A 57,671-nucleotide genomic window follows, 5' to 3' on the forward strand; every position below is an offset into this window, starting at 1 on the left:
CGCACCCGCTCCCGCGCGCCGACGATGTCGCGCGACCCCTCGGGCAGGCCGCCCGCGACCAGCACGAGGATCGCGGTGGAGCCGGGCGCACCGGCGGCGGCGAGCGCGGCGGCCTCGTCGATCGCGACCCGGTTGTCGTCGATCGAGGAGCGCCGGGCGGGACCCTCCGGCATCGTGAAGAAGCCCGCCCGGCAGTGTGTGGTGAACCGCAGGCCCGAGTCCGCCAGCATGGCGGCGGCCGTGGCCAGACCGACCTCCTGCACGGGCTCGCGCCACAGTCCGATCGCCTCGATCCCGGCATCCGCGGTGACCCGCAGCGCGGTCGCGAGGTCGGCGTACTTGATCGTGGCCTGGTTGATCGACAGGCGGGGGCCGACGCTCATCCCTCGACTCCGTTCAGACGCAGCATCGCGTGCCAGCGCCCGGCGGCCAGTTCCGGCCGTTCGAGCGCGTGCGACGCGTTCGCGAGCTCGACGATGCGCGAGAGATGCGGCAGGCTACGCGCCGAGTGCAGCCCGCCCACCATCTGGAACGCCGGCTGATGACCGTTGAGCCACGACAGGAAGGCCACGCCGGTCTTGTAGTAGAACGTCGGCGCCGCGAAGATCTGCCGGCTGAGCTCCTCCGTCGGCCCCAGGATCGCGAGGTAGCGGTCGGCGTCGCCCGCATCCAGAGCCTGAATGGCGGCGGAGGCGACCGGAGTGATCGCCGCGAAGGCGCCGAGCAGCGCGTCCGAGTGCTGCCGCGCCGAGGCGGGGTCACGCTCGGGCTGGGCCGCCTGCGGCACGTCGGCGCCGCCGATGAGGCCGACGTAGTTGAAGTCGTCGCCGGTGAACATGCGCACGCCCTCGGGCAGCCGCTCGCGCACCGACACCTCGGACGCGGCGTCGAGCAGGCTCATCTTCACGCCCGCGACCCGGTCGGCGTTCTCGCCGATGATCTCGACGAGAACGTCGGATGCCGCGCGCCAATCGGGCGAGCCGAAGTATCCCGCGAGGCTCGGGTCGAAGGCCGTGCCGAGCCAGTGCAGGACCACCGGACCGGATGCCGCAGCCAGCACCTCGCGGTACACCCGGCGGTAGTCGTCGGCCGACGACGCCGCGCGGGCGAGGTGCCGCGACGCCATGAGCACCGGACCCGCGCCCTGCTCCTCGGTGAACGCGAGCTGGCTCTTATAGGCGTCGATGACCTGACCGAGCGAGATGCGCTCGTCGTCGATGTGATCGGTGTTGACGCCGACGACGACCGAGCCGCCCTCCTCGCGGGCGACCTCGGCCGAGCGCGCGATGAGCTCGCGCGTCGCGGCGGCGTCGAGCCCCATGTTCCGCTGCGCGGTGTCCATGGCGTCGGCCACGCCGAGACCCCAGGAGTAGACGGCGCGGCGGAAGCCGAGCGTGGCGTCCCAGTCGATCTGCGCCGGCTGGCCGGGAGTGTTGTCGGCCGAGACGACGGGAACGACATGGGCCGCCGCGTACGCGACCCGGCTGCGCAGCGGCGTCTCCGGCCGGGCGTAGCCGGGCGCATCGTTCAACGGGACGGAGGTGACGGCGCCGTCGGCGCCGAGGAGGGTGAGGTCGGTCATCGTGCGGCGCTCAGATGCTCAGAGCCGGAAGCTCGACCTTGCGGCCCTCGCGGCTCGACTGCAGGCCCGCCTCGGCGAGCTGCACTCCGCGGGCACCGGCGAGGAGGTCGAACTCGTACGGAGTCTCGGTCACGTACGAGGTGAGGAACTCCTCCCACTGCTGACGGAAGCCGTTGAGGAAGACGTCATTGGTGGGCACGTTCTGCCAGTCGGCGTCGTAGTCGTGCGTGTCTTCGAGGTCGGGGTTCCACACCGGCTTCGGGGTCGCGTTGCGCGGCTGGATCTTCGCGCCGAAGAGGCCGACGACGGCGGAGCCGTGCGTCCCGTCGACGTGGAACTCCACGAGCTCGTCGCGGTTGACGCGCACCGTCCACGACGAGTTGATCTGCGCGACGACGCCGCCCTCGAGCTCGAAGACGCCGTAGGCGGCATCCTCGGCCGTGGCGGTGTAGTGCTCGCCGTTCTCGTCCCAGCGGTCGGCGATGTGCACGGCTGCCTGGGCGTAGACGGTCTTGACGTCGCCGAACAGGTTCTCGAGCACGTAGTTCCAGTGCGGGAACATGTCGACGATGATCCCGCCGCCGTCTTCTGCGCGGTAGTTCCAGCTCGGGCGCTGCGCGGGCTGCCAGTCGCCCTCGAACACCCAGTACCCGAACTCGCCGCGCACCGAGAGGATGCGGCCGAAGAAGCCGGAGTCGATGAGGCGCTTGAGCTTCTGCAGGCCCGGGAGGTAGAGCTTGTCGTGCACGACACCGGTCTTCACGCCGGCCTCGGCGGCGAGCTTCGCGAGCTCGAGAGCCTCGTCGACCGACTCCGCGGTGGGCTTCTCGGTGTAGATGGTCTTGCCTGCGGCGATCGCCTTGCGCAGCGCCGACGCGCGGGCCTTCGTGACGAGGAAGTCGGCGTAGATCTCCCAGCGCGGGTCGGCGAGAGCGGCGTCGAGGTCGGTCGTGTAGTCCTCGATGCCGTGCTTGGCGGCGAGGTCGGCGAGCTTCGCCTCGCTGCGACCGACGAGGAGCGGCTTGACCGTGACCTTGGTCCCGTCCGGAAGCTCGATGCCGCCCTGGTCGCGGATCGCGAGGATCGAGCGGACGAGGTGCTGCCGGTAGCCCATCCGGCCCGAGACGCCGTTCATGATGATGCCGATCTCGCGGACCTGCGGGGCGGTCGCCGTCTCCGGCGCGGGGCTGAGGGTGGTCGTCTCTGACACGGGCGTTCCTTTGCTTCGTCCGCTCACCGGGTGGATGGTAAGCGCTTTCCCATACTGTAGATCGCGGCTCGGTCCTCGCGCAAGCCGTAACGCGTCGCCTCTCGGAGGAGGGGCGCGGGTCAGCCGCCGTCGAGCTCGACGGGGCGCCCCGCGTGGAGCTCGACGCGCGCGGAGCCACCGGGCCACCGCACGAGGCGAGTGCCGGCAGCGGCATCCGTCTCCGCCGTCAGGCGCGCCGAGGTCAGCCGGGCGCCGGCGTCAGACATCTCCCACGCGATGTCGACGACGATGCCGGGCCGGGCGCGCAGGCCTCGGACACGGCCACCGCCAAGCGACGCGGGAACGGCGGGCAGCAGCTCGATGTCATCCCGGTGCGACTGCAGCAGGCACTCGGCGATCGCCGCGGTGTAGCCGAGGTTCCCGTCGATCTGGAACGGCGGATGCGCCGCCAGCAGCGATGGGTACAGCCCGCCCACCTCCGCCTCGCGTGGCAACGTCATGTCGCGGAACACCAGCTTCAGCAGTCCGTCGACCCGCCCGGGCTCGCGCAGCCGCGCGCGAAGCGCGAGCTTCCACGCGAGCGACCAGCCCGTCGCATCGTCGCCGCGCGCGTCGAGGAAGCGGGAGGCGGCCCGGCGATGCTCCTCCCCGAGATCGTCGGCGCCGGGATAGACGAACGCGACCGGGGAGACGTGCCGGTGATGCGGATCCACCGCGTCGGGATCGCCGCCCCATTCGGCGATGCTGCCCGACGCGGTGACACGGACCGGCGCGAGCCCGTTCAGCACCTCGCGGATGCGGTCCGCGTCAGCGTCCGCCGCGGAGTCGTGCCCGAGCTGCGCCGCGAGCGCGAGGTCGGCCGCGAGGTGCTCGCGGAGCAGCACGAGGTCGAGGGCGGCTCCGGTGGTGACCGCGGCACGTCCCCCGTCCGTGGTGCGGTAGTCGTTCTCGGGGGATGTCGACAGGAGGGTCGTGTACGTGCCGTCCGGCGCGCGGTGCACCCAGTCGAGTGCGAACAGCGACGCCTGGCGGATGATGCGGTGTGCGCGCTCGTGCGATCCTGCGTCGCCCGCGCCGAAGCGATGCCGCTCCTCGAGATGTCGGCACAGCCAGAACCCGGCCATGGGCCAGAAGGCCCACTGCGCGTCGTGGACCCCGTTTCCGACCGGCTGCGTGTACGCCCACGCGTCGGTGTTGTGATGAGCGACCCAGCCGCGCGCTCCGTAGAGGCGGCGCGCCGTCTCGCGACCGTTGTCGGCGAGTGCCTCGACGAGGTCGAGCAGCGGCTCCTCTGTCTCGGCGAGCGCGGTGGTGTGGGCAGCCCAGTAGTTCATCTGCACGTTGATGTTGGTCGTGTAGTTCGAGCTCCACGGTGGCCGCATCTCACCGTTCCAGATGCCCTGAAGGGTCGCTGGAAGACCTCCCGGTCGGGAGGAGCAGATCAGCAGGTATCGCCCGTAGTGGAAGAGCAGCGCGGCGAGGCCGGGGTCCGCCGCCGGCTCGGCGAGCTCCCCCGCGGCGCCGTCGACGACGTTGACGTCGCGGAGGCGCCTGTCGGTCACGGCGTCGGGTGTCGGAGCGTCGAGGTCGAGCTCGACCCGGCCGTAGAGACGTCCGTGATCGTCGAGCTGCGCGGCGCGGACACGCTCGAGGCCGTCGGCGAGCGCCCGCTCGATGCGAGCCCGTGCGCGCTCGGCGGCATCCTCCGCGTTCCCCCGCGGCGGCGCTCCGATGCGGGTGAAGGTCGTCTCGACGGCGACGATGAGCCGGAGCGTCCGGATGCCGCGCAGCGGGCGACCCGGGTCAGGGGCGTCTGACAGGACGCGCGTGCACACGGCGCCCTCCACCACCTCGGCGGCGGCCTCGAACACGATGGGCTCGGTGGAGTCGTCGTGGGGCGGGACGACGTCGGACGGCAGACGGAACAGGAGCGTGGCCTCCGCGCCGGACCCCACGCGATCGAGTTCCTGCAGGCCGGTGTCGAGGTCGACCTCGATGTCGACGGCCTCGGGAGCCTCGATCTCGTGGACCATCACGCCGTGCGGTGCGCTGATCCACGTCCGCTGCACCAGCGGCGCATCGAGAGGCCCGGTGCGGACCGTGTGCGTGGCCGTCCGCAGATCCAGCGAGCGCTCGTAGCCCGCGCGGTCCGACGCCGCGGCGGGAGCGGAGCCGGCGATCGCTACACGCAAGGTCGCGACGGGGAGGTAGGCCTGCGTGTGCCGGTGCTGCAGCAGGCGCACGGCCTCGTCGGCGTCTGCGAAGCGCCCGTCGGCCATCGCCTCCCGGGCGCGGGCCAGGGCCGCCGCGGCGGCGTCGGCGCCCACGGTCGGCGGCATCCGCTCGCTCGCGGGGCTCCCCGACCAGGCCGTCTCCTCGTTGAGGACGAAGACTGCTTCGTCGGGGTCTCCGAAGCACATGGCACCCAGGGCGCCGTTGCCGATCGGCAACGCGTCGGTCCACTCGCTCGCCGGCGCGGCGTACCGGAGAAGATGCTCGCTCACGCGTCGAGCTCCGCCCAGAGCGCCTCGGGCAACGGCTCATCGTCGTCGAACGTCCCCGGCACGAAAGACGGGTCGCCGATGCCGAGCACCACCGAGACGACGGCGGGATGCCGCAGGGCGAACGCGCGCGCCGCGCGAGGCAGCTCGACACCGTGGGCGGCGCACACCTCCGCGAGCCGGGCCGCGCGGGCGATGACCTCGGCGGACGCAGGCGCGTAGTCGTAGTAGCTGCCCGGCCCGGGTCGCGCGGTCGCGAGGATGCCGGAGTTGTAGACGCCCGCCGCGACGACGGCGACATCGTGGTCGAGCGCCGCCGGCAGGAGCCGCTCCCCCGCCGTGCGGTCGAGCAGCGTGTAGCGGCCCGCGATCATCGCCACGTCGACGAGCCCCGTCTCCACGACCGCGATCGCGGCGGCGACGTTCGTCGTTCCGATGCCGATCGCCGAGACGTGCCCGGCCTCGCGCAGCTCCACGAGCGCGGGAAGCGCCTCGTTGACGGCGGCATCGAGATGGTCCTCGGGATCGTGGAGGTAGAGGATGTCGACGGCGTCGAGTCCCAGGCGTTCGAGCGACCGCTCCCATGACTCGTGCACACCGCGCGCGGAGAAGTCCCACCGGCGGACGAGGTCCGCCGGTACGTCGAACCCGGCGGAGTCGCGCTGCGATGCGCCCTCGGGGTTCGGGACGAGCAGCCGGCCCACCTTCGTCGAGACGACGTACTCAGCGCGCGGCCGATCGCGCAGCGCGTCACCGAGCCGGCGTTCCGCGAGCCCGAGGCCGTAGTGCGGAGCGGTGTCGAACATCCGCACTCCGCGATCCCAGGTCGCGTCGACGATCCGTCGCGCCTCGTCATCGTCGATGGCGGCGAAGAGGTTGCCGAGCGGGCCGGTGCCGAGTCCCCACCGGCCCATCGTCGAGAGGATGTCGGGCCTCGATCGCACATCGGTTGTCATCGCGTCTCCGGGAGGGTCGAGGTCGGGGTCGTGTGCTTTTTTATCAGTGCGAGATATATTCTGCAATGGTCCCCCGCGATGAGATCGAGGAACGCATGATGCACGATGAGGCAGCCCCGAGCCGGGCCACGGCGACGACGCGCACCGCGGCGCTGATCAATCAGACCGCGATCCTCGATGCGCTGCGCACCCGCGGCCCGCTCGGTCGCGTCGAGCTCGTCGAGGCGACCGGTCTCGCCACGGCGACCGTCCATCGGCTGTGCACCCGGCTGGTCGAGGACGGCGCGATCGTGGTCGAACGCGACCTCGACGGCGCGATCGGCCGGCCGTCGCACCGCTACCGATTCGCCGGGGAGACCCGCAGCGTCATCGCCCTCGACGTGACGGACACCTGTGCCCGCGGCGCCCTGATCGATCTCAACGGCGACATCCGCCACACCGAGGAACGTTCGCTCGTCGGCCCCGACGGCTCGCTCGACCCCGCGTCGCGTCTGCACGGAACCCTCGAACTCATCGACGACCTCCGCGGGGCGGCCGCGCAACGCGGCATCCCGGCGAACGGCGTCGGCGTGGCCGTCCCCGGCGTCGTCGCCCCGACGGGGCGCGTCGGCGACTCGGTGGAGCTCGGCTGGGTCGACGTCCCGCTCCGCGACCTCGTCGCCGAACGGACCGGGCTGCCCACCGTGGTCGAGAACGACGCCAACGCCGTCGCGGTCGGGGAATGGTCCCACGGGGCCGGTCGTGGAAGCGCGAACATGGCCGCGTTCCTCCTGGGCGTCGGCCTCGGAGCCGGGATCGTCGCCGACGGCCGGCTGCTGCGCGGCGCGCGCGCCGCCGCGGGCGAGATCGGGCACCTGATCGCAGACCGTTCCGGCTTCACCCGCTCCCCCGCCGCGGGGGGCGACCTCGAGACGCGCATCCTCGAGCTCGGAGCCTCGCGCTCGACGCTCGCCCGGCGGGAATCGACGCTCGGCATCCTCGACGAGTACGCCGACGGCTCCGACACGGCGAGGTCGGCGGCGACCGAGCTCCTGGACTACATCGCGATGTCGGTCGCGGCGCTGGCGGTCGTCCTCGACTGCGGGGAGGTCATCCTCGCCGGCGCCCTTCCCGAGCGCGCCGGCCTGCTGGTCGACGAGATCGACCGGCGGCTGGCCGGACGCCTCCCCGCGCCGCCGCGGATCCTCCTGGGCGAGCTCGGCGAGCGCGCCGCCGTCGTGGGCATCGGACAGCTCGCGATCGACCGCGTGAACGGAGCGCTCTACCTTGCCTGAGTCGATGCCCCGCCCCGTTCCCGGTCCGATCGTCGGCGTCGACGTCGGCGGCACCAAGACGCAGATCGTCGCCTCCGGCCCCGGGGTCGACATCGACGTGATCGTCCCGAGCCCGAGCTGGCGGCACGGCTCGCTCTTCGACGACGTCGCCAACTTCGACCGTCTCAGCGAGGCCGTGCTGTCCGCCGTCGGGCGCGCGCCGACGGCCACCGTCATCGGAGCGCACGGTGTCGACAACGCCGGTCAGCGGCAGCGCGCGACCGCCCTCCTGCGCGACCGACTCCCCGGACTCGTCGATGTCGTCAACGATGCGGTGCTGCTCGCTCCCGCCATGCGGCGCGACACCGCCATCTGCGTCATCGCCGGCACCGGTTCGATCGTCGTTGGCGCGGGACCAGATGGAACGCCGATCGCCGCGGACGGGCACGGGTGGCTGATCGCCGACGACGCGAGCGCTCCCGGCCTCGCGCGCGGCGCGGTGCTGGCCGTGCTGCGCGCCGTCGACCACGACGGACCGGCGGCGCTCCGCGACCCCCTCGCGCGATCGCTCCTCGACGCGCTCGGCGCGCACGACGCCGTCGAACTGGCGCTGCGCTTCCAGGCCGACGCGAGCGAAGACACCTGGGGCCGGCTGGCGCCGCGCGTGTTCGAGGCTCTCACCGCCGGATCGCCCCTGGCTCACGGCGTCGTCGAACGCGCGACGGCGCACCTCGCCGACCTCGTGATGGCGGTGCGGGCTCGCGGCGCCCGCGGACACGATGTCATCGCCGCCGGCGGGGTGATGACGGCTCAGCCGGCGCTTGCGGCCGGGCTGCGCACGGCCGTGGCCGCGCGCGACCGGGCGCTCAGCGTCACCGTCCTCGACACGGCGCCCGCCTTCGGAGCCCTCACCCTCGCCCACCGTCTCGCCGCCCGCTCCGCACCGAAAGGCACTTCGTGAGAATCATCGTGTCCCCCGACCCCGTCGCAACCGGCGCGGCCGCCGCCCGCGCGGTCGCCTCAGCGGCCGACGACCGCCCCGACCTCGTGCTCGGCGTCGCGACCGGTTCGTCGCCGCAGCCGCTCTACCGGTCGTTGGCCATCCTCGTTCGCGCCGGACTCGACCTGTCGTCGGCGACGGCCTTCGCGCTCGACGAGTACGTCGGCCTCGCCCCGGGCCACCCCGAGAGCTACCACTCCGTCATCGCCCGGGAGGTGACCGCGCCGCTGCACCTCGACCCCGCCCGCGTGCACGTCCCCGACGGCGCGGCAGCGGATGCCGACGCTGCCGCCGAAGCCTACGAGCGTGCCATCGCGCGGGCGGGCGGCGTCGACCTGCAGATCCTCGGCATCGGGACGAACGGGCACATCGGCTTCAATGAACCCGGCTCGGCCGCCGACTCGCGCACCCGCGTCGTGGAGCTGGCCGCGCAGACGATCGCCGACAACAGCCGGTTCTTCCTCGACCCGGCCGAGCCCGTCCCCACTCACGCCCTCACGCAGGGCGTGGGGACGATCCTCGAGGCGCGGCGTATCGTCCTCGTCGCGACGGGCGGGCACAAGGCCGACGCCGTCGCCCGCGCGGTCGAAGGCCCCGTGACCGCCGCGGTGCCGGCATCCTTCCTCCAGCGGCATCCCGACGTGACCCTCTTCCTCGACGGCGCCGCCGCATCTCGGCTCTCGCCGGCCCTGTCGACTCCGCCGGTGCACGCATGAGCGCGCCGGTCTTCGACATCGCGCGCATCGGCCCCGGCGAGGGCTCGGAGCCGCCGCGGTCACGCCTGCGCTCGGACGCGCCCGTGCAGTCCCTCGACGGCACGTGGCAGTTCCGCCTCAGCGCCTCGGTGTTCGACATCCCCGACGACACGTGGCTCGACGGAGCGGCGGGGAACTGGGCCGAGCTCGGGGTCCCCGGTCACTGGAACCTCAACGGTTTCGGGCTGCCCGCTTACTCGAACGTGCAGTTCCCGTTCCCGATCGACCCGCCGCATCCGCCCGACCTCAATCCGATCGGCGACTACCGCCGGACGTTCGAGCTCGACCGCGAGCTCCAGACCGTCGCGGCGGTGACGGACTCACGGATCCTACTGCGCTTCGATGGTGTCGAGTCGGCCGCCGACGTGTTCCTCAACGGTGCGCGGCTCGGCTCGACACGGGGAAGCCGGCTGACCCACGAGTTCGACGTGACGGATCTCGTGCGCCCCTCTGGCAACGTCATCGGGGTGCGCGTGGCGAAGTTCTCCGACGCCACCTACCTCGAGAACCAGGACATGTGGTGGCTGCCAGGCATCTTCCGCAGCGTCGCACTGCTCGCGCGTCCGGCCGGCGGCATCGACGACGCCTTCGTCACGGGTGACTACGATCCGGCGACGGGCCGTGGCGAGCTCGCCGTGCGCGTGGCGACCGATGGCGAGGTCCGCGTCCGGATCGACGAGCTCGGCATCGACACGGTCGTCCGCGGCACCGGAGCCGGCATCGTCGACACCGCGCTCGCGCCCGCACTCCTCGACGCCGGCGAGGTCTCGCCGTGGTCGGCCGAGACGCCGCGGCTCTACGAGGCGGTTCTGAGCACCGCCGCCGAACGCGTGTCGCTGCGAGTCGGATTCCGGCGGGTGGCAGCGGCCGGCGGCATCCTGACGGTCAACGGACGGCCCGTCACGCTGCGGGGCGTCAACCGGCACGAGCACGACCCCGAGCACGGGCGGGTGCACTCCGAAGCACTGGCCCGCCGCGACATCGAGCTGATGAAGCAGCACAACATCAGCGCGGTGCGCACGTCGCACTATCCCCCGCACCCCGACTTCCTCGATCTCGCGGACGAGTACGGGCTCTACCTCATCGACGAGTGCGACCTCGAGACCCACGAGTACGAGTACGTCGAGTGGCGTGGCAACCCCAGCACGGATCCCGCGTGGCGCGAGGCGTTCCTCGACCGCATCCGCCGCACCGTGACCCGCGACCGCAACCACGCCAGCGTCATCCTGTGGTCGCTCGGCAACGAGTCCGGCGCCGGCTCGAACATCACGGCGATGGCCGACTGGGTACGCGGTCACGATCCGTCGCGGCTCATCCACTACGAGGGCGACTGGTCCAGCCGCGACGTCGACGTCTACTCGCGGATGTACCCCTCGCACGAGGAGGTGCGCCGGATCGGCGAGGAGGCGCTGCATCCCGTCGCGTTCGACGCGACCGCCGACGAGGCGCGGCGGCGCGGCCTGCCGTTCATCCTGTGCGAGTTCGGGCACGCGATGGGCAACAGCCCGGGCGGCGTGAAGGAGTACTGGGAACTCGTCGAGCGGTACCCCCGCATCGCCGGTGCGTTCGTGTGGGAGTGGGTCGAGCACGGCATCGCCGTCCGGGACGAGAACGGACGCCGCCTCATCCGATACGGCGGCGACTTCGGCGAGTCGGTGCACGACCACAACTTCGTCATCGACGGGCTCGTCAGCGCCGACCGCGAGCTGCGACCCGGCCTCGTCGACTACGCGGCGATCATCGCGCCGGTCGTGTTCGACATCGCCGCCGACCGTCGCCAGGCCGCCGTGATCAATCGTTACGACCACATCGATCTGTCGCACCTGCGCGTGCAGTGGCGGCGCGAGCGCGATGGCGTGGTGGTCGCCGAGGGCGAGCTGGAGGTGGCGGCGGCCGCGCGGGAGCGCTCGGTCGTCGCGCTTCCCCCGGAAGCCCGGGACGACCGCCGCGCTCCGGCGGTCGCCGACGTCCTCACCCTCGAAGCGGCACTGCGCGGCGAGACCTCGTGGGCGGCGCCCGGCCATGTCGTCGCCCGCGGACAGCACGTGCGCACCGGTGCGCCGGTGCGGGAGGACGGGGCCGCGCCGGCCGCCGAGCTCTTCGACCGCCGGGCTCGGCCGCTCGTCCTCGGAACCGTCCGCGTGATCGACCCGCCACGCCTGGGCATCTGGCGTGCACCGACCGACAACGACCGGGCCGCGGGGTGGGACGAGCCCGACCTGCCGCCCTTTGCCGAGCGCTGGGCGACGGCGCGGATGGACCGGATGCTGACCCGTCTGCGCGCGACGTCACGCGACGACCGGGCGCTCACCGCCTGGACCCGCGACGGCACGCCGTCGTACGACGCCGCGATCGACGCGGTCTGGTCGTGGCGCGCTGTGGAGGACGGACTGCTGCTGCACCTGGACATCGAACCTCACGGACCCTGGGAGGTCGACTGGGCACGGCTCGGCATCGACCTCGGCCTGGAGGGGGCGCCGGTCGGTCTCGACTTCGCGGGCTACGGTCCCGGCCCGAGCTACCCGGACACCGACTCCGGCGTCCACTTCGGGTGGCACCGCGTGGGCGCGTCCGACCTCGTCACCCCGCACGTCCGCCCGCAGGAGAGCGGCTCGAGGCGCGGTGTGCGTGACGCGACGATCCGCACCGAGACGGGCGCCGTGCGGGTGCGCGTGCTCCGGGGTGGCAGCACGGATGCCGGCGTCGCCGTCACGGTGTCGCCGTGGGATCGGCGCACCCTGGCCGACACGACGCACGCATCCCTCCTGCCCGCCCCCACCGCGACCCACCTCTCGATCGACATCGCGCAGTCGGGTGTCGGCACGGCGACCTGCGGCCCCGGGGTGCTCCCCCGGTACCGTGTGCCCGCCTTCGCGGCGTCGGTGCGGCTGCTGTTCAGCCCCGCCTGAGCGGGCGCGCTCAGGCCAGCAGCAGGGCTGCCCAGCTCACGGGCGGAAGGGGGACCTCGAGGATGCCGTCGCGGATGACGGCATCCTCGAGCGGCCCGACCCCGACCCGCTCCGGATCATCGAGGGTGTTCGCGGCGTACATGTCGTCGTCGTGCAGCAGGTGCGACTCGACGATGCGCGGGTCGCGGCCGAGCTCCGCGATCAGGGCTGACACATCGAGACGCAGGGTCGCCGCCTCGTCGACCGACCGGTTGACGACGAAGACGCTCGTCCCCTGCTCGCCGACCGTCGCGACGGCGTTGACGGCGGGGATCTCGCCGAAGCGCGAGCTGGTCACGGTCGCACCGTGGAGCGGCACGCGCACGATCTGCTCGCCGGTGAGGCGCGAGGTGATCGAGAAGGGGAAGAACGTGGTCTGGCGCCAGGCGGGACCGCCGGGCTCGGTCATGATCGGCGCGATGACGTTGACCAGCTGCGCGAGGGACGCCGAGCGCACCCGGTCGGAGTGCTGCAGCAGCGTGATCAGCAGGTCGCCGAAGACGACGGCGTCGAGGGCGTGGTACCGGTCTTCGAGCAGGCGGGGTGCGACGGGCCAGCCCGCCTCCTCCGGCTTGTCGTCCTGCTCGCCGTTCTCGTCGAACAGGTACCAGACGTTCCACTCGTCGAACGAGATCATGATGCGCTTGTCGCTGCGCTTGGTCGCGGCGACGGAGTCGGCGATCGCGACGACCGACTCGATGAAGCGCGCCATGTCGACGCCGGAAGCGAGGAACTCCTGGGCGTCGCCGCCGCGCTCCTGGTAGTAGGAGTGGCAGGAGATGAAGTCGACGTCCTCGAAGGTGTGCTCGAGCACCGTGCGCTCCCACGACCCGAAGGTCGGCATCCCGCTCCCCGACGAGCCGCAGACGACCAGCTCGAGGTCGGGTTGCATCATCCGCATCGCCTTGGCGGTGCGGGAGGCGAGCTTGCCGTAGTCGTCGGCGTTGCGGTGACCGAGCTGCCACGGTCCGTCCATCTCGTTGCCCAGGCACCACATCCGCACGCCGAGGGGCTCGGGTCGCCCGTGCTCCGCGCGCTTGCGGGTCCAGGCGGTGTCGGCGTCGAGGTTGGCGTACTCGAGGAGATCGAGAGCCTCCTGCGTGCCGCGGGTGCCGAGATTCACCGCGAGCATGAGGTCGCTGCCGACGAGCTCGAGCCAGTCCGAGAACTCGTGGAGCCCGACCTCGTTCGTCTCGGTCGAATGCCACGCGAGGTCGAGACGCCGCGGGCGCTCCTCGCGGGGACCGACGCCGTCCTCCCAGCGGTAGCCCGAGACGAAGTTGCCGCCGGGGTACCGGATCGTCGAGACGCCGAGCTCCCGCACGAGGTCGACGACATCGCGGCGGAAGCCGTCGGGACCCGCGGTCGGGTGTCCGGGCTCGTGGATGCCGTCGTAGATGTGACGACCGAGGTGCTCGACGAAGCCCCCGAAGATGCGCCGATCGACGACGGTGAGAACGGCGTGGGGATCAAGGGACCCGTGGGTGCTCATGAGGACCTTTCCGGCACTGGCGAAGGACGTTGACCTGTCACGTTACCGGTAACATTCATCCCTCGCTCAGCTTTTACAGCTTCGAAACGGGAAGCGCTTGCCGGATGGGCGGTGGAGGGCTACCGTATGTCTCACCCACATTGTCATGACATGCCGACAATTGCACCACGGCCTGACGCGACACGATCGAGCGCTCACCGCAGAGCGCGTGTGAAGGAGAAGCAGTGAAGAGTTCCCGCACCATTCGCACCACCGTCCTCGTCGGAGCAACGATCGGCGCCCTCGCGCTCGCCGGCTGCTCGTCCCAGGGCGGCGGGGAAGGCGATCAGGTCGTCCTCCAGTTCGTGCAGTCGGGCGACGCCGCACAGGGCGGCGGCTATGCGATGCTGGCCGAGAAGTACGAGGAGGAGACCGGCGTCAAGGTCAACGTCGTCGAGGTCCCCAACGACGACCTGCGCACGCGACTGCGCACGGCCTCGCAGGCCAACGACCTCCCGGCCCTCGCCGCGGCACCGGACGCCGACCCCGCCTGGACCGCCCGCATGCTCGATCTCACCGACATCGCCGAGGAGGCCAAGGTCATCCCGGCCCTGCGCGTCGAGGACCCGAGCGACGGCAAGGTCAAGGCCCTCCCGACGACGCTGACCGGCGTCGGCATGTTCATCAACAAGTCGCTGTGGGACGCCGCCGGCGTGGAGTACCCGACCTCCCTCGACCAGCAGTGGACGTGGGACGAGTACGTCCAGCGCGCTGGCGAGGTCGTGGAGAAGACCGACGCCGAGTTCGGCGCCGTCATGGACAGCTCGGCCCACCGCCTGCGCGCCTTCCTGTTCGAGTTCGGCAGCCAGGGCGTCACCGAGCAGAGCGACGGCACCTGGGCCCTCGACGCCGAGGGCGAGAAGGCCCTCGAGTACTTCAAGAAGCTCAACGACGACGGGTTCATGCCCAAGGCCGTCTGGGCTGCGGGCGACGACCCCAGCGCGACCTTCAAGAGCGGTCGCGTCGCGGGTTACATGTCGGGTGTCTGGCAGATCGCCGACTTCCAGGCCAACATCACCGACTTCGAGTGGCTGTCGGTGCCGCTTCCCCAGCAGCCGGTCCGCTCGACGAACTACGGGGCCGCCTCGTGGATCGTCGCCTACGACGGCACCGGCGTCGAGCAGGAGACGCTCGACTTCGTGAAGTGGATGTACCAGCCCGAGAACTACCGCGCGTACTGCGAGGTCTCCGGCTGCCTGCCGGCCCTCGAGGGCCTCGAGGTGAGCTACCAGGACGACGCGTACGCGTTCGACCTTTACAACGGCGAGATCGCCGAGTCGCCCGAGATCGCGGCACGTCAGACCGTCGACGGGCTGAAGAACAGCTACACCGGACTCGCGATCGACAGCGAGCCGCTGAAGGACGAGACGATCAAGTACCTCAGCGGCGAGCAGACGCTCGAGCAGACCGTGGCGAACATCAACTCCATCTCGACCGAACAGATGAACTGACCTCCCCAGGGGAGCCCATCGCATGACTGCAACCATCACGCCGGACGCCTCCGCCCCCACGGCGGGGGCGCCCGGCGCGCCCCGTCCCCGCAAGCGCGTCTTCGGGCGCTACCGGCTCGCGCCGTTCGTCTTCACGGTGGGGACCGCGGCGCTGTTCGCGCTGTTTTTCCTGTGGCCGGGCGTGCTCGGGCTCTCGTACTCGCTGACGGACTTCCGCGGCTGGGGCGACGCCGAGTTCGTCGGCCTCGCGAACTACGTCGAGCTGATGACCGATCCGGGCTTCTACGGCGCGCTGGCCCGGACCTTCGTCTTCACCCTCTTCGCGGTTCCGCTCAGCTACGCGCTCTCGCTCGCGATGGCCGTCGCCATCAATGCGGTGTGGGCACGCGGCAAGACGGCCGCCCGCATCATCTTCTTCCTGCCCTGGCTCGTCTCCCCCATCGTCACCGGTGTCATCTGGCGCTGGATGTTCGGCGAGAGCTTCGGCTTCGTGAACTTCATCATCCGCACCCTCGGCGGTGAAGGCGTGCCGTGGTCGTCGAACGCCGACCTGTCGCTGCTCGTCGTGATCGTGGCGTCCTCCTGGGGCGGCGCGGCGTTCAACATGCTCCTGTTCGTCGCCGCGCTCAACAATGTGCCGAAGTCTTACTACGAGGCGGCGGAGCTCGACGGCGCGAACGGGTGGCAGCGGTTCCGAAACATCACGCTGCCGTCGATCGCGCCGACCTCGGTGCTCGTGATCCTCCTGTCGACCCTCGGGCACATGAAGGAGTTCGCGCTCATCCAGTCCCTCAACGGCGGCGGCCCGGGAACCCAGAACCGCCTGATCGTGCAGTACATCTACGAGACCGGCTTCAAGCAATCCGAGATCGGCTACGCCAGCGCGGCATCCATGGTCCTCCTGGTGATCCTCATGATCATCGCGGTGATCCAGCTGCGCATCAGCCGGAGGAGCAACAACGCATGGTGACCACCTACGCCATCACCGTCCCCGACGACAAGCGGACCAAGCGCTACGAGCGCCGTCGCCGCACGCAGGGCCGCATCCGCAAGTCGATCGTCCCCACGACGATGCTCTGGGTCCTCGCCGTCCTCATGCTGTTCCCGCTCCTGTGGTTCCTGCTGTCGTCGTTCAAGCCCGGCAGCGAGCTGTTCAGCTACCCGCTGTCGTTCTTCCCGCGGGAGTGGACCCTCGACGGCTACGCCGCGGCGCTCGAGCGCATCGACTTCGCGCGCTACTTCCTCAACACCGCGATCGTGGCGACGGTGACCACCGTCCTGACCGTCGCGCTCTGCGCGATGACCGGCTACGCCCTGGCGAAGTACAAGAACCCGTGGCTGAGCGTGCTCGGGCTCTGCATCCTGTCGATGACGATGCTGCCCGGCGAGGTCATCCTCAACCCGCTGTTCATCGTCATCCGCGACCTCGGGCTCTACAACTCCCTCGCGGGTGTGATCATCCCCTCGATCATCACGCCCACCGGCGTGTTCATGTTCCGGCAGTTCTTCATCACGATCCCCGACGAGCTCATGCAGGCGGCGCGCATCGACGGTGCGAGCGAGTTCGGCATCTTCTTCCGCATCATGATGCCGCTGGCCCGCCCGATCGCGTTGACCCTCGCGATCATGTCGTTCCAGTGGCGCTGGAACGACTACATCTTCCCGCTCATCATCCTCGGCAACCCGGAACAGTTCACGCTGCAGATCGCCCTGCGCGCCCTCGTCGGCGCGGAGAACATCGAGTGGACGATCCTGCTGTCGGCGTCCGTGCTCTCGATGCTCCCCCTGATCGCGCTGTACCTCGTGTTCCAGCCGTACATCACGTCGTCGAACATCAATGCGGGGCTGAAGGACTGATGCCCGCGCGGGACGACCTGATCCTCGAACGCGTCGACCGGTTCGTCGGCGACCACCTCGCACGCGGGGTGGTCGCCGATCGGCGCGCCGTGACGGTGTCGGCGTGGCAGGTGCCCGATGAGGGCGACCTCCCGGGCGAGCCGGTGCCAATCGCGCGGATGCAGCGGGATGCCGCTTTCGTGCCGGTCGAGCCCGGCTCGCGCTGGGGCCGGGCGTGGGGCACGACGTGGTTCCTCGTCGAGGGGCGGGTGCCCGCCGAATGGGCCGGACGCGACGGCCGGATCGAGCTCTCGCTCGACCTCGGGTTCACGCAGGCCAAGCCAGGTTTCCAGTGCGAGGGGCTGGTGCGCACGACCGCGGGGGCGGTCGTCAAGGGTCTCGAGCCGCGCAACCATCACGTCCCCGTCGGCGCCGGTCCGGGGGAGGAGTTCTCGTTCACCGTCGAGGCTGCCGCCAACCCCGACCTCTCCGGCGGCGACGACTTCCGCAGCCCGCTGGCGTTCGCCCCGACGCCCCTCGGCGACAGTGCCACCGCCGGGGCCGCCCCGCTCTACCGCCTCGGCGCGATGGAGGTGCGGCTCGTCGACGAGACGGTCGAACGCCTGCGTCGCGAGATCATCGTGCTGGTCGGCCTCGCACGCGAGCTCACGGCGACCGATCCGCGCCGTGCCCGGATCCTCGACGGCCTCGAGCGGGCGCTCTATGCGGTCGACCCGGACGATCCGGCCGCCGGGGCGAGCGCGGCCCGCGGCATCCTCGCACCGCTGCTGGCGTCACCGGCCGCGGCATCCGCCCACCGCATCACGGCGACGGGACACGCGCACATCGACTCGGCCTGGCTGTGGCCGACGCGCGAGACGGTTCGGAAGGTCACCCGGACCTTCGCCAACGTGCTCGACCTCATGTCCGCCGACCCCGATGCGGTGTTCGTGAGCTCCTCGGCGCAGCACTTCGACTGGGTGCGGCGCAGCGACCCCGAGCTGTTCGCCCGCGTCGCCGAGCGGGTGGTCGAGGGCCGGTTCATCCCGGTCGGCAACATGTGGGTCGAGTCCGACGTCAACATGCCCTCCGGCGAATCGCTCGCGCGCCAGCTGCTCTACGGCACGAGGTTCTTCGAGGAGCACTTCGGGGCCAGGAGCGACGTCGGCTGGCTGCCCGACTCGTTCGGCTTTCCCGCGTCGCTCCCCCAACTGCTGCGCAGTGCCGGGCTGCGATGGTTCTTCACGCAGAAGATGTGCTGGAACGACGGCGACACGATGCCCCACCACTCCTTCGTGTGGGAGGGCCTCGACGGTTCGCGGATCTTCACGCACTTCCCCCCGAACAACACCTACAGCGGCGACATGCGTCCGACCGAGCTCGCCCGCAGCGTGCGCAACTTCGCCGATCACGCCGCGAGCACGCGATCGCTCATGCCGTACGGGTACGGCGACGGCGGCGGCGGCCCGACCCGCGAGATGATGGCCGACGCGCGTCTCCAGGCCGATCTCGAAGGGTCGCCCACGGTCGCCTTCGGCACTCCGCGCGAGTTCTTCGTCGAGGCCGCCGACGAGCCGGCCGACCCGCCCGTCTGGTCGGGCGAGATGTACCTGCAGTTCCATCGCGGCATCTACACGTCGCAGATGCGGACCAAGCGCGGCAACCGGCGCAACGAGGCCCTCCTCGTCGAGGCGGAGCAGTGGAGCACCGCGGCTCACATCCGGCGCGGCATCCCCTACCCCGCCGACGAGCTCGACGAGCTCTGGCGGGAGGTGCTGCTGCTGCAGTTCCACGACATCCTGCCCGGCAGCGCGATCGCGTGGGTCCACCGCGAAGCCGAGCGTTCGCACGCCGAGACGACCGCGCGTCTGGAGGCGATCATCGCGGCGGCGATCGCCGCGCTGGCGGGCTCGGGATCGACGCGGCTCGCGCTCAACCCCGCGTCGGCGCCCGTCGGAGCGATCGCTCCCGGGTCCGCCGGACCCGCGCCCGAGGCGACGCCGTTCTCGTCCGAACCGGTCGCGGACGGCTTCCGGCTGCGCTCCGACAGCATCGACGTCGTCGTCGGTCCCGACGGCACGCTGCGCAGCGTCCGTGCGCTGCCGGATGGTCGCGAGCTCATCCCGGTGGGACACCGGGGCGGGCTGCTCCAGCTGCACGTCGACGCTCCCGCCAAGTGGGACGCCTGGGAGCTCGACGCCTCGTACCGGCTCGCGACGACCGACGTCGACGGCGGCACGGCCCGGCTCACCGAGACCGGGGCCGTGCACGTCGTCCACCCCCTCGCCCACGGACAGGTGGAGCAGTGGATCGACCTCCACCCCGCCGGCGGCGCCGTGCGCATCCGCACCCGGGTCGACTGGCACGAACGGCACCGACTGCTCAAGCTGGCCTTCCCCGTCGCCGTGCACGCCCACGACGCCGCCTACGAGACGCAGTTCGGGCACGTGCGCCGCCCGCTGCACACCAACACCTCGTGGGATGCCGCGCGCTACGAGGTCTGCGCGCACCGGTGGGTGCACGTCGCCGAGCCCGGCACGGGAGCGGCGATCGTCAACGACGGCCTGTACGGGCACGACGCCACCCGGACGACCGATGATCACGGCACCGTGACGACCGTGCGGCAATCGCTGCTGCGTGCCCCCACCTTCCCCGATCCGGATGCCGACCAGGGCGCGCACGAGTTCGTCTCGGTGTTCGCGCCGGCCGAGACGACCACGGACGCCGCCCGCTGGGGCACGATCGTCGGCTCACCGCTGCGCGAGGTCGACGGTTCGGGCCCGGTCGCGCCGCTCGTCGCGAGCGACGGGCCCGACGTCGTCGTCTCCGCCGTCAAGCTCGCCGCAGACGGCAGCGGCGACCTCATCGTGCGCGTGTTCGAGCAGCGCGGCGCGCGGTGCTCGAACACGCTCCGCTTCGACGTGCCCCTCGCGTCGCTGGAGGTGTGCGACCTCGTCGAGACCGCCGGAGGCGGCCGGGCGGATGCCGCCACGCTGACGGACGCTCGAACGGTCGACCTGGACCTCCGCGCCTTCGAGGTCGTGACCCTGCGCGCCCGCCTGCTCACCCCGGAGACCGCATGACCCGAGACACCGACGTCTTTCCGACCGACACGTACCTGAGCGACGTCGTGGCCGCCGCCGACGCCGCGGCCGCCGCGCTCGTGGACGCCCCCGTCGATGTCACCGATGCGCCGCTCGGTCCGCACCGGGAGTCCATGCGACGCGCGAAGCTCCTGGTCGCCGTCTACCTCTCCCCGTCCTCGGGGTTCGCCGGAGACGCGGCAGCCGTGGCACTCGCGGAGCGGTACGCCTCGGTCCTCGCCGACTTGCAGTCGCCGACGGGGCTGTTCCTCGGTGGCGACAACGTCGAGTCGCCACCCGACAGCGGCTTCACCATCAACGACGTCGGCGACATCCTCGAGCTCATCCGCCGTTCGGGTGACGATCGGCTGAGCGCCCTCGGCACCACGCTGGGAGCTATCGCCGACCGCGCGGCGCCCGCGATGCTCGCCGGCGGTGTGCACACCCCGAACCACCGGTGGGAGCTCACGGCGGCGCTCGCCCGCCTGCACCGGCACCGGCCCGACGAACGGCTGGTCGAGCGCGCCCGGCGCTGGCTCGCCGAGGGCATCGACATCGCTCCCGACGGGCAGTACTCCGAGCGCAGCGCGAACTACGCCGTCCACGTCTCGAACCCGTCGCTGCTGGCCGTCGCCGACATCCTCGGCCTGCCCGAGCTGCGCGCCGTCGTCGAGCGGAACCTCGCGTCGACGCTCGGTCTCATCCAGCCCGATGGATCGGTCGAGACCGTGCACTCCCGCCGGCAGGACCAGCGCGAGACGCGGTTCCCGCTCGCCCCCTTCGCGACGCTCTACCGGCGGCTCGCGATCGAGACCGGTCGCGCCGATCTCGCGTGGGCGGCGCGGGTCGCAGCGTCCGAGCCGGTCATCGACCCCCAGACCGCATTGGCCGACGTGCTGCTGCACCCGGCCATCGCGGGGCCGCTCCCCGACGCTGCGGTCCCCGCGGCGCGGATGCGAAGCACGTGGCCGTCGTCCGGACTCGTCGTCGATCGCACGCCCGAGCGCGCGATCACGGTGTTCGGCGGTTCGGACTACGCCGCCGCAGGCCGCATCCGCTCGGGTCTCGCGACGAACCCGACGTTCCTGCGCCTGTTCGCAGGCGCGGCCGTGCTCGAGTCGGCGCGCCTGTCGCGCCACTTCTTCGGTCTCGGCCCGTTCCGCGCCGACTCCCTGACCGTCTCCGATGACGAGTTCGTCCTCGAGGAGCGGCTCTCCCCCGCCTACTTCGGCCCGCTCGCCGCCGATCTCCACCGCGCGGACGGCGACTACCGACTCGTGGACGAAGGGCGGTTCTCGGCGGCGATGTCGTTCGACGTCCGCCCCCGCGACGAGGTCGCCCTGCACACCCGCATCGCGGTGCGCCCCTCCGAGACCGGCGCCGACCTCGTGATCGATACCGAGGGGCCGCTGTGCACGTGGAGCCTGGAACTCGCCTTCCGGCCCGGCGGAGCCTTCGAGGGCCTCGACCTGGCACCCGACGGAACCGGCGTCCTGGGCGCGGGCACCGCGCGCTACCGCGTCGGTGACGAGGCGATCGAGTTCGGGATCGCGGCCGACGTCGACCGCGGGGTGCCCGGAGCCGCCGGCTACCTCCCGGGTGAGGACTACACGTACCTCGGCGGCACGGATGCCCTCGGCGGGCCGCGCGTCTACCTCACCGGCACGACGCCCGGCCGCGCCGAGGTGCGGCTGCGCCGCGTCCGCTGACGTGGTCTGCGGACCCGATCCGCGCAGGCGGGCTGCCGCGCGTCAGTCGAACGAGACGGCGACGGCGGCGCGCTCGGCGAGCGAACGCTGCGCGGCGTCGGCGAGCACGAGGGCGGCGCGACCGTCCTCGAACGTGGGGCTCGTCGACGCCTCGCCGCGGACGGCCTTGACGAACTCCGCGAGCTCGGCGGCGTACGACGCGGCGTAGCGTTCGAGGAAGAAGTCCTGGTACGGCGGGCGCGCCTCGACGCTCGTCGCCGTCGACGCGCTGACGAGACTCGTGCCGGCGTTCGCCACCTGCAGCGAACCGCGCGCGCCGAAGGCCTCCAGGCGCTGGTCGTAGCCGCTCGCGCTGTGTCGCGAGTTGATGATCGTGACGATCGCGCCGGATGCCGCGCGCAGCACCGTCACCGCGGTGTCGACATCGCCGTGCTCGCGGGCGCCGTCGTCGAACGTCGTCGTCGCCGTCGCCGAGACCTCGACGATGTCCGACACGAAGAAGCGCGCCATGTCGAAGTCGTGGATCGTCATGTCGCGGAAGATGCCGCCCGAGACCGCGATGTACGACGCGGGCGGCGCGGCGGGGTCACGGCTGATGATCGTGAGCTGTTCGAGCTCGCCCACCTCGCCGGCGCCGACCCGCGCGTGCACCTCCGCGAACGCCGGATCGAAGCGGCGGTTGAACCCGAGGGCCACCGGCACCCCGCTCGCGGCGACGCGCGGCCGGAGGGCGTCGACACGGGCCAGGTCGAGATCGATCGGCTTCTCGCACAGCACGGGGATGCCGCGGTCCAGGGCCGCCGCGATGAGGTCGACGTGCGTGGGAGTGGGAGACGCGATGATCACCGCGTCCACCTCGCCCGAGGCGAGCAGCTCGTCGGCGGACTCCGTCGCGCGGCCGCCGAAGCGCTCGGTGACGCCCGTAGCACCGGCGATGAACGGGTCGGCGACCCACGACAGCGTGGTGTCGGGCGACGCGGCGATGTTGACGGCGTGGACCTGGCCGATGCGGCCGGTGCCGATGAGTCCGAAGCGGATGGGGGAAGTGGTCACGGTTCTCTCTGTCTGTCGTAGGTCACAGCCAGGCGCGCAGGGCGTCGCGGTTGGTCTGCTGGTCGGCGGTGCGCTCGCGCAGGAAGGCGTCGATCGCGGTCTCGGGGCCGTTCAGGACGTCCTGCTCCACGACGATCCAGCCGTCGAAGTCGCGCTCGGCCATCGCCGCCATGACCGGGGAGACATCGAGATCGCCCTGTCCGAAAGCGACGAAGACGCCCGATGACCAGACCTCGCGCATCCCCCCGCCCGCGGCGACGACCGAGCGCAGCCGGCCGAGGTCGACGTCCTTCAGGTGCAGGTGGTTGATGCGGTCGCCCCAGCGGCGTACCGCATCGACCGGGTCGCCGCCGCCGAGGGCGAGGTGCCCCGTGTCGAGGGTCAGGTCGATGTCGACCCGCCCGAGGAAACGGTCGATCTCGTCCGGCGACTCGACGAACGTGCCGGCGTGGTGGTGGAAGGTCGGCTCGAGCCCCGCGGTCCGGACGAGCGCGACGGCCCGCTCCGCGTTGCGCGCGAGACGGTCCCACCCGGCGTCGTCGAGCCGGTCCACCTCGGCGCCGCGCCCGGGCGCCGCGCGGCGGGCGGCGGAGCCGTCGTCGGCGAGCGTCGGCAGCGGCGGCCGGCCGCCCACGGCGTCAGCCGCCGCGACGAAGCTGCGCAGGGCCGACTCGAGCTCGGGAAGGGCTGCGGCGAACGCCGCGTCGTCCGAGAACGGCAGCTGCACCCACCCGCCGGCGAGGCCCAGGCCGAACCGGCGGAGCCGTGCGGCGAGCGCCTCGCCTTCACCGAGGAATCCGGCCGGTCCGAGGTCGACGCCGTCGTACCCCGTCTCGACGAGGGCCTCGAGCATCTCATCGGCGCTGACCGTCTCGGCACCGTCGGGCGTCAGTTCGAACACCCCGAAGCTCACCGGGGCTCCGGCCACTGTCGCTTTCATGCGTCCTCCCGTCCGAGCAGCGGGCGCTGTGCTCCCCGCTGCCGCTCGTAGTCCTCCCGCGCCCGCGCCGTGGTGTCGAGCTCGGCGACCTCGGCGACAGGCACGTCCCACCAGCCCGTGCCGTCGGGGGCGTAGATGAGGGGGTCGGACTCGATGTGGATGACGGTCGCGGTGTCCGCGGCTTTCGCTCGCTTCACGGCGGCGGTCAGCTGCGCCGCCGCGTCCGGACCCGGCGCGATCTCGATGACGTCGACGCCGTAGCTGCGGGCGTTGGCGGCGAGGTCGACGGGCAGGGTCTGCCCGCCCTCGAAGTTGCGCGCCTCGTCGTCGAGCATGCGGTAGCGCGTACCGAAGCGCGCGGAGCCGACCGTCTCGGAGAGATGCCCGATCGAGGCGTAGCCGTGGTTCTGGACGATCACGACGATGATCTTGATGCGTTCGGCGACGGCGGTCGCGAGCTCGGAGTGCAGCATCAGGTACGACCCGTCGCCCACCATGGTGATGACGTCGCGATCGTCGCCCGCGGCGAGGAGCGCCCGCTTCACGCCGAGAGCGCCGGCGATCTCGTACCCCATCGTCGAGAAGGCGTACTCCACGTGGTACCCGAGCGGATCGCGGACGCGCCAGAGCTTGTGGAGGTCGCCGGGCAGGGATCCGGCGGCCTGCACCATGACGTCGGCCGGGTCGGTCGCGGCGTGGACCGCGCCGATCAGCTCGGGCTGACCCGGCCGGTCGAGGTGGGAGGCGACGAAGGCGGCATCCACCGCGGCATCCCACCGCGTCTTGTGCTCGGCGATGCGTGCGGCGTACTCCGCCGGCACCCGATGACCGGGCAGGTCTCGCAGGGCCGCGGCGAGCGTCTCGCGGGCGTCGGCGATGACGGGCAGGTCGGTGCCGTGCTTGTGCGCGTCGAACGAGGCGACGTTGACGTTGACGAAGCGCACCGACGGGTGCTGGAAGGCCGTGCGCGACGCCGTCGTGAAGTCGCTGTAGCGCGTGCCGATCCCGATGACGACATCCGCCTCGGCGGCCAGGGCGTTCGCCGCGGCCGCGCCGGTCGAGCCCACCGCCCCGACGTACTGGGGGTGGTCCCAGGGCATCGATCCCCCGCCGGCCTGCGTCGTGGCGACGGGGATGCCGGTGCGGGCGGCGAACTGGGCGAGCACCTCGTCGGCGCCGGAGTAGATCACGCCGCCGCCGGCCACGATCAGCGGGCGCTCCGCGCTCGCGATCGCCTCCAGAGCCCGCGCGAGCGGGCCCGCCTCGGGCACCGGGCGACGCACGTGCCACTCGCGGTCGGCCAGGAACTCCAGCGGTACGTCGATCGCCTCGGCCTGCACGTCTTCGGGGAGAGCGATCGTCACGGCGCCGGTCTCGACCGGGTCCGTCAGCACGCGCATCGCGGCCAGCGCGATCGAGAAGAGCTGCTCGGGGCGCTGGACCCGATCGAAGAAGCGCGAGAGCGGCCGGAAGGCGTCATTGACGGTGAGGCCGATGTCGCCGGGCTGCTCGAGCTGCTGGAGCACCGGGTCGGCGACGCGCGTCGCGAAGGTGTCGCTCGGAAGCAGGAGCGCCGGCAGCCGGTTGGTCGTGGCGAGCGCGGCTCCCGTCAGCATGTTGGTCGCCCCCGGGCCGACGGATGCCGCGGCGGCGAAGGTCGCGCGCCGCCGCCGCATCCGGGCGTAGCCGACCGCCTGATGGACCATCGCCTGCTCGTTCCGCGCCTGGTGGTACGGCATCAGGTCGGGCGCGGTCGCATTCAGCTGCGCGAGAGCCTGCCCGATCCCGGCCACGTTGCCGTGGCCGAAGATGCCGAGCACGCCCGGGATCGTGCGCTCGCGGATGTCGCCGTCGACGGTCCACTGGTGCGCGAGGAACTCCACCAGCGCCTGGCTGACCGTCATCCGTCTCGTGCGGGTCATCACTTCTCCTCGTCGGCGTCGCCGTAGGGCAGGCGCGGATCGATCTGCTGGGTGCGCCAGGTCTCGCGCACCCAGGCGTGGGCGGGGTCGTCGCTGATGAGCCACGCGCGCTCGGGGTCGGGTCCCGCCATCACGTTCAGGTAGTAGAGGTCGTAGCCGGGGGCTGCCACGGCTGGGCCGTGATAACCGTAGGGCACGAGGGCGATGTCGCCCGAGCGCACCTGCTCGTCGATCGAGATCTCCCCGGCGGGCGAAGACGTCGTGGAGAACAGCCCGAACGCCGCGTCGGGGTCGACGGACGGCCCGGCGCCGGCGATGGGCGCGCTCTCGAAGTAGTAGATCTCCTCGAGGCGGCTCTCGTGTCCGGGGACGTGCTCGTCGTGCTTGTGCGCGGGATACGACGACCAGTTGCCCGCGGGAGTGACGACCTCGCAGACGATGAGACGAGCCGCATCGAGCGAGCTCGGGGTGCCGAAGTTGTGCACCTGACGGCTCGCGGCTCCCGCGCCGCGCAGCTCGACCGCGACCTCCTCGGCGCTGATGTGCCGGCTCGGGTGCCGCTCGTCGGTGGGTGACGAGGCGACGGCGACCCGGCCGGCACCGGTGATCCGAAGCGTCGACCCCGCGGAGACGTACAGGACGTCCGTCGGTCCGGCGAACACCGACGGGCGGCCGCGGAGGACCGTCGTCTGCGACTCTGCGCCCTCGCCGTGGTCGACGACGAAGCTCCCCTGCAGGGGCACGACGATCCGTTCCGCCCCGGTCTCCTCGAGCACGAGCTCGTCGCCGTCGGCGAGCGCGGCGACGTGCAGCCCGGTGTGCGCCCATCCCGGCAGACGGTCGTCGACGACGCTCTCCCAGCCGCCCTGCGCGAGCGCGCCGCGTCGGTGGAACCAGGTGGCGCTCATCAGGAGTTCTGCGGGAAGCCGAGGTTGATCCCGCCGTGCTCCGAGGCACCGCGCGTCGCCGGGTCGAGCCACCGGCTCGTCACCGCCTTCTCGCGCGTGAAGAACTCGAAGCCGTGCACGCCGTACGCCTTCGCGTCGCCGAAGAGCGACTGCTTCCAGCCGCCGAACGAGTGATACGCCACGGGCACCGGGATCGGTACGTTGATGCCGATCATCCCGACCTCGACCTCGTTCTGGAACCGGCGTGCGGCACCGCCGTCGTTCGTGAAGATCGCGGTCCCATTGCCGAACCGGCCGGAGTTGATGAGCGCGACGCCCTCGTCGAAGGTCGCGACGCGGACGACCGCGAGCACGGGACCGAAGATCTCCTCCTGGTAGGCGCGTGAGGAGGTCGGGATGCCGTCGATCAGCGTCGGTCCGAAGAAGAATCCGTCCTCATGCCCGGCCACCGAGAAGCGACGACCGTCGACGACGATGCGGGCACCGTCCGCTTCGGCGATGTCGACGTACTCCGCGACCTTGTCGCGATGCGCGCGCGAGATGAGCGGCCCCATGTCAGGCTCGGTCTCGGCCGAGCCGTCGCCGACCCGCAGCGCCGCGATGCGGTCGCCGATCTTCTCGATGAGCGCATCCGCGACCGGTTCGACGGCGAGCACGACGCTGATCGCCATGCACCGCTCCCCCGCCGCGCCGTACCCGGCGTTCACAGCCTGATCGGCCACGAGGTCGAGGTCGGCGTCGGGCAGCACCAGCATGTGGTTCTTCGCGCCGCCGAGCGCCTGCACCCGCTTGCCGTGACGAGATGCCGTCTCGTAGATGTACTGCGCGATCGGCGTCGAGCCGACGAACGAGATCGACGACACGTCGGGGCTCTCGAGGAGGCCGTCGACGGCGAGCTTGTCGCCCTGCAGCACCGTGAACGCGCCGTCGGGAAGCCCCGCCTCCTGCCAGAGTCGCGCGAGCCACAGCGCCGCGGACGGATCCTTCTCGCTCGGCTTGAGCACGACGGCGTTACCGGCCGCGAGGGCCACGGGGAAGAACCACATCGGGACCATCGCCGGGAAGTTGAAGGGCGAGACGATGCCGACGACCCCGAGGGGCTGCTTGATCGAGTAGACGTCGATGCCCGTCGACGCGTTCTCGCTGAACGCCCCCTTGATCAGGTGCGGGAACCCGGTCGCCAGCTCGACGACCTCCTGCCCGCGCAGGATCTCGCCCATCGCATCCGAGACCACCTTGCCGTGCTCGGCGGTGATGATGCGCGCGAGCTCCGGCTTGCGGGCGTTCAGCAGCTCGCGGAACGCGAACAGCACACTCTGTCGACGGGCCACGGAATACCGTGACCAGACCTCGAAGCCGCGGCGAGCCGACGCGATGGCCCGCTCGATCGTCTGCTCGTCGGCGAGCGCCACCTCGGCGCTGACCTGGCCGGTCGCCGGGTTGAACACCGGCGCGGTGCGGGTGCCGTCGGGTGCGTATTCGCCTCCGTCGATCCAGTGCGGGATGACGGGCACGTCGCCGGTCGGGTCGGCGGTCGCGGAAGCAGCCATGAGGGGAATCCTCTCGGAGTCGGGGCGTCAGGGGTGGACGAGTCGCGCGGCGATGTCGATCGCCGCCTCGACATCGTCGTCATGCGGGTACAGGAGGGTGCGGCCGACGGTGAGCCCGCGGACGCCCGGCAGGGCGAGCGCGTCCTCCCACGAGCGGTAGGTCTCGTCGGGCGAGGTGCCGTTGTCGCCGCCGAGCAGGAGGGTCGGAAGGGTCGTCGCGGCCATCACCCGCTCCATCCCCTCGACCACCGGCAGCTTCATCCAGGTGTAGGCGCTGCTGGCGCCGAGCCCCGACGCGATCGCGACCGAATGGATGACGGCATCGGTGGAGAGATCGTTGACCACCGCCCCGTCCACGCGGCTGCTGAGGAAGGGCTCGAGCATGATCGGAAGCTTCGCGGCTGCGGCCTGCGTCACGGCCCGCGCCGTCGCCTCGAGCGTGTCCGCCGTGGCAGGGTCGGCGAGGTCGATGCGCATCAGCGTCTTGGCGAAGTCGATCCCGCTCGCGGTCATCGTCGGCACGTCGTAAGCGGTGAAGCGGTCGTCCATCTCGAAGCTCGCACCCCGCAGCCCGCCGCGGTTCATCGAGCCGACGACGATCTTGTCGTCGAGGAGGCCGAGCAGCGCGAGATCGTCGATGATGTCGGGGGTTCCGAGCACGCCGTCGACGCCCGGCCGCGCCAGCGCGATCGCCAGGCGTTCGAGGAGGTCGTCGCGGTCGGCCATCGCGAGCGGGTCGCCGCCCACCCCGAGGGCCCCGCGGGCGGGGTGGTCCGCGGCGATGATGAACAGCCGCCCGTCGCCCCGCGTGAGCGGCCGGCGTCGACGTTCCGCGAAAGCGTGGGCGATGCGCTCGGGCCGGGCTGCGCGCGCTTCGCGGACGGCTCCCACGTCGACGCGGCTCACCGGCCGGCCTCCGCGAGCACGGCCTCGACCTCGGCGGTGGCCGGCATGGCGGTGGAGCATTCCAGACGCGAGGCCACGATCGCTCCGGCGGCGTTCGCGAAGCGCAGCATCCGTTCCAGCTCCCATCCCTCGAGGAGGCCGTGGCACAGCGCCCCGCCGAACGCGTCGCCCGCACCGAGACCGTTGACGACCTCGACCGGGTGCGGAGGGACGATGACGCTCTCGTCGGCGGTGCGGGCGAGCACGCCCCGCGGGCCGAGCTTGACGATGGCGAGCGAGACGCCGCGGGCGAGCAGAGCATCCGCGGCGCGGTCGGGATCGGTCTCGCCGACCGCGACCTCGCACTCCTCGCGGTTGCCGACGACGACGTCGACGTGGCCGATGGCGTGCTGCGCGAACGCGGTCGCGTCGGCGCGGTCGTTCCAGAACATCGGCCGGAAATCCAGGTCGAGGACGGTGTGGGACCGGCGCTCGCGCGCATCCAGCGCCGCGATGTGGGCGCTGCGGCTCGGTTCACGGCTGAAGCCCGTCAGAGTGACCCAGAGGATGCGGGCGCGGCGGAGGGCTTCCGTATCCAGGTCGGACGTCTCGATGTTGAGGTCGGGCGCCGAGGGCTCGCGGTAGAAGTAGAGCGGGAAGTCGTCGGGCGGGAAGATCTCGCAGAACGTGATCGGCGTCTTCAGGACGGGATCGACCCCGACCGCGGAGGGGTCGACGCCGAGGCGATCGAGCTCGGCGAGCAGGTAGCGACCGAACGGGTCGTCGCCCACGCGCGACACCAGGCCGCTCGCAAGACCGTGCCGCGCCGCGGCGACCGTCACGTTCGCGGCGGACCCGCCGAGGAACTTGCCGAAGGTCGACACGTCCTCGAGCCCGACGCCGTGCTGCAGCGGATAGAGGTCGACTCCCAGTCGGCCGAGCGCGATGAGGTCGGCGCCCGGCTCGGTCTCAACGCTGTCGTGCACGAGGTACCGTTCTCTCCGTTGCGGCGGTCATGTCCTAACAATAGCTCAATAGCGAAGGTGGCGACAAGGGTGACTGCCGTCCCGGGCGAAAAAGATATATTGTCGGCACATTCGCGCTTCCGTATCCGGCGCGTCGAGGGGATGACACGACGATGACCACCGCCGACACCGTCTGGCCCGAGAGCATCGGCGCCGAACTCGATCGGACCGGTCCGGTTCCGCTGTACTTCCAGGTCTCGACCCGGCTCGAGCACGAGATCCGGGCCGGGAACATCGCACCCGGCGCGCGCCTTGAGAACGAGATCGCCATCGCCGAGCGACTGGGCCTCTCGCGCCCCACGATCCGCCGGGCCATCCAGGAGCTGGTCGACAAGGGTCTCCTCGTCCGCCGCCGCGGTGTCGGCACGCAGGTCGTGCAGGGCCAGGTGACGCGCCAGGTCGAGCTCACGAGCCTGTACGAGGATCTCGACAACGCCCAGCAGGGTCCGGCGACCCGCGTCCTCGAGCACGAGGTCCGACCCGCCGACCCGGCGAGCGCGACCGCGCTCGGAGTCGCGGAGGGCTCCGACATCCTCTACCTGCGTCGGCAGCGGCTCACGGGCACCACACCGATCGCGATCCTCGAGAACTACCTTCCCGCCGACCTCGCAGACCTCGATCGCGACGAGCTCGAGCAGCGTGGGCTCTATCAGCTCCTCCGCGCCCGCGGCATCGCGATCCGGATCGCGAAGCAGAAGATCGGCGCCCGCCGCGCGGAGGGCGACGAGCACGCGCTCCTCGGGATCGAGCGCGGCGGACCGGTGCTGACGATGGAGCGCATCGCCTTCGACAACACCGGCCGCGCGATCGAGTTCGGTCACCACTGCTACCGCCCCGACATGTACACCTTCGAGACGACCGTCGTCGCCCGCTGACGTCCCGCGGTCACGGCTCAGACGCTCAGGTGCGGCGGGCCCGGGCGGGGATCGCGACGACGGCCAGCGCAGCGCAGCCGATGCCGGCGACGAACAGGGGCGGCAGCGCCCAGGTGACCACGACGACGAAGGCCGCCGTGGCGAGGAGGTACAGCGTCCCGACGAGGTCGCCGCGGGCGGCATCCGGGATCGATCGGATCGCGCCCCGCCAGCCGAGTGCGGGGCTCCAGGCCCCGGCGGCGAGGAGCAGCGCGACGGCGAGCGCCGCGAGTCCCGCCCAGCCGACCGCCTCGACCACGGCACCGCCCGGGAGGAAGCCCGATCGGGCCAGGTCGATGTCGAGCAGCAGGATGAGCGCCGCGACGACGGTCACGAGCCCGACGACCGCGCCCGGCAACAGACCGGCACGCACGTCCGCCCAGAACAGGGCGAGCCTCGAGTCGTCGGCGGCGACATAGCGTCGCAGGTGCCGCACTCCGGCCGCGAGCGCGATCGGGAGCGTGACGACGGCGAGCGAGACGACGCCGATGAGGAGCCCGATCAGCAGGACCTCGCCGAGCAGGGCGAACGCCCCGGCAGCACCCGGATGCCGCAGCTGCGGGCGCTCGTCGAGAGTCGGACCGCTGCCGGAACGGTCGGCCCTCACCGCTGCGCGCTGTTCGCGCCGCGTGCGCGGACGCTCGTCGGTCGACATCGCTAGCCCTTCAGACCCTGCGTGGCCACGCCGTCGACCAGGAACTTCTGGAAGACGATGAAGAACAGCAGGATCGGCACCAGCGCGATGAACGACGCCGTCACCGTCGCCCCGTAGTCGCTTGACGAGGTCTGGTCGTTGTAGAGACGCAGCGCGATCGGCAGCGGGTAGTTCTCCGGGCTCGTGAGGTACAGCAGCGGCCCGAGGAAGTCGTTCCACGCCCAGATGAAGCTGAAGATCGCGCACGTGATGAGTGCGGGCTTGATGAGGGGCAGGATGATCGACCAGAAGATGCGCAGGTGTCCCGCGCCGTCGATCTTCGCGGCCTCGTCCATGTCGCGGGGCATCTGCCGGATGAACTGCACCAGGAGGAAGACGAAGAACGCCTCGGTCGCGAGGAACTTCGGCAGCAGCAGCGGCCAGTAGGTGTCCACCATCCCGAGATTGTTGAAGATGATGTACTGCGGAATGATCACGACGTGGAACGGCAGCAGCAGCGTACCGATCATGGCGGCGAACAGGATGCCGAGTCCCTTGAACTGCAGGCGGGCGAAGGCGTAGGCCGCGAGCGCCGACGACAGCACCGTTCCGATGACCGAGACGCCGGCGATCAGCAGCGAGTTGGCGAAGAACCGCCACATCGGGACGCCCGCGATGCCCTCGGCGACCTTGATGTAGTTGTCGATCGTCGGCGCGTTCGGCAGCAGGCCCATGTTCTGGCCGAACTCGCTGTTGGGCTTGAAGGTCGACAGCAGCAGCCAGACCAGCGGGTAGAGCACGACCGCGGTGATGACGATGAGGACGGCGAACCAGACGATCGTCTGCCAGGTCTTGCGCTTCACGCGGCGCCGGGCGGGCGGCATCGGCGTGGTCTGCTGCTCGGCGAAGATGGCCTCGCTCGTGAGCGGTGAGGTGGGTGACGTGGTCATCGGTTGTCTCCCGAGTAGTGCACCCACGACTTCTGGGTGCGGAAGAGGATGAGGGCGATGATGGCGACGACGACGAGGAGGACCCAGGCGATCGCGGCGGCGTACCCCATGCGACCATCGGCGAATCCGGTCTTGTAGAGGTAGACCGTGATGAAGTTCGTCATCCCGGCGGGACCGCCGGTGCCGTTGGAGATGATGTAGGCCGACCCGAAGACCTGGAAGGCTCCGATGAGGCCGAGCAGCAGGTTGAAGAAGATGACGGGCGAGAGCATCGGCACCGTCACGGCGCGGAAGCGGCGCAGGGCGTTGGCGCCGTCCATCTCGGCCGCCTCGTACAGCTCCTTCGGGATCTGCTTGAGGCCCGCGAGGAAGATGACCATGGTCGCGCCGAACTGCCAGACGGCCAGGAGGATCATCATCGGCAGGATGAGGCCGGGGTTGCCGATCCAGCCGCCGAGATCGATGCCGAAGACGTTCAGGCCGTTGTCGACGGGACCGTTCGTGGCGAACATGGCGCGCCACACGATCGCGACCGAGACCGAGGCGCCGATGAGCGACGGTGCGTAGAACGCCGAGCGGAAGAAGGCGGCGCCCTTGTCGCGGTAGTTCAGCAGCAGGGCGATCAGCAGCGCGGCGATGAGCGAGATCGGGGTGCCCACGAGCACGTAGATCAGGGTGATCTGCGCCGACTGCATGAAGCTCGGGTCGTTGGTGAAGAGCCGGATGTAGTTGTCGAGGCCGATCCACTGGGGCGGCGCGAAGATGTTGTAGCTCGTGAACGACAGGTACAGCGAGTACGCCATCGGCACGAGCGTGAGCCCGAAGAAGCCGACGAGCCACGGCAGGAGGAAGCCGTACCCCGCGACGGTCTCGCGAGCCGCGCGCTTGCGGGCGCCGGGGCGATCGAGGTGTTCGGGGCGCGGCTTCCGGACGAGGCCGCGTCGCGGCGACTCCTTGGTGACGATCACCCGTGTGGCGGTAGTGGTCACGATGCTCCTGAGGATGCGGGGAGGATGCAGGCCCGCGGGCCGGCGCTGCGCACCGGCCCGCGGGAACGGGTCATCCGTTGAGGGTGATGTCCATCTGCGAGAAGAAGCGGTCGACGGCGTCGTCGACGGTGATGGTGCCGAAGGCGAGCTCGGTGCCGAGCTTGCGGAACTCCTCCTCGATCGTGCCGTAGCCGACGATCGGCACGGGCGGGGCATCGCCGAGGCGGTCGGCGATCGACTCCTCGTACTCCTTGACCTGCTGGCTCAGCGGGTCGAGATCGGCCGCGTCGAGCGCGGTCTGCGAGGCCGGAAGCCCGCGGTTCGTGCCGAAGATCTCGCCCGACTGGGGCGAGTTCACGAGGAAGTTGACGAGCGTCGCCGCGGCGGCGGGGTGCTCGGTCTTCGCCGAGATCGTGTGGAGCATCGAGGGCTTGAGGTACAGGTCCTTCGCGCCCTCCTTCGTGACGGGCGGGGCGACGAGGCCGAGCTCGGTGTAGCCCTCGCCCAGGTTGCCGAGGTACCCGCCGCCGAAGTTGTCCCACGTCAGCTCGCTCGCCGTCAGCGCGGCGTCGAAGCCCGAGAGCGGCAGGGCCTCTTCGAGGCGCTGCTGCCCGATGACGGCACCGCTCTCGCGGAGCTCGGCGCCGTCCTCCCAGAACTGGGTCAGCCGTTCCTTGTCGAATCCGGGCTTGCCGTCCTCGTCGAACAGCTGCGAGCCCTCGGACCGGAGCTGCAGCTCGAAGTTCTGGATGCGGCCGGTGTAATCCGTGCCGCCCCAGTACGCACCGCCCGACGCGTCGGTGACGCTCGCGATCCACTCGGAGTAGTCGTCCCACGACCCGCCGGCGAAGTCGGCCACGCCCGCCTGCTCGAGCAGCTTCGGGTTGGTGAACATGCCCCACGCGTTCGTCGACGTCGCGATGCCGTAGGTCGTGTCGCCGACGACGCCGATGTCGAGGATGTTCTGCGGGAGCGCGTCGGTCTCGATGATGTCGCCGAGGTAGGGCTCGAGGTCGAGCAGCAGGTTGTTCTCGGAGTACTGGCGCAGGTACGAGTAGTCGAACTGCATGACATCCGGAAGCCCGCCGCCCGCGGCCTCGGTCTGACGCTTCTCCCAGAACTCCGGGAAGGTCAGGAAGGTCGCGTTGACCGTGATGTTCGGGTATTCCTCGTTGAACGCCTCGATGGCCTCGTTGTAGAGCTGCGCGCGAACGTCGTTGCCCCAGAACGCCAGGTTCAGGGTGACCTTCTCGTCGGGGTCGAAGGTCGCGTCGGCGGCCGGGGTGGCACCGCCGGCGCAGCCCGCCAGGGTGAGCGCTGCGCCCGTCGCGATGGCGACCGTCGCCAGTGCCCGCTTTCTGCTGAACATCATTGTCCTCTCTGCCGAACGTCGTCGTCTCGGTGCGCGCGAACGTCCATTGTCCGTGTGTGCAGGTGCGCGCCCGCCCGCAGTCGGGAAAGCGCTTGCCGGTAACGGTACTACGCGATGAAACGTTTCGCAAGGAACTCGGGCCGACCGATTCCCACCCGTGATCTCGCGACTGTTACCGGTCTCAGTGCATCGGTTCAGCCTCGCACACCAGGCGGTCGGCGTCGACACGCAGCCGCACCCGGTAGACGGCGCACCGCCGGGCTTCGACGTCGTCCGCGGCGGCCCCGTCACCACCGGCATCCGGAGTGGTGGCCGGCTGCGCGAAGAAGTAGTACCAGAGCGTGTCACCGTCGCGGACCGGGGCGCCGTGGTGCCCGAATCCCCGGCCGGGCACGGCGCCGGCACCGAGCACGACGTCATCGGGACCGCCCTGCCGGCCCCAGTGGACGGCGTCGTCCGAGACGAAGACGCCCATCCCCCGCCACTCGTCGACGATCATCCACCACCTCCCGTCGAGCTCGAAGGCGCTAGGGCCCTCGTGCGGACGCCCGCCGATCGCGACGCCTCCGTCGCGCCACGACTCGAGGTCGTCCGACACGGCGACGCGGGTGATCGAGTCGGAAGCCTCGTCCTTGTACCAGAGCCGCCACCTCGCGTCGGGGCCGCGGGCGACGCCGGCGTCGATGACGCGGTCGCTCGCGAGATCGAGTGGTCCGAGGCGGCGCCACGACGCGAGGTCGGACGAGCGGTACGCGACGATCGTGCGGGCATGACCCGGCCAGCGGTCGGGCACACCGTCGATCTCGGTCAGATACATCCGCCATCCGGTTCCGTCGAACACGACCTCGGGCGCCCAGTGGGTGCGGTAGACGTCGGCCGGAGGCGGCCCGGCGGTCAGTTCGAGCCCGCCGGCATCCGGTTCGAGCGTGCCCGCGTAGTGCCAATCGAGCCCGTCGCGCGATCGCGCGACGCCGATGCGCGAGCCGTGCACCCACGAGACGCCCGGCCCCGGGTCGGGATGCGTCGCCCGCCGCTGCGTGTAGAACATCCACCAGCCGCGGCCGCCCGGCTCGATGACGACGACCGGATCGGTCGCCCCGTCGTACACCGGGTCGCGGTAGATCTCCCTGAGCATGAGTTCTCCTGTCTTGTCCCCGTTTCCTCCCGTCGAGTCGCCAGGAAGTGCGGATGCGGGGGTGCCGACATCCGCACTTCCTGGCGAGTCGACGGGCGTTGGGGGGTGGGGGGTCAGGACTGGGTGGCGTGAAGGTGGGCGTAGCGGCCGGCGGCGGCCAGCAGATCGTCGTGCGAGCCCTGCTCGACGATGCGCCCGCGCTCGAGGACGACGATGCGATCGGCCTGACGGATCGTCGAGAGACGGTGAGCGACGACGAGGGTCGTGCGCCCGGTCATGAGTCGCGCGAGCGCTTCTTTCACGAGCTCCTCCGACTCGGGATCGAGCGCCGAGGTCGCCTCATCCAGCAGCAGGATGCGGGGGTCGCGGACGAGCGCCCGCGCGATCGCGAGCCGCTGACGCTGCCCGCCCGACAGGCGCGCTCCCCGCTCGCCGACCACGGTGTCCCAGCCCTCCGGCTGGTCGCTGACGAACTCCCACGCGTTCGCGGCCCGCAGCGCCCGCTCGATGCGCTCATCGGAGACGTCGGGCAGCCCGTAGGCGACGTTCTCGCGGATCGTGCCCTCGAAGAGCACCGACTCCTGCGGCACGACCGAGACGGAGCGGCGCACCGAGCGCAGGTCGAGCTCCTGCACGTCGGCCCCGTCGATCGTCAGCCGCCCGCTCGTCGCGCGAACGAACCCGAGCACGAGGTTGAGCAGCGTGGACTTTCCCGATCCCGACGAGCCCACGAACGCGTAGGTGCGGCCCGCGGGGATGTGCAGGTCGATCTCGTGCAGCGCGTCGTCGCTCGCCCCCGCGTAGCGGTGGCTGGCGCGCTCGAGGCGGATGTCGCCGACGACGCGATCCACGCGGCGCTTGCCCTCGTTCTGCTCGAGGTCGGGCTCCTGCAGCACCTCGGCGATGGAGCGCACCGATTCGAGTCCGCGCGCGCCGACCGGGATGAGCATGAGCAGCTGGGTGAGCCCCTGGGTGAGCAGCGTGAAATAGGTCGAGAGCAGCACGACCTCGCCGGGAGAGATCGGCAGGATGCCGGTGAGCGAGAACACCGCGGCGAGCACGAGGCATCCGACGCCGAGCAGCTGCATCGCCACCCACGAGATCGAGGCGACGTGGCCGTTCAGCATGTCGAGGTGCAGCCCCGCGCGCCTCACCCCCTCGGCGCCGCGCGAGACGCGGGTGACAGCCGTCTCCTCGAGGCCGTGCGCGCGGGTGACCGGGATGAGCGAGGCCATCTCCCCCACGCGCGCCGAGAACACCTCGACCTCGCGCCGGAAGACGGCGTTGCGCTCGCGCGAGCGGTTGCGCATGCCGTAGCGGATGCCGATCGCGATCGGCACCGCGAGCGCGTAGACCGGCAGGAACTGGGGCACCGCGATCGCGGTCATCGTGAGGGCGCCGATCATCACCATCGTCGCCGAGAGCAGCGGGTGCGTGACCTGCTGCAGCATGAGCTCGACATTCTCGACATCGCGCACGACCTTGGTCTGCACGATCGACGAGCTGACGCGGGAGTGATATCCGATCGACAGGCTCTGCAGCCGCGCGGCGAGCGCGTTGCGCAGGTCGGCGCCGGTGTCGCGCACGACGGTCATGAAGCTGCGCGTGTAGAGGATGTGGTTCGGGTAGTTCTGCAGCAGCAGGGCGGCGGCAAGCAGGAACCATCCGATGACCGCCGAGACCTCACCCCCGCTCGCGACGATGTCGATGATGGCCGCCGTGATGACCGGCAGGAACCACATCGGGATCTCTTTCAGCGCGAAGGCGCCGATCGCGATGCTCATGCGTCCGGGGCGCCGCGCGAGCAGCCGCAGGACGGATCGAGCCGGACGAGCGCCGTCGATCAGATCCGCGGGACGGGAAAGCGGTTTCCGAGCCACGGGTCCATGCTAGACGCAGGTCGCGCGGCCGCAAACCCCGCAGCGCGGATCAGCCGGCCCCCTGCGCGATGCGGTCGACGAAGAGCTGCGTCGCCTGCGGCACGTAGTCCGCGCTCGTCTCGGGATCCCATCCCACGAGGGCGAGCACATTCTGCCCCGTGCGCACCGTCGCGCCGACGAGGGCGAACGGCGACCCGCCGACGTCTCCGGTCACGCGCCACCCCTGCACGTCATCTGCTCCGGTCACGGCGAGATCGAACGGTTCGACCGTGGTCGTGACCGGCGCCCCCTGCATCGCGAACAGCTCCTGCCCGTCCGCGCAGCGCGCGATCGCGTCCTCCGCCTGGGCCACGAGCCCCTCGGCGGTCGCATCGTCGGGCGCCGAGGCCACGACAGCCGTCATCGACCGGTCATTGCTCGTGCCCCACTCGACGGCGTCGCCGGCCGATTCCCACCCGGCACCGAAGGGAGCGAGGCACGCGGCATCCGACACCGTCAGCCCGGGATAGATCGACTCGAGCATCGCGGCGATCGTGTCGTACTGGGCGGGGCGGAACTGGATGCGGCTGAACAGGTCGGCGAGCTGGCCACGATCGAGCGCGCCGGATGCCGCGGCCGGCGTCGATGCCGACGGGGACGGCGACGCGGCGGAGGCCTCGGGCGCGGCGCTCGGGGCCGCTTCACTCTGATCACCCGCCGGGGTGCAGCCCGTCAGCGCTGCGAGACCGAGGGCCGCCGCCACCAGGCCTGCGCTCAGGCGAGTGCGCGAGATGCGGGATGCGGATGATGCCATGGCGGTTCTCCTCGGATCGGTGTGCCTCGACGCTAACGCGTACCGGCCGGCCCCGCCCTGGGCAGCGCTCCCCATCGACCCCCCGTGCGGCCTACCGTAGGGTGTCGCTTCACCGCATCCTCCCGCGAGACCCGGAAGCATTCCGGAAGACCTGCGGGAAAGCGCTTGCTGGCATGATGGGAGCGACGTCAGGAGAATCGGATGCCACGCACCACCACCATCGCCCTCGTCGGCGTCCACGGCTACGGAACCGTGCACCTCGACAACCTCCGCCGCCTGGGCGATCGCGTGCGGCTCGTCGCGGCAGCCGACCCCCGTCCGCCCGAGCCGGGGGCCCTGCCCGAAGAGACGCGCGTCTTCCCCGACCTGCCGTCGCTGCTCGCCGCGACCGACGACATCGACGTCGTCATCGTCGCGACCCCGCTGCACACCCACCTCGAGCTCGCGCGCACGGTCGTCGACCGCGGGATCGACCTCTACCTCGAGAAGCCGCCCGTCCTGACCCTCGCCGACCTCCGCGTGCTCGAGGGCGCCGCCGGGAGATCGGGCGCGCGCGTGCAGGTGGGCTTCCAGAGTCTGGGATCGCGAGCGCTCCGAGCCTTCGCCGAGGACCGCTTCGACCTCGGCCCCGTCCGGGCCATCGGGGCGGTCGGGCTCTGGGCACGTGACCGCGCCTACTGGGAGCGCAGCCGGTGGGCCGGGCGCCGCGAGCTCGACGGCGTCGCCGTCGTCGACGGGGTCACGACCAACCCGCTCGCCCACGCGACCGCCACCGCTCTCGCGATCGCCGGCACGACAGCCGTCGCCGACATCACGCAGGTCACCGCCGATCTCTACCGCGCCAATGCCATCGAGGGCGATGACACGAGTCTGCTGCGCGTGTCCACGACCCGCGGCATCCGCGTCACCGCGGGACTCACGCTCTGCGCCGACGAGCAGGTCGACCCGTACGTCGAGGTGCATGGCCGCCGCCGCTCCGCACGCTTCTTCTACACGGAGGACATCGTCGAGGTCGATGGCCGCAGCGAGCGCTTCGAGCGCGACGACCTGTTCGAGAACCTTCTCGATCATCGCGACGACGGCGTCGCGCTGCTCTCGCCCCTGTCCGCCTCCGGCGCGTTCGTCGCGGTCATCGATGCCGTGGGACGCACCGCGCCGCACCGGATCGACCCCGCGTTCGTCAGCCCGCGCGGCGAGGGCCCCGGCCGGCGGCTGGTCGTGGACGGCATCGAGGATGCGATCGTCCGCGCCGTCGACGCCGAGGCGACGTTCGAGGAACTGCACCTGCCGTGGGCGCGGCGCACGGTCCCCGAGGTCGTGCTGACCCTGCCGGGCGAGGGCTCGGGCACCGGTGTCGGCACGGGCATGCCGCTCGCGGAGCTCGTCGACGGCGGCGACGCGGCCCGCTCGTCGAGCCCGCGCCCGTACCTGCATCCGCTGCGCACCCCGGGTGGCGTGATCGTGACGGATCACCACCCCGCCGACCACGACTGGCACCTCGGCGTCAGCGTCGCACTGCAGGATGTCGACGGCACGAACTTCTGGGGCGGTCGCACGTACACCCCGGGCGAGGACTACATCTGGCGAGACGACCACGGGCGCATCGACATCGCTCGCGTCGAGCGCATCGCCGCCGGCGCGGTTCTCGATCTGCGCTGGATCGGCCCCGACGGCGGCAACGTGCTGCGCGAGCGCCGCGAGCTGAGGGTGCTGCACCGCGACGACCGCGCCGCCGTCATCGAGTTGTCGTTCGAGCTCTCGCCCGCGGCTGATCGCACCGTGATGCTCGGAGGGCCGGGCAGCAACGGGCGTGCGGGAGGCGGCTACGGCGGGCTGACCTGGCGGTTGCCCGCTTGCAGCGACGTCGACGTGCGCACACCCTCGGCCCGCGGCGAGGAGGCCGTGCACGGAACGGTCGCGCCGTGGCTCGCGTGGTCGGGGGCCTTCGCCGACCCGACCGGCGGCGGGCCGGCCGAGGCCACCGTGGGGCTGGCGGCCGCCGACGAACCGTCCGCCGCGGATCCGTGGTTCGTCCGCGCGGCAGACTACCCCGGCATCGGCGCGGCGCTCACCTGGGACCGCGCGGTCGCGGCTTCCCCGGCCGCCGCGGTCCGGCGCGCGTACCGGCTGCTCGTCGCCGACGGCCGCCTGACCGACGCGGACGTGGCAGCGCTCCTCGCCTGACCCGCGCGCGTCAGGACGCGTCATGCCAGCGGCGCTCGAACTCCTCCGCGCTGATGACGGTCGTGAACTCGGTGTCGTCGAGCTCCTGAGCGGTCGACGGCTGGTCGGAGAGCATCCCCTGATCGTCGACGACGACCGCGCCGGCACCATATCGCCGAGGACCCGCGGGGTGGTCGTCGATCTGCCGCACGACCCACCAGAGCCCGTCGTCGTCGGCCTCGAGCTCCTGATACTGCGCGAAACCCGCCAGATCAGCGTCGACGAGAAGGTAACGAGCCATAGCCCCATCATCGCCCGACGGGGGTGGATGCGTCACGCCCATGCGTGGACCGGGTGCCGACAGTCAGGACGCGATGTCAGAGGTCCATGGCAACATTAGAACATGCGTTCGAACGGTGGGCTCGGCGGCGGGGCAGGCGGTGGGATGGGCAGCGACGGGGACGTCGACGTCCTCGCTCAGCTCGTCGCGGATGCCGAGGGGGTTTCGGATGCCGCGCGGGCGGTCCAGGTCCGGGAGGTTCGGGTGCTCGCGGCGGCCGGTGTGCTCGCGGAGAAGCAGGCGGCCGGGGCGTCGGAGAAGGTGAAGGCGCGGGAGATGGCGCTTCGTGGCATCGCCGCGGAGCTGGCCGGGGTGTTCGTCGCGACCGACCGCACGCTGCAGCGCCGCATCGACGAGGCGCGGGACCTGGTTGAGAACTACCCGGTGACGATGGCGGCGTGGGAAGCCGGGCGCATCGTCCGCGGGCACGTGAGGGTCATTCAAGAGGTCGGATGCCTCGTGCCCGCGAGTGAACGGGCGGAGTTCGAACGCGTCGCGATCGAGCGCTGCGAGGGCGAAAGGCCCAACGGAGTGCGGGAGGCGTTGCGGATGATCGCCGAGCGGATGCATCCGAGGACGTTCACTGAGCGGCACGAGGAGGCTGCGGCGGGGCGGTGCGTGCGGGTGCAGGCCGGCGCCGATGGGATGTCGGATCTCATCGCGACGCTGCCGACGGTGATCGCGGATGGGATCGTTGACCGGCTGACGCGACAGGCGCGGGAGATCATCAACGCACGGGCACAGGCTGACGGCGTGCCTGCCGAGGTGGGTGACGAGGCGGAAAGCGCAGAGGGCGACGGCGACGAAGCGGTTGGCGGGGGCTCGTCCTTCATCGACGACGCCCGCACGATCGACCAAGTCCGCGCCGACGTGTTCTCCGACCTCTTGCTCGCCGGGACACCCGCCCTCGACCCCACCGGCGCCGGTGACGGCGACGGAACGCTCGGCGCGATCCGGGCACACGTGCAAGTGGCCGTGTCGGCGTTGACGCTGATGGGTCAGGACGAGGGGCCGGCAGATCTCGCGGGGCGCTCCCCCATCGACGCCGCCACCGCACGCGAACTCGCCGGCAACGCGACCTCATGGGACCGCCTGCTCACCGACCCCGTCACCGGAACCGTGCTCGAATGCGACACCTACCGCCCCACCGCCGCCATGGTGCGGCTGCTGCGGGCGCGGGACCGGCACTGCCGGTTCCCCGGATGCCGACAACCCGCCATCCGGTGCGAACTCGACCACACCATCGCCGCATCCGACGGCGGGGTCACCCACGTGTGCAACCTCGCCAACCTCTGCAAGAGACACCACGACGTCAAACACCACACCCGATGGCGCGTCCGACAACTCCCCGGCGGGCGGCTCGTATGGACCTCACCTACCGGGCGGATGTACCGCGAAGACGCACCACCACCACTCGTCGCCTTCACCATCGCCGAACCACCCGGCCGGGGGCTGCCACCGTTCTGAGCCCGGTCCCGACCGGGCGCGCCGGGCGTCAGCGCTGGCGCTTCTCGCGCACCCGCATGTTCGTCACGATCGGCGTGCCCTCGAAGCCGAAGATCTCGCGCAGCCGTCGCTGGATGAAACGACGGTAGCCCGGGTCGAGGAACCCGGTCGTGAACAGCACGAATGTCGGCGGGCGCGTCGACGCCTGGGTGCCGAACAGGATGCGGGGCTGCTTGCCGCCGCGCAGCGGATGCGGGTGCTCCGCGACGAGCTCGGCGAGGAACGCGTTGAACTTGCCGGTCGGGATGCGCTGATCCCACGACTGCAGCGCCGTCTCGAGAGCGGGCACCAGCTTGTCGAGGTGGCGACCGGTGCGGGCCGAGAGGTTGACGCGCGGCGCCCACGTGACGTGCGCGAGGTCCTGCTCGATCTCGCGCTCCAGGTAGCGGCGACGGTCGGCGTTGTCCATGTCGGCGTCGTTGAGGCGGTCCCACTTGTTGAACGCGAGCACGAGCGCGCGACCGGACTCGAGCACGAGGTCGATGATGTTGAGGTCCTGCACGCTGATCGACTCGGTCACGTCGAGCACGACGACGGCGACCTCGGCCTTCTCGAGAGCCGCCGACGTGCGCAGCGACGCGTAGAAGTCTGCGCCCTGCTGCAGATGCACCCGGCGACGGATGCCGGCCGTGTCGACGAGTCGCCACAGCTTGCCGCCGAGCTCGACGACCTCGTCGACGGGGTCGCGGGTCGTGCCCGCGAGGTCGTTCACGACGACGCGCTCCTCGCCCGCGGCCTTGTTCAGCAGCGACGACTTCCCGACGTTCGGGCGCCCCAGGATCGCGACGCGACGCGGTCCGCCCAGCTCGTTCTTGGCGACGGCCGAGACCTCCGGGAGCACCTTCATGATCTCGTCGAGAAGATCCGCGACGCCACGCCCGTGGATGGCCGAAACGGGATGCGGCTCGCCCAGGCCGAGGTTCCACAGCGCGGCGGCCTCGGGCTCCTGTCGTGCGTCGTCGATCTTGTTGGCGATGAGGAAGACGGGCTTGTCGGTCTTGCGCAGCAGACGGACGACCGCCTCGTCTGTGGCGGTGGCCCCGACCATCGCGTCGACGACGAACAGCACGACATCCGCGAGGTCGATCGCGACCTCGGCCTGCGCGGCCACCGAACGGTCGATGCCGCGGGCGTCGGGCTCCCACCCGCCGGTGTCGACGAGGGTGAAGCGGCGATCCATCCACTCGGCCTTGTAGCTCACCCGGTCGCGCGTGACACCCGGGGTATCCTCGACGACGGCTTCGCGACGACCCAGGATGCGGTTCACGAGCGCGGACTTGCCGACGTTCGGGCGTCCCACGATCGCGACGACCGGCAGCGCCGGCAGCACCTCCACGACCTCACCGCCCGCCGTGAACCCGGCGAGCAGCTCGGTGTCGTCGTCATCGAGCTCGTAGTCGGCGAGCGACGCGCGCAACGCAGCGGCGCGCTGGTCGGCGAGGTGCTCGTCGAGGTTCGCGAGCTTCTCCTCGAGCTGGTCGGGACCGCCCTCGTACTCGTCGTCGGTGGTAGCCATCAGTTCTCTCCTGTCGCGGTGCGCACGACGTCGATGACGGCGTCCACGGTCCGATCGAAGTCCAAATCGGTCGAGTCGACCACCACGACGCCGGGCGCGGCGGTGAGGAAGTCGACGACCTGCGAGTCCGACGCGTCTCGGCGATGAAGAGCCTCGGCGACAGCCGCGGCATCCTCTCCCGTGAGCTCGGCGCTGCGGCGCGCGGCGCGCACCTCGGGGCTGGCGGTCAGCAGGATGCGCACGGGCGCATCCGGGAAGACCACGGTGGTGATGTCGCGTCCCTCGACGATGACCCCGGCCGAACCGGATGCCGCGACGAGAGCGCGGAACAGCACGTTCACGCGCTCCCGCACCTCGGGCACGCGAGCGACGCCGCTGACGGCCGCTGAGACGCGGGGCTCGCGGATGTCGTCGGTGACGAAGACGTCACCCACGCGGACCCAGTGGTCGTCGGGATCGAGCGAGATCGCGTAGTCGAAGCCGCCGAGGGCGCGCACGACGGCGTCCGCGTCGGCGGTGTCGTCACCGCGCTCGAGCACGCGCCACGCGAGCGCGCGATAGGCGGCGCCGGTGTCGAGGAAGCCGTAGCCGAGCACCCGCGCGGCCTGCTTCGAGACGCTCGACTTGCCGCTGCCGGCCGGTCCGTCGATCGCGACGGTCACGGGGAAGGACTCCGTCACGGGAGAGGACTCAGGCATGGGGAACACTCGCGATCTTCCAGCCGCGCTTCTCGAGCCCGGCGACGGCTTCGTGGACGACGCTGGGCACGACGCTCAGCTCCGCCAGTCCGAACTGCGCTCCCGGGGAGTGCTCGAGGCGGAAGTCCTCGATGTTCACCCCGAGGTCGCCCAGGTCGCCGAACAGTCGCCCGAGCTGACCCGCGGTGTCGTCGACACGCACGACGATCTGCTCGAACCGGCGGTTCTGCCCGTGCTTGCCGGGAAGGCGTTCGACGCCCTCGTTGCCGCGACGGATGGTGTCGGCGAGCGCCCGTCGAGCACCCGGGGCCGCCGGGTCGCGCAGCGCGTCGGCCACCGCCCGGAGGTCACCCGCCAGCTCGTCGAGCACCGACACGACGGGCGCGGCGTTCGCGCCGAGGATCTGCACCCACAGTTCGGGGGCGGATGCCGCGATGCGCGTCGTGTCGCGCACGCCCTGACCGGTCAGGCGCAGCGATCCCTCGGGAGCCGCGACGAAGCGTCCGGCGAGGAGGCTTGCGACCAGCTGCGGGACGTGCGAGGTCAGCGCGACCGCTTCGTCGTGCTCCTGCGGCGTCATCTCGAGCGGCATCGCACCGAGGTCGAGAGCGAGACCTTCGACGACGGCGAGATCGGAGGCCCGCGTCTCGTCGTCACGGCACACGACCCACGGCCGCCCGACGAAGATGTCGGCGCGCGCCGAGATCGCCCCGCCGCGCTCGCGGCCGGCGAGCGGGTGCGAGCCGATGTAGTGGGTGAGGTCGACGCCGCGCTTGCGCAGCTCGAGGTAGGGCTCGAGCTTGACGCTCGCGACATCCGTCACGACCACGCCGGGGTGGGCGCGCAGCTCGCGCTCGATCACATCCGCGGTGACATCCGGCGGCACCGCGACCACGATGAGCACGGGACGATCATCCGGGGCCGCGAGCCGGCCCGCGCCGTAGTCGACGGCGAGCCGCAGCTGAGCGGGCGAGGCATCGTCGAGGACGACGTCGACACCGAGCAGGCGCAGCGCGTGACCGATGCTCGAGCCGAGCAGGCCCGCGCCGACGATGCGCACGGTACCGGCCGTGCGCGCGGCACGGCCGGGGCGCACGGGATCGAGCGAGGAATCGGTCACGGGTTCTCCGGAGAAGTCGGGTGCTCGGGGGCACCGTCGGCGCTGCGCGAGAGCGTCAGCAGCGCACCGCGTTCCACTGTAGTCAACTCCCGGGCGCGCCCCGCCGGGAGGGTTCCCAGGTGGAGCGGGCCGAACTGGCGACGCACGAGCTCGAGCACCGGATGCCCGACCTCGGCCATCATGCGTCGAACGATGCGATTGCGCCCCGAGTGCAGCGTCAGCTCGACGAGGCTCGTCTCCCCCGACGTGTCGAGCAGCCGCGCCTTGTCGGCGGCGATCGGCCCGTCGTCGAGCTCGACGCCCTTCGTCAGCCGGGCGATCGTCTGCGGCGTCACGCGCCCGCGCACCTTCGCGATGTACACCTTCGTCACCCCGAACGAGGGGTGGGCGAGGACGTGCGCGAGCTCGCCGTCGTTCGTGAGCACGAGCAGGCCGCTGGTCTCGGCATCCAGTCGGCCGACGTTGTACAGACGCTCGTCCCAGTCCTTCGTGAACCGGCGCAGGTCGGCACGACCCTTCTCGTCCTTCATCGAGCTGACGACGCCCGTCGGCTTGTTGAGCATCACGTAGCGCTTCGTCGTGTCGAGCTGCACGGCGGTGCCGTCGACGTCGACGATGTCGACGGTCGGGTCGATGCGGCTGCCGAGCTCGGTCACGACCGTGCCGTTGACCCGCACGCGTCCCTCGACGATCAGCTGCTCGCAGACGCGGCGCGACGCCACCCCCGCGTTGGCCAGGACCTTCTGAAGGCGTACCCCTTCGGCATCCGTCATCGCGTCGCCTCTCCTTCGAAACCGTCGGTGCCGTCGTCCAGCAACGGCGAGATGGGCGGCAGCTCGTCGAGCGAGTTGATGCCGAGGTTGACCAGCAGCGCGTCGGTCGTGCCGTACAGGATGGCACCGGTCTCGGGGTCGTGGCCGACCTCCGTCACCAGCCCGCGCGAGAGCAGGGTGCGCACGACCGAATCGACGTTGACGGCGCGGATCGAGGCGACCTGACTGCGCGACACCGGCTGCTTGTAAGCGATGACCGCCAGGGTCTCGAGGGCGGCCTGAGAGAGCCGCGACGGCGCCTGCGTGTTGACGAACTCGCTCACGAGGGCGTCGTGCTCGGCGCGCACGTACAGTCGCCAGCCCCCGCCCACTTCACGCAGCTCGAAGCCCCGACGCGGCCCGCCCGTCTCGCCGTCGTAGTCGGCGACGAGACCGGCGACCGCCTGGCGGACGGCGGCGACGGGGGCGCCGACGGCGGCGGCGAGGGCGACGAGGCTCTGCGGCTCGTCGACGACCAGCAGGATCGCCTCGAGCCGCCGCGCGACATCAGCGATCGGGGTCGCCGTGGTCGGCGTCGGGTCATCGGTCATAGTCGGCTCCCAGAGTGGCGAGGTTCTCCTCGGACCAGCGCTCGGCGGTCCAGCGCAGTGTCAGCTCACCGAGCGGCTCGAGCTGCTCGAACGACAGCGCCGCGTGCCGGTAGAGCTCCAGCACGGCGAGGAAACGGGCCACGACGATGCCAGGCTGCGCGACGCCCGCGACGAGCTCGCGGAAGTTCAGGGTACCCGCGCCGCGCAGCAGCGTCACGACGACGGCCGCCTGTTCGCGGATCGACACGAGCGGGGCGTGCAGGTGGTCGAGCCCCACGACGGGGATCTCCTTGGGCGCGAAGGCGAGCATCGCGAGCGCCGCGAAGTCGTCTGGGGTCAGCGTCCACACGAGCTCGGGTGCGGCCGCGCGGTACTTCTCGTCGAGGCGCACCGATCGCGCGTGACGACGGTCCTCGGCGACGACCCGCTCGGCGAACCAGCCGGCGACCTGCTTGAAGGCGCGGTACTGCAGCAGCCGGGCGAACAGCAGGTCGCGCGCTTCGAGCAGCGCCACCGACTCGGCGTCGATGAGCTCGCCCTGGGGCAAGAGCCCGGCGACCTTCATGTCCAGCAGCGTCGCGGCGACGACCAGGAACTCCGAGGCGGCGTCGAGCTCTTCGGGCTCGAGCCCACGGAGGTAGCCGATGAACTCGTCGGTGACTTTGCTGAGCGACACTTCGGTGATGTCGAGCTCGTGCTTGCCGATGAGGTTCAGCAGCAGGTCGAAGGGCCCGTCGAAGTTCGTCAGCGAGACCCGGAAGCCGGGACCGTTCGGCTCGCCCGCGTCGGGCTCGGCCGGCCCGGCCGCATCGACGATCCCGTCAGGCGACGGCGCCACGGGCGACGAGCTCCCGCGCGAGACGCAGGTAGGCCTGCGCGGCCTGATGCTCCGGCGCGAAGGTGATGATCGGAACGCCCGCGACCGACGCGTCGGGGAACTTCACGGTGCGCCCGATGACCGTCTCGAGCACGTCGTCGCCGAAGGCCTCGACGACGCGTTCGAGCACCTCGCGCGAATGCAGCGTGCGCGGGTCGTACATCGTGGCCAGGACGCCGTCGAGCTCGATGGACGGGTTCAGCCGGTCGCGCACCTTGTCGATCGTCTCGATGAGCAGTGCGACGCCGCGAAGCGCGAAGAACTCGCACTCGAGCGGGATGAGCACGCCGTGGCTCGCCGTCAGCGCGTTGACCGTGAGCAGCCCGAGCGAAGGCTGGCAGTCGACCAGGATGACGTCGTACTCGGAGGAGACGCCGCGCAGCACACGCGCCAGGATCGTCTCGCGGGCGACCTCGTTGACCAGGTGCACCTCGGCGGCCGAGAGGTCGATGTTCGCGGGGATGACGTCGAGCCCGGGCACAGACGTCTCGACGATGACCTCGTGGGGGTCGCGCTTGGTGTCGAGCAGCAGGTCGTAGATCGTCGGCACGTCGTGGGTGGCGATGCCGAGGCCCGCCGACAGTGCACCCTGCGGGTCGAAGTCGACGGCGAGCACCTTGCGGCCGTACTCGGCGAGCGCAGCGGCGAGGTTGATGGTCGTCGTGGTCTTGCCGACGCCGCCCTTCTGGTTGCAGAGGGCGATGATGCGCGCCGGCCCGTGTCCGTCGAGCTTCGGCGGGGTCGGGAAACCTCGGTATGGCCGACCGGTGGGTCCGATCGGGGTGTCCTCCGTGGGGGCCTTCCCGGCCTTCCGCGACTTGTCCGTCACCGAGACTCCTGCTTTCCGTAGCGTGCGATCGATTCTCGCACAGGCACCCGGCGTGAGCCGATACGTTCGTCGGATGCGCGGGGCAGAAGTGGCCTGGGCCGACGCCCGAGGCGACACCAGCACCGCCGATCCGACGAACGTATCTCCGCAACGCCTCCGGGTCACAGGGTCCCGAGCACGTCGAGCCGCAGCTGGGCGGCGACGGCGATCATGAGGTAGTCGACGACCACGACGAGGGGCGTCCACGCCAGCAGCAGCGCGCCGACGCGTTCGGGCGCGCGGCCCCAGACGCCCGCCCGCAGGGTCCAGCCGAGAGTCGACCAGAACAGGGGAATGGTCACGAGCCACACGACCATGCACCACGGGCAGAGCGAGCCGTACTCGAACACACTGCGGTAGGCGAAGACGTGGACGAGCACGAACGCCGCCGCGACGAACCCGGCGTACACCCGCCAGTACCAGGGGCGCAGCCCGGCCGGCGCCGCGAGCCCGGAGACTCCCGCATAGATCGCGCCCGGGAAGAGCACGATCCCGATGATGGAGTTGCTGAAGCCGAGCAGGTTGCCGCCGGGGCTGAGCAGGTTGGGACCGCACGTGACGATCGGGCTGATGTCGCACGAGATGAGGGCTTCGGCACCGGTGAGCTGGCCGACGTACTCGTGGTAGAGCAGGAACGACACGATCCACCCGGCGACGCCGGCCACGATCCACACGACGGCGAGCGCAGGCCCGGGACGGATGCCGCGGTACGGCCCTGCCGCGGAGTCGGTGGATGCATCGGCGGGCATGCTGCCATCCTGCGGCGCAGACCCCGCGGCGGCGGCCGCCCCGTGCCGGGAAAAACCGATGCGACCGGATGCCGCGAGGACCGGCCCCGGCTTCAGCGCCAGGTGGCCGTGAGCAGACTGGCGACGGCCCCGAAGACCAGCGGCAGCAGGCAGCCGATGGCGAAGGGACGACCGACCGCGGGCCTCGTGAACAGGTGCGCTCGCGTCTCGGCCCGTTCCGCGTCGGTGCTGCGCAGCACGCCGCTCGGCGACGGGTCCGGCTGAGCGGCCGCGGCATCCTCGATACGCGCGGCGACCGCGAGCAGGTCCTCGGTCCAGCGCCAGAACGGGGTGGTCCACCGCGGCAGCGCGCCCCGCGAGAGGAAGTACACGTGGCGTCCGACGGTCTCGACGTCCACGTCGGGCGCCGCCGCCGCCAGGCCGGAGCGCACGGACGGCGTGAGCATCCGCCGGACACGGTCCGCATCGGCGGGCGCGCACCAGGCGCCGACGTGCTCGTCGAACCCGCCACCGATCTCGATCGGCTCCTGCCCGAGGGGCGGCCGCCAGGCGGGCGCGCCCGGCGCGTGCACCGCGACCAGGCTCGCCCGCGGCAGCTCGGCGGCGACCCCGACGCGGAGGTACGTCAGCGCGTGCGGCATCCGATAGCGGCCGATCCAGGTGTCGAAGGCGTAGTCCGCCGAACGGAACGGACGCGGCTCGCTCCCCGTCACGACCGCGGTCGCTCTCCGGCGCTTGCCGAGGCCGAAGACGGTCGCGCCTTCGTCGGGGTCGTCCTCGCGGTGGCGGATGCCGAGGCGGTTCGCCGCCGCGAACCCCTCGAGACGGTACATCGCGGCTTCGGCGGCCCGCCGGGAGCCGCGTATCCTGCCGAAGCGACTCATCGCGAGCGGCAGCACCATCACCGCCGCGATCACGACGCTCGACCACGACAGGCCCGAGCCTCCCGCCATCGACTGGACGACGAGGACGAAGAGCAACGCGAGCACACCCACCCCGAGCACCAGCACCGCCGAGACGAACATGGCCCGTACGGCGACGAGCAGCGAGGCACACCGGCCGGCTCCGCCGAGAAGCCCGTCCTCGCCCGGGCTCGGGAGCGGCGCTGTCAGCGCCTGCGTGTCGAAGCGGAGGGCGCGGGCGCCGTCCGGGACTCCCCCGCTGCTCATGACCCCATCCTGCCGTGCCGGGGCCCGCGACGGTGTTCCTCGCGTGCGATTCAGCGCGCGCGAGGATGCGACGTGGCGTAGATCTCGCGCAGCGCGTCGACGGTGACGTGCGTGTAGATCTGGGTCGTGGCGACCGACGCGTGCCCGAGCAGCTCCTGCACGACCCGGACGTCGGCCCCGCCCTGCAGCAGGTGCGTCGCGAACGAGTGCCGCAGCGTGTGCGGCGACACGTGCGCCGTGAGCTCGGCGCGCTCGGCAGCCTGCTGGATGATCAGCCACGCGCTCTGCCGCGACAGCGGAGCGCCGCGCACCCCGAGGAACAGTCGGGGCGTCGCGCGTCCGCGCCGGGAGAGCTCCGGCCGGGCTCGCGCCAGGTAGGCCTCGACGGCGGCGCGTGCGTACGAGCCGACCGGGACGATCCGCTCCTTCGCGCCCTTGCCGCGAACGCGCAGCACGTCGCCGAGGGCGAGGTCGTCGACATCCAGCTGCACGATCTCCGACACCCGCGCGCCCGTGGCGTACAGCAGTTCCAGCAGAGCGCGGTCCCGCAGCGCCGCGAGATCGGTCGCGGCGACGTCGCCCGGCGGGGGTCCCGCGGCATCGAGGAGGCTCTCGACCTGGTCGATCGTCAGCGCCTTCGGCAGTCGCCGCGGGGTCTTCGGCGGACGCAGGCGTTGCGTCGGGTCGGCGTCGACGATCCCCTCGCGGGCGAGGAAGCGGTGCAGACCCCGCAGCGACGACTGCAGCCGCGCCAGCGATGTGGCCGCCGGCGGCGGGTCGGCGGATGCCGACTCCTCGGCGAACCGGGTCACGACGTCCGCCGTGATCTCGGACGTGTCGCCGATCCCCCGCTCCCCGAGCCACGCGGCGTACGCGTCGAGATCGCGCCGATACGCCGCGACCGTGTGGGCCGACAGCCCGCGTTCGACCGAGATGTGGCGCAGGTACGCCGCGACGGCACGGTCGAGCCGCACGTCCGTCAGCCCCGGCGCAGCCGTTCGGCCGCCGCCAGCACGCCCGTCGCGAGGATGCCGTTGCGGAACCGCCCGGCGAGCACGCCGTCGATGACCTCGGCCAGCGGCACGCGTTCGACGCGCATGTCAGCCTCTTCGTCCTCGCGCTCGTACGCGCTCGGCGCCGGGCTGAGGCCGCGGGCGAGGAAGACGTGGATGATCTCGTCGTTGCCGCCCGGTGTCGTGAAGATGCTGACGAGCGGTTCGAGCGACTTGGCGACGAGGTCGACCTCCTCGGCGAGCTCGCGCCGCGCCGTCTCGATCGGCGGCTCGCCCGCGACGTCGAGGAGCCCCGCGGGGATCTCCCAGTCGCGATGACGGATCGGATGCCGGTACTGCTGGATCAGCACGACGCGCTCTTCGTCGTCGATCGCGACGACCGCGGCCGCCCCGGGGTGGTCCACGAACTGGCGCGTGATCTCGCCGTCGCCGAAACGCACCGTCTCGCTCCGCACGTCCCAGACGTGCCCCGAGTACACCAGCTCGCTCGAGACGACCTCGGGCTCGACGGGCTCGTCGCGCAGCTCAGGCATCCTCGACCTCGAACAGCTCGCTCGCGCGGTGCCGGTCGAGGGCGGCGGCGACCAGCCCTCGGAACAGCGGGTTCGCCTCGGTCGGACGCGACCGCAGCTCGGGGTGGGCCTGCGTTGCGATGTAGTACGGGTGCACGTCGCGCGGCAGCTCGACGTACTCGACGAGGTTGCGGTCGGGCGACAGGCCCGAGAAGACCAGCCCCGCCTCGGCGATCTGGTCGCGGTACCGGTTGTTCACCTCGTAGCGGTGCCGGTGGCGCTCGGATGCCTTCGTGGCCCCGTAGACCTCGGCCGCGAGCGAGCCCTCGGCGAGGTCGGCCTCGTACAGGCCCAGGCGCATCGTGCCGCCGAGGTCGCCGCCGGCGATGATGTCGACCTGCTCGGCCATCGTCGCGATGACGGGGAACTCGGTCTCGGGGTCGAACTCGCTCGACGACGCACCGGCCAGGCCCGCCATGTTGCGGGCGTACTCGATCACCATGCACTGCAGGCCGAGGCAGATGCCGAGGGTCGGGATGCCCTGCTCGCGCGCGAACTTCAGCGCGCCGAGCTTGCCCTCGATGCCGCGGATGCCGAAGCCGCCGGGCACGACGATGCCGTCGACGCTCGCGAGCGCCTTCTCGGCGCCCTCGGGGGTCTCGCAGAGGTCGGAGGGGATCCAGGTGACGTTAACCTTGGTCTCCTGCGCGAAGCCGCCGGCCTTGAGCGCCTCGGTGACCGAGAGGTACGCGTCGGGAAGATCGATGTACTTGCCGACGAGACCGATCGTCACCTCGTGCTTGGGGTTGTGGACGGCGTCGAGCACCTTGCTCCACCGCGTCCAGTCGACGTCGTCGGCCTTCTCGGCCAGCCCGAGCCGGCGCGTGATGTACGCGTCGAGGCCCTGATCGTTCAGGGTCGAGGGGATGTCGTAGATGCTGGGCAGGTCGACGGTGTTGACGACGCCCTCGACGTCGACGTCGCACATGAGCGCGATCTTGTTGCGGTTGCTCTCGCTGACGGGGCGGTCGCTGCGCAGCACGAGCGCGTCGGGCTGGATGCCGACCTGGCGGAGGGCCGCGACGGAGTGCTGCGTCGGCTTCGTCTTCTGCTCACCCGACGCGCCCATGAACGGCACGAGCGAGACGTGCACGAAGAACACGTTGTCGCGGCCGAGCTCGTGACGCAGCTGACGGGCCGCCTCGAGGAACGGCTGCGACTCGATGTCGCCGACGGTACCGCCGACCTCGGTGATGATGACGTCGGGGCGGGGCTCCTCCGTCGCCTGCAGCCGCATCCGGCGCTTGATCTCGTCGGTGATGTGCGGGATCACCTGGACGGTGTCGCCGAGGTACTCGCCGCGGCGTTCCTTCGCGATGACCTGCGAGTAGATCTGACCGGTCGTGACGTTCGCCGCCTGGCTCAGCTCGATGTCGAGGAAGCGCTCGTAGTGTCCGATGTCGAGATCGGTCTCGGCGCCATCGTCCGTCACGAAGACCTCACCGTGCTGGAACGGGTTCATCGTGCCCGGGTCGACGTTCAGATACGGGTCGAGCTTCTGCATCACGACGCGAAGGCCGCGTGCGGTGAGGAGATTGCCGAGACTCGCGGCGGTCAGTCCCTTACCGAGAGAAGAGACCACACCACCGGTCACGAAGATCTGCTTGGTGGTGTTCTGGGAAGAGGCCGCGCGATGAGTGTCCGTCACGGGCTTCTATTCTATCAGTCAGGAACGCGAGAGGTTCAGCAGTTCTCGAGCGTGCTCGATCGCGGCCCCCGAATCCGGCAGGCCCGACAGCAGACGCGCCATCTCGGCCTCGCGGTCGCCGCCCTCCAGACGCCGGACGCTCGACGCGGTCACCGAGCCGTCGTTCGACTTCACGACGGTCAGGTGGTTCGTCGCGAAGGCGGCGACCTGTGCGAGGTGCGTCACCACGATCACCTGGCTCGTCTCGGCCAGTCGGGCCAGCCGGCGGCCGACCTCGATCGCGGCGGCGCCGCCGATGCCGGCATCCACTTCGTCGAACACGAAGGTCGGCACGGGATCGGTGCCCGCGATCACGACCTCGATCGCGAGCATCACGCGGCTGAGCTCGCCGCCCGATGCGCCCTTGGCGACCGGCCGGGGCTCGGCGCCGGGGTGCGGCGCGAGAAGGATCGTCACGTCGTCGCGTCCCGACACCGAGGGGGTGCCGGGCTCGACGGTGACGAGCAGCCGCGCGTCGGGCAGCGCGAGCTGGCGCAGCTCGGCCGTGACGGCGGCGCCGAGTCGCTCCGCTGCCGCGGTGCGCGCCGCGGTCAGGTCGGCGGCGGCGGCATCCAGCGCCTCGCCGAGCTCGTCGCGCTGAGCACGCAGGCGCTCGATGCGGTCGCCGTCGTCGTCGAGCTCCATGAGTCGCGCCGATCCGCTCTCGAGGAGCGCCAGCGCCTCGTCGAGGGTGCCGTGCGCCCGCAGCAGGCCGTTCAGGGCGGCACGCCGTTCCTCGACGGCGGCGAGCTCCTGCGGCCCGCTCTCGTCGAGGTCGGCGAGATAGGCGCTCAAGCCCGTCACGAGGTCGGCGGCTCGGTAGCCGAGGTCCGCCAGCGGCTCGACGAATGCCGCGAGGGCCGCGTCGCTCGCCGCCGAGCGCTCGATCGCGCGCCGGGCCTCGGCCAGCAGCGACACCGCGTCCGGAAGCTCGTCGTCGTTCGAGAGCGCATCGTGCGCCGTCGCCGCGGCCGCGCGCAGCTCTTCGACGTTGGCGAGCTTCTCGGCCCGCTCGGCGAGTACGGCGTCCTCACCCGGCTGCGGCGCGACGGCCTCGATGTCGGCGATGCGCGCGCGCAGGTCGTCGGCCTCGCGGCGGCGCGCGTCGCGGTCGGCGTCGAGCTGCGTCAGCTCTGCGTCGACAGCGCGCCAGGCCTCGTACGCCGCGCGGTAGCGGTCGCGCGCGGCGACGATCTCGGGGCCCCCGAAGCGGTCGAGCGCGTCGCGCTGAGCGGTCGCGGACTTGAGCCGCAGCTGGTCGGACTGCCCGTGCACGACGATCAGCTGCTCGGCGAGCTCGGCGAGCACCGCGGCCGGGGCAGGACGGCCCCCGACACTCGCGCGGCTGCGCCCTTCGCTCGAGAGCACGCGGCCCAGATACAGCTCGGAGCGGCCTCCGCCGATCGGCTCGACGTCTCCCCCGGCCTCGCGGACTCGCTCGGCGACGGGGCCGTTCTCATCGACGACCCAGACGCCGTCGACGGATGCCTGCGGCGCGCCCGCGCGCACGGCACCGGAGTCGGCCCGCTGGCCGAGCAGCAGCCCGAGTCCGGTGACGACCATGGTCTTGCCCGCGCCGGTCTCACCCGTGATCGCGGTGAACCCCGGCCCCATCGGCAGCGTCGCCTCGGCGATGACTCCGAGACCGCGAAGACGCATCTCTTCGATCACGAGGTGCCCTCCCGCTGCTCGAGGTTGGGGCCGCGCCATCCGACGACCGGCAGCCGGAACTTCCGGACGAGCCGGTCGGTGAAGGCGGCCGGATGCAGGCGGGCCAGGCGCACGGGGGTCTTCGACCGGCGCACGACGACGCGGGCTCCGGGAGGCAGCTCCTGCGAGCGGCGGCCGTCGGCCCAGAGGATGCCGGTGCCGTTCGTGCCCGCGCCGACCTCGATCGCCACGGATGCCTCCGGGCTGACCACGAGCGGACGGGCGAACAGCGCGTGCGCGGAGAGGGGGACGACCGCGACCGCCTCGACGTCCGGCCAGATCACGGGCCCGCCGGCGGAGAAGTTGTACGCGGTCGAGCCGGTCGGGGTCGCGATGACCACTCCGTCGCAGCCGAAGGCCGACAGCGGACGCCGGTCGACCTCGAGGACGACCTCGAGCATCCGCTCGCGACTGGCCTTCTCGACCGTCGCCTCGTTCAGCGCCCAGGTCTCGTAGACGACGGTGCCGGAGCCGTCCTTGACGCGGACCGAGAGCGCCATGCGCTCCTCCACGTCGTAGTCGCGGTCGATGACGCGCCGCACGGCATCGTCCATGTCGTCGGCCTCGATCTCGGCGAGGAAGCCGACGTGGCCCATGTTGATGCCGAGAACGGGCGCGGTCCCGCCGCGGACGAGATCGACCGCCCGCAGGATCGTGCCGTCGCCGCCCAGGACGATCGCGAGCTCGAGCTCGGCGACGCTCACATCGCGGTCGAGCGTGAGGACGCCGGGCAGCTCGCCCAGCTCGGCGACCAGCTCGGCGCGGTCGTCGGCCGCGAGCACGGGACGCGCCCCCGCGTCGGACAGCGCGTTCAGGACGCGTTGCGCCGCGGCGACGGTGTCGGAACGGCGCGCGTGAGCGACGACGAGGATGTTGCGCATCGCGTCGGTCATCGGGCTCCCGCCAGTTCGTCCACCGTGTGTATCCATTGTGTCGGATTGCCCGCCTCACCAGCGCGGATGCACAGGTGGACGACGTACTCCTGGTTGCCGTGCGTCCCGACCAGCGGCGAGGCGATCACGCCGTGCGTGGCGAGCCCGGCGTCCCACGCCGACCACAGCACGCCCATCACGGCATCCGCCCGCAGCGCCGGATCGGTGACGAGGCCGCCCTTCACCGCGGTGCGGCCGACCTCGAACTGCGGTTTGACGAGGAGCACGACGTCCGTCGCCGGAGCGCACACCGAGACCACCGCAGGGAGGACGTGCTCGAGCGAGATGAACGAGAGGTCGCCGGTGATGATGTCGGGCCGGAACGGACCGCCGACGAACCCGCTCACGGCCTCGGGCGAGAGGTCGCGGACGTTGAAGCCCTCGACGACGATCACCCCGTCGTCCGCCGCGATGTCCGGCGAGAGCTGACCGTGCCCCACGTCGACGGCGACGACCGGGCGTGCGCCGCGCTCGCGCAGCACCTGCGTGAAGCCACCGGTCGATGCGCCCATGTCGAGCGCCGTGCGTCCGGCCACGGCGACGCCGAACGCGTCCAGACCGGCGATGAGCTTGTGCGCGGCGCGGCTGACGTAGTGGTCGACGCCGGCGACGACGAGGGCCGC

General features: G+C 71.3%; 48 protein-coding genes (2 of these 48 only partly in view). 12 read left to right on the forward strand and 36 right to left on the reverse strand.

From position 1 onward, the window contains the following. The 5 genes from CI089_RS15865 to CI089_RS15885 all read right to left on the reverse strand — a co-directional run. Nucleotides 1-383: the beginning of a sugar phosphate isomerase/epimerase family protein gene (locus CI089_RS15865; protein ID WP_094262377.1), read on the reverse strand. 502 nt of this gene lie to the left of the window's left edge; 383 of the gene's 885 nt are visible here — the first part of the coding sequence; its start codon is at nucleotides 381-383; its stop codon lies beyond the left edge, outside the window. Then, entirely contained in the window at nucleotides 380-1,582 is a 1,203-nt protein-coding gene (locus CI089_RS15870) for a dihydrodipicolinate synthase family protein (protein ID WP_094262378.1), read from the reverse strand. The genes CI089_RS15865 and CI089_RS15870 overlap by 4 nt, the downstream gene beginning before the upstream one ends. 10 nt (nucleotides 1,583-1,592) lie before the next feature. Continuing rightward, complete coding sequence (locus CI089_RS15875) at nucleotides 1,593-2,717, reverse strand: Gfo/Idh/MocA family protein (protein WP_094262546.1); 1,125 nt, start codon at nucleotides 2,715-2,717, stop codon at nucleotides 1,593-1,595. A gap of 194 nt (nucleotides 2,718-2,911) precedes the next feature. Continuing rightward, nucleotides 2,912-5,296: a glycosyl hydrolase family 95 catalytic domain-containing protein gene (locus tag CI089_RS15880; protein ID WP_094262379.1), complete on the reverse strand. Its 2,385-nt coding sequence runs from the start codon at nucleotides 5,294-5,296 to the stop codon at nucleotides 2,912-2,914. Then, on the reverse strand, nucleotides 5,293-6,249 hold the full coding sequence (locus CI089_RS15885) for an aldo/keto reductase (protein ID WP_094262380.1): 957 nt from the start codon (nucleotides 6,247-6,249) through the stop codon (nucleotides 5,293-5,295). The genes CI089_RS15880 and CI089_RS15885 overlap by 4 nt, the downstream gene beginning before the upstream one ends. A 98-nt stretch (nucleotides 6,250-6,347) precedes the next feature. Here CI089_RS15885 and CI089_RS15890 point away from each other — a divergent pair, with 98 nt between their 5' ends. Genes CI089_RS15890 through CI089_RS15905 form a run of 4 tightly spaced genes read left to right on the forward strand, consistent with a single transcriptional unit; the run spans nucleotide 6,348 to nucleotide 12,166 of the window. Continuing rightward, entirely contained in the window at nucleotides 6,348-7,523 is a 1,176-nt protein-coding gene (locus tag CI089_RS15890) for an ROK family transcriptional regulator (RefSeq protein ID WP_256978062.1), read from the forward strand. Between the two features lie 4 nt (nucleotides 7,524-7,527). Beyond that, nucleotides 7,528-8,463, forward strand: coding sequence for a BadF/BadG/BcrA/BcrD ATPase family protein (locus tag CI089_RS15895; RefSeq protein ID WP_256978063.1), 936 nt, complete (start codon nucleotides 7,528-7,530; stop codon nucleotides 8,461-8,463). After that, nucleotides 8,460-9,218: a glucosamine-6-phosphate deaminase gene (locus CI089_RS15900; RefSeq protein ID WP_094262382.1), complete on the forward strand. Its 759-nt coding sequence runs from the start codon at nucleotides 8,460-8,462 to the stop codon at nucleotides 9,216-9,218. The genes CI089_RS15895 and CI089_RS15900 overlap by 4 nt, the downstream gene beginning before the upstream one ends. After that, nucleotides 9,215-12,166 (forward strand): glycoside hydrolase family 2 TIM barrel-domain containing protein, encoded by a 2,952-nt coding sequence (locus CI089_RS15905; RefSeq protein ID WP_094262383.1) that lies wholly within the window; start codon nucleotides 9,215-9,217, stop codon nucleotides 12,164-12,166. The genes CI089_RS15900 and CI089_RS15905 overlap by 4 nt, the downstream gene beginning before the upstream one ends. Before the next feature lie 10 nt (nucleotides 12,167-12,176). Here CI089_RS15905 and arfA read toward each other — a convergent pair whose 3' ends face one another. Then, on the reverse strand, nucleotides 12,177-13,697 hold the full coding sequence (gene arfA, locus CI089_RS15910) for an arabinosylfuranosidase ArfA (RefSeq protein WP_094262384.1): 1,521 nt from the start codon (nucleotides 13,695-13,697) through the stop codon (nucleotides 12,177-12,179). Between the two features lie 224 nt (nucleotides 13,698-13,921). Between arfA and CI089_RS15915 the strand changes: the two genes are divergently transcribed. The 5 genes from CI089_RS15915 to CI089_RS15935 are packed head-to-tail and all read left to right on the forward strand — an operon-like array spanning nucleotide 13,922 to nucleotide 21,815. Continuing rightward, a complete protein-coding gene (locus CI089_RS15915; RefSeq protein WP_094262385.1) occupies nucleotides 13,922-15,187 on the forward strand; it encodes an ABC transporter substrate-binding protein in 1,266 nt (421 codons plus the stop codon). Between the two features lie 22 nt (nucleotides 15,188-15,209). Continuing rightward, nucleotides 15,210-16,157, forward strand: coding sequence for a carbohydrate ABC transporter permease (locus CI089_RS15920; RefSeq protein WP_218823046.1), 948 nt, complete (start codon nucleotides 15,210-15,212; stop codon nucleotides 16,155-16,157). Further along, nucleotides 16,151-17,044 carry a carbohydrate ABC transporter permease gene (locus CI089_RS15925; protein WP_094262386.1) on the forward strand — a complete coding sequence of 298 codons (894 nt, stop codon included), beginning with the start codon at nucleotides 16,151-16,153 and terminating at the stop codon, nucleotides 17,042-17,044. Before CI089_RS15920 ends, CI089_RS15925 begins: the two co-directional genes overlap by 7 nt. Beyond that, entirely contained in the window at nucleotides 17,044-20,106 is a 3,063-nt protein-coding gene (locus CI089_RS15930; RefSeq protein WP_094262387.1) for an alpha-mannosidase, read from the forward strand. Before CI089_RS15925 ends, CI089_RS15930 begins: the two co-directional genes overlap by 1 nt. Then, nucleotides 20,103-21,815: a hypothetical protein gene (locus CI089_RS15935; RefSeq protein WP_094262388.1), complete on the forward strand. Its 1,713-nt coding sequence runs from the start codon at nucleotides 20,103-20,105 to the stop codon at nucleotides 21,813-21,815. The genes CI089_RS15930 and CI089_RS15935 overlap by 4 nt, the downstream gene beginning before the upstream one ends. A 42-nt stretch (nucleotides 21,816-21,857) precedes the next feature. On the opposite strand, the gene iolG is transcribed toward CI089_RS15935, so the two are convergent. The 7 genes from iolG to iolC are packed head-to-tail and all read right to left on the reverse strand — an operon-like array spanning nucleotide 21,858 to nucleotide 30,059. Beyond that, a complete protein-coding gene (gene iolG, locus CI089_RS15940) occupies nucleotides 21,858-22,868 on the reverse strand; it encodes an inositol 2-dehydrogenase (protein ID WP_094262389.1) in 1,011 nt (336 codons plus the stop codon). A 22-nt stretch (nucleotides 22,869-22,890) separates the two neighbouring features. Beyond that, a complete protein-coding gene (locus CI089_RS15945; protein WP_094262390.1) occupies nucleotides 22,891-23,808 on the reverse strand; it encodes a sugar phosphate isomerase/epimerase family protein in 918 nt (305 codons plus the stop codon). Continuing rightward, nucleotides 23,805-25,730 (reverse strand): 3D-(3,5/4)-trihydroxycyclohexane-1,2-dione acylhydrolase (decyclizing), encoded by a 1,926-nt coding sequence (iolD, locus tag CI089_RS15950; RefSeq protein WP_094262391.1) that lies wholly within the window; start codon nucleotides 25,728-25,730, stop codon nucleotides 23,805-23,807. Before iolD ends, CI089_RS15945 begins: the two co-directional genes overlap by 4 nt. Continuing rightward, a complete protein-coding gene (gene iolB, locus CI089_RS15955) occupies nucleotides 25,730-26,638 on the reverse strand; it encodes a 5-deoxy-glucuronate isomerase (RefSeq protein WP_094262392.1) in 909 nt (302 codons plus the stop codon). The genes iolD and iolB overlap by 1 nt, the downstream gene beginning before the upstream one ends. Then, complete coding sequence (locus CI089_RS15960) at nucleotides 26,638-28,188, reverse strand: CoA-acylating methylmalonate-semialdehyde dehydrogenase (protein WP_094262393.1); 1,551 nt, start codon at nucleotides 28,186-28,188, stop codon at nucleotides 26,638-26,640. Before CI089_RS15960 ends, iolB begins: the two co-directional genes overlap by 1 nt. A gap of 27 nt (nucleotides 28,189-28,215) precedes the next feature. Continuing rightward, nucleotides 28,216-29,094, reverse strand: coding sequence for a class I fructose-bisphosphate aldolase (locus CI089_RS15965; protein ID WP_094262394.1), 879 nt, complete (start codon nucleotides 29,092-29,094; stop codon nucleotides 28,216-28,218). After that, nucleotides 29,091-30,059, reverse strand: coding sequence for a 5-dehydro-2-deoxygluconokinase (gene iolC / locus CI089_RS15970; RefSeq protein ID WP_094262395.1), 969 nt, complete (start codon nucleotides 30,057-30,059; stop codon nucleotides 29,091-29,093). The genes CI089_RS15965 and iolC overlap by 4 nt, the downstream gene beginning before the upstream one ends. Before the next feature lie 152 nt (nucleotides 30,060-30,211). On the opposite strand from iolC, the gene CI089_RS15975 reads away from it, so the two are divergent. Next, nucleotides 30,212-30,973, forward strand: coding sequence for a GntR family transcriptional regulator (locus CI089_RS15975; RefSeq protein ID WP_094262396.1), 762 nt, complete (start codon nucleotides 30,212-30,214; stop codon nucleotides 30,971-30,973). Nucleotides 30,974-30,998: 25 nt separating this feature from the next. On the opposite strand, the gene CI089_RS15980 is transcribed toward CI089_RS15975, so the two are convergent. The 7 genes from CI089_RS15980 to CI089_RS16010 form a co-directional block, all read right to left on the reverse strand. Next, complete coding sequence (locus tag CI089_RS15980) at nucleotides 30,999-31,667, reverse strand: hypothetical protein (protein WP_094262397.1); 669 nt, start codon at nucleotides 31,665-31,667, stop codon at nucleotides 30,999-31,001. A gap of 2 nt (nucleotides 31,668-31,669) precedes the next feature. Then, nucleotides 31,670-32,596 (reverse strand): carbohydrate ABC transporter permease, encoded by a 927-nt coding sequence (locus CI089_RS15985; RefSeq protein WP_023952478.1) that lies wholly within the window; start codon nucleotides 32,594-32,596, stop codon nucleotides 31,670-31,672. After that, nucleotides 32,593-33,585, reverse strand: a complete 993-nt coding sequence (locus CI089_RS15990; RefSeq protein WP_094262398.1) for a carbohydrate ABC transporter permease — start codon at nucleotides 33,583-33,585, stop codon at nucleotides 32,593-32,595. Before CI089_RS15990 ends, CI089_RS15985 begins: the two co-directional genes overlap by 4 nt. Nucleotides 33,586-33,655: 70 nt before the next feature. Continuing rightward, nucleotides 33,656-34,954, reverse strand: coding sequence for an ABC transporter substrate-binding protein (locus CI089_RS15995; protein WP_094262549.1), 1,299 nt, complete (start codon nucleotides 34,952-34,954; stop codon nucleotides 33,656-33,658). 184 nt (nucleotides 34,955-35,138) lie between these two features. Continuing rightward, entirely contained in the window at nucleotides 35,139-36,092 is a 954-nt protein-coding gene (locus CI089_RS16000) for a hypothetical protein (RefSeq protein WP_094262399.1), read from the reverse strand. Nucleotides 36,093-36,205: 113 nt separating this feature from the next. After that, on the reverse strand, nucleotides 36,206-37,972 hold the full coding sequence (locus tag CI089_RS16005; protein ID WP_094262400.1) for an ABC transporter ATP-binding protein: 1,767 nt from the start codon (nucleotides 37,970-37,972) through the stop codon (nucleotides 36,206-36,208). Nucleotides 37,973-38,021: 49 nt separating this feature from the next. Then, nucleotides 38,022-38,765, reverse strand: a complete 744-nt coding sequence (locus CI089_RS16010; RefSeq protein ID WP_094262401.1) for a hypothetical protein — start codon at nucleotides 38,763-38,765, stop codon at nucleotides 38,022-38,024. Between the two features lie 201 nt (nucleotides 38,766-38,966). Between CI089_RS16010 and CI089_RS16015 the strand changes: the two genes are divergently transcribed. Beyond that, a complete protein-coding gene (locus CI089_RS16015; protein WP_094262402.1) occupies nucleotides 38,967-40,949 on the forward strand; it encodes a DUF6807 family protein in 1,983 nt (660 codons plus the stop codon). 10 nt (nucleotides 40,950-40,959) lie between these two features. On the opposite strand, the gene CI089_RS16020 is transcribed toward CI089_RS16015, so the two are convergent. Beyond that, nucleotides 40,960-41,229 (reverse strand): hypothetical protein, encoded by a 270-nt coding sequence (locus CI089_RS16020; protein WP_094262403.1) that lies wholly within the window; start codon nucleotides 41,227-41,229, stop codon nucleotides 40,960-40,962. Nucleotides 41,230-41,331: 102 nt separating this feature from the next. Between CI089_RS16020 and CI089_RS16025 the strand changes: the two genes are divergently transcribed. Further along, a complete protein-coding gene (locus CI089_RS16025) occupies nucleotides 41,332-42,735 on the forward strand; it encodes an HNH endonuclease signature motif containing protein (RefSeq protein ID WP_373441605.1) in 1,404 nt (467 codons plus the stop codon). A gap of 28 nt (nucleotides 42,736-42,763) precedes the next feature. Here the strand turns inward: CI089_RS16025 and der are convergent, their stop codons facing one another. From der to CI089_RS16100, 15 genes are all read right to left on the reverse strand, one after another. Beyond that, nucleotides 42,764-44,290 (reverse strand): ribosome biogenesis GTPase Der, encoded by a 1,527-nt coding sequence (gene der, locus CI089_RS16030; protein WP_023955770.1) that lies wholly within the window; start codon nucleotides 44,288-44,290, stop codon nucleotides 42,764-42,766. Beyond that, nucleotides 44,290-44,988 (reverse strand): (d)CMP kinase, encoded by a 699-nt coding sequence (gene cmk, locus CI089_RS16035; protein WP_094262405.1) that lies wholly within the window; start codon nucleotides 44,986-44,988, stop codon nucleotides 44,290-44,292. The genes der and cmk overlap by 1 nt, the downstream gene beginning before the upstream one ends. After that, nucleotides 44,981-46,108 carry a prephenate dehydrogenase gene (locus tag CI089_RS16040; protein WP_094262406.1) on the reverse strand — a complete coding sequence of 376 codons (1,128 nt, stop codon included), beginning with the start codon at nucleotides 46,106-46,108 and terminating at the stop codon, nucleotides 44,981-44,983. The genes cmk and CI089_RS16040 overlap by 8 nt, the downstream gene beginning before the upstream one ends. After that, on the reverse strand, nucleotides 46,105-46,881 hold the full coding sequence (locus CI089_RS16045; RefSeq protein WP_094262407.1) for a pseudouridine synthase: 777 nt from the start codon (nucleotides 46,879-46,881) through the stop codon (nucleotides 46,105-46,107). The genes CI089_RS16040 and CI089_RS16045 overlap by 4 nt, the downstream gene beginning before the upstream one ends. Beyond that, complete coding sequence (gene scpB, locus CI089_RS16050) at nucleotides 46,878-47,471, reverse strand: SMC-Scp complex subunit ScpB (RefSeq protein ID WP_094262408.1); 594 nt, start codon at nucleotides 47,469-47,471, stop codon at nucleotides 46,878-46,880. The genes CI089_RS16045 and scpB overlap by 4 nt, the downstream gene beginning before the upstream one ends. Further along, a complete protein-coding gene (locus CI089_RS16055; protein ID WP_094262409.1) occupies nucleotides 47,461-48,309 on the reverse strand; it encodes a segregation and condensation protein A in 849 nt (282 codons plus the stop codon). Before CI089_RS16055 ends, scpB begins: the two co-directional genes overlap by 11 nt. After that, a complete protein-coding gene (locus CI089_RS16060) occupies nucleotides 48,293-49,177 on the reverse strand; it encodes a ParA family protein (RefSeq protein WP_094262410.1) in 885 nt (294 codons plus the stop codon). Before CI089_RS16060 ends, CI089_RS16055 begins: the two co-directional genes overlap by 17 nt. A 161-nt stretch (nucleotides 49,178-49,338) precedes the next feature. Further along, nucleotides 49,339-49,965: a vitamin K epoxide reductase family protein gene (locus CI089_RS16065; protein ID WP_094262411.1), complete on the reverse strand. Its 627-nt coding sequence runs from the start codon at nucleotides 49,963-49,965 to the stop codon at nucleotides 49,339-49,341. Nucleotides 49,966-50,057: 92 nt separating this feature from the next. Continuing rightward, on the reverse strand, nucleotides 50,058-51,134 hold the full coding sequence (locus CI089_RS16070; RefSeq protein ID WP_094262412.1) for a hypothetical protein: 1,077 nt from the start codon (nucleotides 51,132-51,134) through the stop codon (nucleotides 50,058-50,060). A 50-nt stretch (nucleotides 51,135-51,184) separates the two neighbouring features. After that, complete coding sequence (gene xerD, locus CI089_RS16075) at nucleotides 51,185-52,108, reverse strand: site-specific tyrosine recombinase XerD (RefSeq protein ID WP_094262413.1); 924 nt, start codon at nucleotides 52,106-52,108, stop codon at nucleotides 51,185-51,187. 5 nt (nucleotides 52,109-52,113) lie between these two features. Continuing rightward, nucleotides 52,114-52,680 (reverse strand): NUDIX domain-containing protein, encoded by a 567-nt coding sequence (locus CI089_RS16080; RefSeq protein ID WP_094262414.1) that lies wholly within the window; start codon nucleotides 52,678-52,680, stop codon nucleotides 52,114-52,116. Next, complete coding sequence (locus CI089_RS16085; RefSeq protein WP_094262415.1) at nucleotides 52,673-54,367, reverse strand: CTP synthase; 1,695 nt, start codon at nucleotides 54,365-54,367, stop codon at nucleotides 52,673-52,675. The genes CI089_RS16080 and CI089_RS16085 overlap by 8 nt, the downstream gene beginning before the upstream one ends. An 18-nt stretch (nucleotides 54,368-54,385) precedes the next feature. Then, complete coding sequence (gene recN, locus CI089_RS16090) at nucleotides 54,386-56,077, reverse strand: DNA repair protein RecN (protein WP_094262416.1); 1,692 nt, start codon at nucleotides 56,075-56,077, stop codon at nucleotides 54,386-54,388. Next, the gene (locus CI089_RS16095; protein WP_094262417.1) at nucleotides 56,074-57,009 is read right to left on the reverse strand and encodes an NAD kinase; all 936 of its coding nucleotides are present in this window, start codon (nucleotides 57,007-57,009) and stop codon (nucleotides 56,074-56,076) included. The genes recN and CI089_RS16095 overlap by 4 nt, the downstream gene beginning before the upstream one ends. Then, nucleotides 57,006-57,671: the 3' portion of a TlyA family RNA methyltransferase gene (locus CI089_RS16100; protein ID WP_094262418.1), read on the reverse strand. The gene runs 141 nt beyond the window's last position; the window shows 666 of its 807 coding nt (coding positions 142-807); its start codon lies beyond the right edge, outside the window; the stop codon is at nucleotides 57,006-57,008. The genes CI089_RS16095 and CI089_RS16100 overlap by 4 nt, the downstream gene beginning before the upstream one ends.

The organism is Microbacterium sp. Yaish 1 (assembly GCF_002245215.1).
Lineage (GTDB): Bacteria > Actinomycetota > Actinomycetes > Actinomycetales > Microbacteriaceae > Microbacterium.

Bases quoted from the DNA above. Each gene is read 5' to 3' on its own strand.
- CI089_RS15870 (WP_094262378.1), bottom strand. From the start codon at position 1,582: ATGACCGACCTCACCCTCCTCGGCGCCGACGGCGCCGTCACCTCCGTC.
- CI089_RS15875 (WP_094262546.1), bottom strand. From the start codon at position 2,717: ATGAACGGCGTCTCGGGCCGGATGGGCTACCGGCAGCACCTCGTCCGC.
- CI089_RS15885 (WP_094262380.1), bottom strand. From the start codon at position 6,249: ATGACAACCGATGTGCGATCGAGGCCCGACATCCTCTCGACGATGGGC.
- CI089_RS15890 (WP_256978062.1), top strand. From the start codon at position 6,348: ATGCACGATGAGGCAGCCCCGAGCCGGGCCACGGCGACGACGCGCACC.
- CI089_RS15895 (WP_256978063.1), top strand. From the start codon at position 7,528: ATGCCCCGCCCCGTTCCCGGTCCGATCGTCGGCGTCGACGTCGGCGGC.
- CI089_RS15905 (WP_094262383.1), top strand. From the start codon at position 9,215: ATGAGCGCGCCGGTCTTCGACATCGCGCGCATCGGCCCCGGCGAGGGC.
- arfA (WP_094262384.1), bottom strand. From the start codon at position 13,697: ATGAGCACCCACGGGTCCCTTGATCCCCACGCCGTTCTCACCGTCGTC.
- CI089_RS15920 (WP_218823046.1), top strand. From the start codon at position 15,210: ATGACTGCAACCATCACGCCGGACGCCTCCGCCCCCACGGCGGGGGCG.
- CI089_RS15925 (WP_094262386.1), top strand. From the start codon at position 16,151: ATGGTGACCACCTACGCCATCACCGTCCCCGACGACAAGCGGACCAAG.
- CI089_RS15930 (WP_094262387.1), top strand. From the start codon at position 17,044: ATGCCCGCGCGGGACGACCTGATCCTCGAACGCGTCGACCGGTTCGTC.
- CI089_RS15935 (WP_094262388.1), top strand. From the start codon at position 20,103: ATGACCCGAGACACCGACGTCTTTCCGACCGACACGTACCTGAGCGAC.
- CI089_RS15945 (WP_094262390.1), bottom strand. From the start codon at position 23,808: ATGAAAGCGACAGTGGCCGGAGCCCCGGTGAGCTTCGGGGTGTTCGAA.
- iolD (WP_094262391.1), bottom strand. From the start codon at position 25,730: ATGACCCGCACGAGACGGATGACGGTCAGCCAGGCGCTGGTGGAGTTC.
- iolB (WP_094262392.1), bottom strand. From the start codon at position 26,638: ATGAGCGCCACCTGGTTCCACCGACGCGGCGCGCTCGCGCAGGGCGGC.
- CI089_RS15960 (WP_094262393.1), bottom strand. From the start codon at position 28,188: ATGGCTGCTTCCGCGACCGCCGACCCGACCGGCGACGTGCCCGTCATC.
- CI089_RS15975 (WP_094262396.1), top strand. From the start codon at position 30,212: ATGACCACCGCCGACACCGTCTGGCCCGAGAGCATCGGCGCCGAACTC.
- CI089_RS15980 (WP_094262397.1), bottom strand. From the start codon at position 31,667: ATGTCGACCGACGAGCGTCCGCGCACGCGGCGCGAACAGCGCGCAGCG.
- CI089_RS15985 (WP_023952478.1), bottom strand. From the start codon at position 32,596: ATGACCACGTCACCCACCTCACCGCTCACGAGCGAGGCCATCTTCGCC.
- CI089_RS15995 (WP_094262549.1), bottom strand. From the start codon at position 34,954: ATGTTCAGCAGAAAGCGGGCACTGGCGACGGTCGCCATCGCGACGGGC.
- CI089_RS16000 (WP_094262399.1), bottom strand. From the start codon at position 36,092: ATGCTCAGGGAGATCTACCGCGACCCGGTGTACGACGGGGCGACCGAT.
- CI089_RS16010 (WP_094262401.1), bottom strand. From the start codon at position 38,765: ATGGCATCATCCGCATCCCGCATCTCGCGCACTCGCCTGAGCGCAGGC.
- CI089_RS16015 (WP_094262402.1), top strand. From the start codon at position 38,967: ATGCCACGCACCACCACCATCGCCCTCGTCGGCGTCCACGGCTACGGA.
- CI089_RS16020 (WP_094262403.1), bottom strand. From the start codon at position 41,229: ATGGCTCGTTACCTTCTCGTCGACGCTGATCTGGCGGGTTTCGCGCAG.
- CI089_RS16025 (WP_373441605.1), top strand. From the start codon at position 41,332: ATGCGTTCGAACGGTGGGCTCGGCGGCGGGGCAGGCGGTGGGATGGGC.
- der (WP_023955770.1), bottom strand. From the start codon at position 44,290: ATGGCTACCACCGACGACGAGTACGAGGGCGGTCCCGACCAGCTCGAG.
- cmk (WP_094262405.1), bottom strand. From the start codon at position 44,988: ATGCCTGAGTCCTCTCCCGTGACGGAGTCCTTCCCCGTGACCGTCGCG.
- CI089_RS16045 (WP_094262407.1), bottom strand. From the start codon at position 46,881: ATGACGGATGCCGAAGGGGTACGCCTTCAGAAGGTCCTGGCCAACGCG.
- scpB (WP_094262408.1), bottom strand. From the start codon at position 47,471: ATGACCGATGACCCGACGCCGACCACGGCGACCCCGATCGCTGATGTC.
- CI089_RS16065 (WP_094262411.1), bottom strand. From the start codon at position 49,965: ATGCCCGCCGATGCATCCACCGACTCCGCGGCAGGGCCGTACCGCGGC.
- CI089_RS16070 (WP_094262412.1), bottom strand. From the start codon at position 51,134: ATGAGCAGCGGGGGAGTCCCGGACGGCGCCCGCGCCCTCCGCTTCGAC.
- CI089_RS16080 (WP_094262414.1), bottom strand. From the start codon at position 52,680: ATGCCTGAGCTGCGCGACGAGCCCGTCGAGCCCGAGGTCGTCTCGAGC.
- CI089_RS16095 (WP_094262417.1), bottom strand. From the start codon at position 57,009: ATGACCGACGCGATGCGCAACATCCTCGTCGTCGCTCACGCGCGCCGT.